The organism is Microbacterium sp. 4NA327F11 (assembly GCF_005503465.1).
GTDB classification, from domain to species: Bacteria; Actinomycetota; Actinomycetes; order Actinomycetales; family Microbacteriaceae; genus Microbacterium; species Microbacterium ginsengisoli.
The window spans coordinates 55,200-96,950 of the sequence record NZ_SCOB01000012.1; the positions used below are offsets into that span (position 1 = coordinate 55,200).

General features: G+C 72.4%; 38 protein-coding genes (1 of these 38 cut by a window edge). 15 read left to right on the forward strand and 23 right to left on the reverse strand.

Going from position 1 to position 41,751, the window contains the following annotated elements:
- Positions 1–41 carry the 5' end (the start) of a tRNA adenosine(34) deaminase TadA gene (tadA, locus tag FFS51_RS09450; protein ID WP_137878199.1) on the reverse strand. It extends 403 nt beyond the left edge of the window, so 41 of the gene's 444 nt are visible here — the first part of the coding sequence; it begins with the start codon at positions 39–41; its stop codon lies beyond the left edge, outside the window.
- A gap of 61 nt (positions 42–102) precedes the next feature.
- On the opposite strand from tadA, the gene upp reads away from it, so the two are divergent.
- Positions 103–735 (forward strand): uracil phosphoribosyltransferase, encoded by a 633-nt coding sequence (upp, locus tag FFS51_RS09455; protein ID WP_045247839.1) that lies wholly within the window; start codon positions 103–105, stop codon positions 733–735.
- Between the two features lie 88 nt (positions 736–823).
- On the opposite strand, the gene corA is transcribed toward upp, so the two are convergent.
- Together corA and FFS51_RS09465 are read right to left on the reverse strand one after the other, a co-directional pair.
- Entirely contained in the window at positions 824–1,825 is a 1,002-nt protein-coding gene (corA, locus tag FFS51_RS09460; RefSeq protein ID WP_137878175.1) for a magnesium/cobalt transporter CorA, read from the reverse strand.
- A 222-nt stretch (positions 1,826–2,047) separates the two neighbouring features.
- A complete protein-coding gene (locus FFS51_RS09465) occupies positions 2,048–5,581 on the reverse strand; it encodes a TM0106 family RecB-like putative nuclease (RefSeq protein WP_137878176.1) in 3,534 nt (1,177 codons plus the stop codon).
- 119 nt (positions 5,582–5,700) lie between these two features.
- On the opposite strand from FFS51_RS09465, the gene FFS51_RS09470 reads away from it, so the two are divergent.
- Together FFS51_RS09470 and FFS51_RS09475 are read left to right on the forward strand one after the other, a co-directional pair.
- Entirely contained in the window at positions 5,701–7,773 is a 2,073-nt protein-coding gene (locus tag FFS51_RS09470) for an NAD(+) synthase (protein WP_137878177.1), read from the forward strand.
- A gap of 1 nt (position 7,774) precedes the next feature.
- A complete protein-coding gene (locus tag FFS51_RS09475) occupies positions 7,775–8,332 on the forward strand; it encodes a phosphorylase family protein (RefSeq protein ID WP_045247723.1) in 558 nt (185 codons plus the stop codon).
- Between the two features lie 522 nt (positions 8,333–8,854).
- On the opposite strand, the gene FFS51_RS09480 is transcribed toward FFS51_RS09475, so the two are convergent.
- Positions 8,855–11,839 carry an AAA family ATPase gene (locus FFS51_RS09480; RefSeq protein ID WP_137878178.1) on the reverse strand — a complete coding sequence of 995 codons (2,985 nt, stop codon included), beginning with the start codon at positions 11,837–11,839 and terminating at the stop codon, positions 8,855–8,857.
- Entirely contained in the window at positions 11,836–12,990 is a 1,155-nt protein-coding gene (locus tag FFS51_RS09485; protein ID WP_137878179.1) for an exonuclease SbcCD subunit D, read from the reverse strand. Before FFS51_RS09485 ends, FFS51_RS09480 begins: the two co-directional genes overlap by 4 nt.
- 383 nt (positions 12,991–13,373) lie before the next feature.
- On the opposite strand from FFS51_RS09485, the gene FFS51_RS09490 reads away from it, so the two are divergent.
- The 3 genes from FFS51_RS09490 to FFS51_RS09500 all read left to right on the forward strand — a co-directional run bounded on the left by FFS51_RS09490 (position 13,374) and on the right by FFS51_RS09500 (position 16,460).
- Positions 13,374–15,044, forward strand: a complete 1,671-nt coding sequence (locus FFS51_RS09490) for a helix-turn-helix transcriptional regulator (RefSeq protein WP_045245812.1) — start codon at positions 13,374–13,376, stop codon at positions 15,042–15,044.
- 88 nt (positions 15,045–15,132) lie between these two features.
- Entirely contained in the window at positions 15,133–15,621 is a 489-nt protein-coding gene (locus FFS51_RS09495) for an 8-oxo-dGTP diphosphatase (RefSeq protein ID WP_056208154.1), read from the forward strand.
- Between the two features lie 59 nt (positions 15,622–15,680).
- Positions 15,681–16,460 carry an alpha/beta fold hydrolase gene (locus FFS51_RS09500; protein WP_137878181.1) on the forward strand — a complete coding sequence of 260 codons (780 nt, stop codon included), beginning with the start codon at positions 15,681–15,683 and terminating at the stop codon, positions 16,458–16,460.
- A gap of 51 nt (positions 16,461–16,511) precedes the next feature.
- Here FFS51_RS09500 and FFS51_RS09505 read toward each other — a convergent pair whose 3' ends face one another.
- Together FFS51_RS09505 and FFS51_RS09510 are read right to left on the reverse strand one after the other, a co-directional pair.
- On the reverse strand, positions 16,512–17,909 hold the full coding sequence (locus FFS51_RS09505; RefSeq protein ID WP_045245815.1) for a sensor histidine kinase: 1,398 nt from the start codon (positions 17,907–17,909) through the stop codon (positions 16,512–16,514).
- Positions 17,906–18,595 (reverse strand): response regulator transcription factor, encoded by a 690-nt coding sequence (locus FFS51_RS09510; RefSeq protein WP_045245816.1) that lies wholly within the window; start codon positions 18,593–18,595, stop codon positions 17,906–17,908. Before FFS51_RS09510 ends, FFS51_RS09505 begins: the two co-directional genes overlap by 4 nt.
- Before the next feature lie 154 nt (positions 18,596–18,749).
- Here FFS51_RS09510 and FFS51_RS09515 point away from each other — a divergent pair, with 154 nt between their 5' ends.
- Positions 18,750–19,295, forward strand: coding sequence for a hypothetical protein (locus FFS51_RS09515; protein ID WP_137878182.1), 546 nt, complete (start codon positions 18,750–18,752; stop codon positions 19,293–19,295).
- Positions 19,296–19,370: 75 nt separating this feature from the next.
- Here the strand turns inward: FFS51_RS09515 and FFS51_RS09520 are convergent, their stop codons facing one another.
- From FFS51_RS09520 to FFS51_RS09530, 3 genes are read right to left on the reverse strand one after another with little or no spacing between them, the layout of a single operon-like run.
- Positions 19,371–19,661, reverse strand: coding sequence for a GNAT family N-acetyltransferase (locus FFS51_RS09520; RefSeq protein WP_045245819.1), 291 nt, complete (start codon positions 19,659–19,661; stop codon positions 19,371–19,373).
- 26 nt (positions 19,662–19,687) lie between these two features.
- Positions 19,688–20,113, reverse strand: coding sequence for an organic hydroperoxide resistance protein (locus FFS51_RS09525; RefSeq protein ID WP_137878183.1), 426 nt, complete (start codon positions 20,111–20,113; stop codon positions 19,688–19,690).
- A 58-nt stretch (positions 20,114–20,171) separates the two neighbouring features.
- Positions 20,172–20,621 (reverse strand): MarR family winged helix-turn-helix transcriptional regulator, encoded by a 450-nt coding sequence (locus FFS51_RS09530; RefSeq protein WP_235557396.1) that lies wholly within the window; start codon positions 20,619–20,621, stop codon positions 20,172–20,174.
- A 451-nt stretch (positions 20,622–21,072) separates the two neighbouring features.
- On the opposite strand from FFS51_RS09530, the gene FFS51_RS09535 reads away from it, so the two are divergent.
- The 3 genes from FFS51_RS09535 to FFS51_RS09545 all read left to right on the forward strand — a co-directional run bounded on the left by FFS51_RS09535 (position 21,073) and on the right by FFS51_RS09545 (position 23,800).
- The gene (locus FFS51_RS09535) at positions 21,073–21,789 is read left to right on the forward strand and encodes a winged helix-turn-helix domain-containing protein (RefSeq protein ID WP_137878184.1); all 717 of its coding nucleotides are present in this window, start codon (positions 21,073–21,075) and stop codon (positions 21,787–21,789) included.
- A 74-nt stretch (positions 21,790–21,863) separates the two neighbouring features.
- Positions 21,864–22,829: a DNA-3-methyladenine glycosylase family protein gene (locus FFS51_RS09540; RefSeq protein WP_045245824.1), complete on the forward strand. Its 966-nt coding sequence runs from the start codon at positions 21,864–21,866 to the stop codon at positions 22,827–22,829.
- 65 nt (positions 22,830–22,894) lie between these two features.
- Positions 22,895–23,800 (forward strand): DMT family transporter, encoded by a 906-nt coding sequence (locus FFS51_RS09545; protein WP_045245826.1) that lies wholly within the window; start codon positions 22,895–22,897, stop codon positions 23,798–23,800.
- 36 nt (positions 23,801–23,836) lie between these two features.
- Here the strand turns inward: FFS51_RS09545 and FFS51_RS09550 are convergent, their stop codons facing one another.
- From FFS51_RS09550 to FFS51_RS09565, 3 genes are all read right to left on the reverse strand, one after another.
- Positions 23,837–24,697 carry a Cof-type HAD-IIB family hydrolase gene (locus FFS51_RS09550; RefSeq protein ID WP_283205733.1) on the reverse strand — a complete coding sequence of 287 codons (861 nt, stop codon included), beginning with the start codon at positions 24,695–24,697 and terminating at the stop codon, positions 23,837–23,839.
- A 546-nt stretch (positions 24,698–25,243) separates the two neighbouring features.
- On the reverse strand, positions 25,244–25,801 hold the full coding sequence (locus FFS51_RS09560) for a DUF2127 domain-containing protein (protein ID WP_045245829.1): 558 nt from the start codon (positions 25,799–25,801) through the stop codon (positions 25,244–25,246).
- 246 nt (positions 25,802–26,047) lie between these two features.
- Entirely contained in the window at positions 26,048–27,616 is a 1,569-nt protein-coding gene (locus FFS51_RS09565; protein WP_045245830.1) for a cation:proton antiporter, read from the reverse strand.
- A 54-nt stretch (positions 27,617–27,670) separates the two neighbouring features.
- Here FFS51_RS09565 and FFS51_RS09570 point away from each other — a divergent pair, with 54 nt between their 5' ends.
- The 3 genes from FFS51_RS09570 (at position 27,671) to FFS51_RS09580 (ending at position 31,862) form a co-directional block, all read left to right on the forward strand.
- Positions 27,671–28,306: an NADPH-dependent F420 reductase gene (locus FFS51_RS09570; protein ID WP_045245833.1), complete on the forward strand. Its 636-nt coding sequence runs from the start codon at positions 27,671–27,673 to the stop codon at positions 28,304–28,306.
- A 52-nt stretch (positions 28,307–28,358) separates the two neighbouring features.
- On the forward strand, positions 28,359–30,041 hold the full coding sequence (pgi, locus tag FFS51_RS09575; protein WP_137878185.1) for a glucose-6-phosphate isomerase: 1,683 nt from the start codon (positions 28,359–28,361) through the stop codon (positions 30,039–30,041).
- 252 nt (positions 30,042–30,293) lie between these two features.
- Positions 30,294–31,862 carry a DEAD/DEAH box helicase gene (locus FFS51_RS09580; RefSeq protein ID WP_137878186.1) on the forward strand — a complete coding sequence of 523 codons (1,569 nt, stop codon included), beginning with the start codon at positions 30,294–30,296 and terminating at the stop codon, positions 31,860–31,862.
- Between the two features lie 76 nt (positions 31,863–31,938).
- Here the strand turns inward: FFS51_RS09580 and FFS51_RS09585 are convergent, their stop codons facing one another.
- The 7 genes from FFS51_RS09585 to ald all read right to left on the reverse strand — a co-directional run bounded on the left by FFS51_RS09585 (position 31,939) and on the right by ald (position 37,639).
- The gene (locus FFS51_RS09585; RefSeq protein ID WP_171006155.1) at positions 31,939–32,550 is read right to left on the reverse strand and encodes a signal peptidase I; all 612 of its coding nucleotides are present in this window, start codon (positions 32,548–32,550) and stop codon (positions 31,939–31,941) included.
- Complete coding sequence (locus FFS51_RS14695) at positions 32,547–33,218, reverse strand: hypothetical protein (protein WP_045247179.1); 672 nt, start codon at positions 33,216–33,218, stop codon at positions 32,547–32,549. The genes FFS51_RS09585 and FFS51_RS14695 overlap by 4 nt, the downstream gene beginning before the upstream one ends.
- Positions 33,215–34,108, reverse strand: coding sequence for a hypothetical protein (locus FFS51_RS09590; RefSeq protein ID WP_137878188.1), 894 nt, complete (start codon positions 34,106–34,108; stop codon positions 33,215–33,217). Before FFS51_RS09590 ends, FFS51_RS14695 begins: the two co-directional genes overlap by 4 nt.
- A gap of 19 nt (positions 34,109–34,127) precedes the next feature.
- Positions 34,128–34,685 (reverse strand): hypothetical protein, encoded by a 558-nt coding sequence (locus FFS51_RS09595; RefSeq protein WP_137878189.1) that lies wholly within the window; start codon positions 34,683–34,685, stop codon positions 34,128–34,130.
- A gap of 13 nt (positions 34,686–34,698) precedes the next feature.
- Positions 34,699–35,259 (reverse strand): alternate-type signal peptide domain-containing protein, encoded by a 561-nt coding sequence (locus FFS51_RS09600; protein WP_171006156.1) that lies wholly within the window; start codon positions 35,257–35,259, stop codon positions 34,699–34,701.
- A gap of 208 nt (positions 35,260–35,467) precedes the next feature.
- Positions 35,468–36,508, reverse strand: a complete 1,041-nt coding sequence (gene add, locus FFS51_RS09605; RefSeq protein ID WP_056519005.1) for an adenosine deaminase — start codon at positions 36,506–36,508, stop codon at positions 35,468–35,470.
- A gap of 45 nt (positions 36,509–36,553) precedes the next feature.
- Complete coding sequence (gene ald, locus FFS51_RS09610) at positions 36,554–37,639, reverse strand: alanine dehydrogenase (protein ID WP_056519008.1); 1,086 nt, start codon at positions 37,637–37,639, stop codon at positions 36,554–36,556.
- Positions 37,640–37,795: 156 nt separating this feature from the next.
- Here ald and FFS51_RS09615 point away from each other — a divergent pair, with 156 nt between their 5' ends.
- Positions 37,796–38,266 (forward strand): Lrp/AsnC family transcriptional regulator, encoded by a 471-nt coding sequence (locus FFS51_RS09615; protein ID WP_045247174.1) that lies wholly within the window; start codon positions 37,796–37,798, stop codon positions 38,264–38,266.
- Between the two features lie 22 nt (positions 38,267–38,288).
- Here the strand turns inward: FFS51_RS09615 and FFS51_RS09620 are convergent, their stop codons facing one another.
- Genes FFS51_RS09620 through dhaK form a run of 3 tightly spaced genes read right to left on the reverse strand, consistent with a single transcriptional unit; the run spans position 38,289 to position 40,646 of the window.
- The gene (locus FFS51_RS09620; protein ID WP_137878191.1) at positions 38,289–39,017 is read right to left on the reverse strand and encodes an HPr family phosphocarrier protein; all 729 of its coding nucleotides are present in this window, start codon (positions 39,015–39,017) and stop codon (positions 38,289–38,291) included.
- Positions 39,014–39,652, reverse strand: coding sequence for a dihydroxyacetone kinase subunit DhaL (gene dhaL, locus FFS51_RS09625; protein WP_137878192.1), 639 nt, complete (start codon positions 39,650–39,652; stop codon positions 39,014–39,016). The genes FFS51_RS09620 and dhaL overlap by 4 nt, the downstream gene beginning before the upstream one ends.
- Position 39,653: 1 nt before the next feature.
- Positions 39,654–40,646, reverse strand: coding sequence for a dihydroxyacetone kinase subunit DhaK (gene dhaK, locus FFS51_RS09630; RefSeq protein ID WP_137878193.1), 993 nt, complete (start codon positions 40,644–40,646; stop codon positions 39,654–39,656).
- Positions 40,647–40,942: 296 nt separating this feature from the next.
- Between dhaK and FFS51_RS09635 the strand changes: the two genes are divergently transcribed.
- On the forward strand, positions 40,943–41,751 hold an 809-nt coding region (locus tag FFS51_RS09635; protein WP_137878194.1), incomplete at its 3' end, for an IclR family transcriptional regulator.

The window sequence follows — 41,751 nt, forward strand, 5'->3', positions numbered from 1 at the left end:
TCCGTGCCCGCCACCTCGGCGAGCGCAAGCGCCCGGCGCATGGCGGCGAGGTCGGCGGGGGTCGTCACGGTGACAGCGTAGGCGGTGCTCTAGCCTGTGATCATGCGCTTGCACGTCGCCGACCACCCGCTCGTCACCCACAAGCTCACGGTTCTGCGCGACCAGCGCACGCCGTCGCCGATCTTCCGCCAGCTCACCTCCGAGCTCGTGACGCTGCTCGCCTACGAGGCGACCCGCAACGTGCGGGTGAAGGACATCGAGATCTCCACGCCCGTGACCACCACGACCGGCGTCGCGATCAGCGACCCGCGCCCGCTCGTGGTGCCGATCCTGCGCGCCGGTCTCGGCATGCTCGAGGGCATGGTGACGCTGCTGCCGACCGCCGAGGTGGGATTCCTCGGAATGGTGCGCAACGAGGAGACGCTGGAGCCGTCGACGTACGCCGAGCGCCTCCCCGACGATCTGAGCGACCGTCAGTGCTTCGTGCTCGACCCGATGCTCGCCACCGGCGGGTCACTGGGTGCCGCGATCGAGTTCCTCTTCACGCGGGGCGCGCAGGATGTCACGGCGATCTGCCTGCTCGGCGCCCCGGAAGGCGTCGCGGCGATCGAGAAGCAGGTCGCGGGACGCGACGTGACCCTGGTGCTGGGCGCGCTCGATGAGCGGCTCAACGAGCACGGCTACATCGTGCCCGGGCTCGGAGACGCGGGCGACCGCCTCTACGGCACCGTCTGACCGCGGTCGCTCGGGCCGGCGGCGACCCCCATGTGTGGGCCCGGCACGCGCGGCCTCCGTCGCCCCGCGATGCGTCGACGGACCGCGCTCACAGCCAGTGCTTGCGCTTGAAGATGAAGTAGAGCGTCGTGGGGAACGCGAGCATCACGCCGATCGCCAGCGGGTAGCCGTACTGCCAGTGCAGCTCGGGCATGTCTTCGAAGTTCATGCCGTAGATCGTTCCGATGAGTGTCGGCGCGAAGATGATCGCCGCCCAGGATGAGATCTTCTTGATCTCGTCGTTCTGAGCCAGGTTCGCCTCGGTCTGTCGCCGCGCGACGAGCGCGGAGTGCACCGTGAGCGCCTTGTCGAGCAGCGTACGGTAGCCGTCGACCTGGGCGTCGATCTTCTCGACGTGGTCGAGCACGTCGCGCAGGCTGCGGCGCAGCTCGAGGTCGACGTCGTACTTCTCGAAACCGCGCTGGAGCTTGTCGATCATGGCGGCGAGGGGGTGCACGGCCCGACCGATGCTGAGCACCTCGCCGTACAGCTCGTAGATACGTCGCGACAGGGCGTCGTCGTCGCTGTCACCGAAGAGCTGATCCTCGATCTCGTCGAGATCGTTCTCGATTCCGGCGACGACGGGCTCGTACTCGTCGACCACCCGGTCGAGGATCGCGTAGAGGATCGCCTCCGGACCCAGCGCGAGCAGGTCGGGCTGGTGCTCGAGTCGCGAGCGCACCGCCGCGAGGTTCGGGGATTCCGCGTGACGGATCGTGATGACGAAGTCGGGGCCGACGAACACGTGCACCTCGCCGAGCTCGACCTCCTCGCGCTCGTCGTCGTAACGGGCGGGTCGCAGCACGACGAACAGCACGTCGCCGTAGCGTTCGATCTTCGAGCGCTGGTGCCCGGTGAGTGCGTCCTCAACGGCGAGCGGGTGCAGATCGAACTCGGCGGCGACCGAGGCGACCTCTTCGGCGCTCGGACGGTAGAGCCCGATCCAGGCGAGGCCCCCGCGATCGTCGTGCAGCCGGTAGGTCTCATCGAGCGTGCCGGGTGTCTCGGCGCGGCGACCGTCGACGTAGATGGAGTTGTCGACCAAGGGCATGGGCGGGCTCCTCTCTCGGGGCGGTCGCGCCGCTCCGACTCGGGACAGCGGGTGGAGCGCGGCGAAGCCGCTCGATGGTAGCCGACCGACATGACCTGTTCGGGGCATCCTGACGAGATCCTCACGGCGGCACGTCGCTCGGCGTCGCGGCACCTGCCGGTGGGCGTGCGCGAGGGGTGCCGCGACGCGGCCGGCGTCGTCGAGCGCGCCGCGGGCCTGGGGTCAGGCGACGCCGACGAGCCGAGCGAACGCGCTCAGGCGCGCGACGCCGGCCGGGGTGTACGGCAGGTCGTCGAGCAGAGCGGGCGAATAGATCACGTAGGCGGCGACCTTCGCCCGCGAGACCGCGACGTTGAGCCGGTTCTGCAGCAGCAGGAACTCGAGTCCGCGCGGCGCCGCCCGCCCGGACGACGCGGCGAGGCTCACGATCGCGACCGCCGCCTCCTGCCCCTGAAAGCGGTCCACCGTGCCCACCCGCACGTCGGCGAGACCGGCGCCGGCGAGCGCCTCCTCGACGAGCACCTGCTGCGCGTTGTACGGGGTGACCACGATCAGATCGGATGCCGCGAGCGCCCGTCCGCCCGCGGCGTCGGGATCGCCCGGGTCGGTGTACGTGCGACCCACCAGGTCGCGGGCGAGTCGCACGACCTCGGCGGCCTCTTCGGGCGACTGCACGGCGTTACCCTCGTGGGCGAGGGGCAGCGGATGCAGGCCCGGCTCGATGCCGGCGAGCGAGCGGAGCCCGGCGTCGGGGGCGGAGGCGAGCGCACCGTCGTAGGACAGGGTCGAGACCGGGGCGGCGACACGCGGATGCATGCGCCAGGTGCGCGAGAGGAAGTAGCCGTGGGTCGGCGGGAGCACCGCGGCATCCGCCATCACCCACCCGAGCGCGGACGTGTCGACCGGCTCGGGATGCGTTCCCTGACTGACCTGCGGCAGCTGCTGCGGGTCGCCGAGCAGCAGCAGACGCGGGGCGGCGAGCGAGACGGCGATGGTCGAGGCGAGGGAGAACTGCCCCGCCTCGTCGATCACGAGCAGGTCGAGCCCGCCGCGCGCAACGCGGTTGGTGTTCGCGAAGTCCCAGGCGGTGCCGCCGACGACGAACCCGCCCGACTGGTCGGCGATGAACCCGGCCATCCCGTTCTTGCGGATCGCCGTGAACGCGTGACCGGTCGATGCCGGATCCTTCGGCGCCTTCGCCACCTGCACGGCGGGCACCCCGGCGGCGATGACCCCTTCGAGCATGTGCTCGACGACGGCATGGGACTGCGCGACCACACCGACCCGGAACCCGCGGTCGCGCACGAGGCTCGCGATCACCCGGGCACCGATGTAGGTCTTGCCGGTGCCCGGAGGACCCTGCACGGCCAGGTAGCTGCGGTCGAGGTCGGCGACGGATGCCGCGATCGTCGCCGCCAGCTCGCCCGCCGCGCGCCCGTGCGGGCTCGAGGTGAGCTGACGCCCGCGCAGACGCGGCGGACGGCGGCGCAGCAGATCGGTCGCGGGGTCGTCGGGGAACCCGGGGGCGGCGTCGAGCAGCCCCTCGGCCCATGCGTCGATCGCGGTCTGCTGCCCGGCGGCCTGCGGGGGCCGCGGCGGAGTCAGCGCGATCGGCAGCGTGTCCCACGTCTCGCCGTCGACGGCGAACTCGGCGATCACCGCGCCGTCGTCGAGCACCTCGAGCACCTGAACGGTGCGGCCGGCGTGGATCCACCGCGGCGACGGCTGGGCGATCGGGTAGGGCGCAGGCATGGGGTAGAGCGCGAACGGATCGGAGCCCTCGCTCAGCCGGGTGCCGGGCGCGACGTCGCCGTGCAGCTCCATGATGCGGCGGTCGACCCGCTGCCCGTCGCCGCGGTGCCAGTCGGTCACGACCCGACTGCGGGCCGCGTCGACGACCACCACGTCACGGGTCTGCTCCCAGAGCGACACCGGCTCGCGCAGCCGCAGGAAGTGACCCGCCCAGAACGTCTTCGCCTCGCGCGGGTAGTAGTCGATGGCGGCCGCGGCGAGCGCCAGCGCACGCACGTCGGGGTCGTCGGGCGACGTGAGGGCCGCGGCATCCGTCGCCCGTCGGCTGAGGGCGACCGATGTCGGCGACGGCTCGTAGGGCGTCTCCTCGGGGGTGACATCGCGGGCGGGATAGAGCCCGGCGTCGCGCGCGCGGGCGACCAGCCAGTCGCGCAGCCGCAGAGTGGAAACGCAGTCGTCGCGGTTGTACTCGGCCAGGTCGTCGAGGATCGCCGCCGCGGCCGCGTCGTCGCCGTCGTCTGCGGCCGCCCGCGCCTCGACGTAGCGCACGATCGAGTCGTCGCCGCGCTGCACGTCGCTCGTGCGCAGGTCGTCGCCCATGTAGAGCGGCTCGAGCTTCTTGATCGAGTAGGAGCGGGACCCCACCCGCAGCGCCCGCCGCACGATCGGGTAGAGATCGACGAACACACCCTCGCGCAGCAGCCGATCAACCTCGGCCTCGCGGGTGCCGTGCCGCGCGGCCATCTGCAGCAGATGCGTCGGCTCGTACGGCGCGTAGTGGTAGATGTGCAGGCCCGAATGGGTGCGCCGGCGCAGCTCGATCAGATCGACGAACTGCTCGAGCGCGCGCTTCTCGTCGGCGAAGGTGTGCGCCCACAGGGCGCTGTACTGCTCGCGGGTGTCGACCCACCCGAACAGGTAGTCGATGCCCCACACGTTCGCACCGCCGGCGTGCTCGGTGTAGAGCGGGTCGCCCTCGAAGTCGAAGAACAGGTCGCCGTGATCGGGCCGCGGCAGCGCACCGAGCGCGGCCGCCGACACCACCTCGTACGCAGGCGCGGGCGGGCGGGACGCGGCATCCGTCTGCTGCCGCTCGCTCGCCAGCTGCAGCCGCGCCTGCGTGCGCAGCGATTCCCACACCTCGGCGCCGAGCCCCGCAGGCGGGGCGGATGCCGCGGCCAGCGCGTCGATCGTGTCGACACCCCCGGCGCGCATCCGCTCGCGCTGCACCGGGCGCATGCCGGCGACGAGCAGCAGGTCGCGTTGGCCGACCACCTCGAGGTCACACGTCGCGCACCGGCCGCACGCCACGACGTGCAGGGCGCCGCGGTCGTCTCCCCAGGCGATCGGCGTGCCGGACGCCCCGGCAGCGAGGTCACGGTCGGCGATCAGGGCGCGCAGGCGCTCCCGCCGCAGCGTGAACACGGGCATCAGGTCGGCGACCCGGTGCACACTCGTCGTGCCGTCGCCGAGCAGCAGCTCGACCTCGTCGGCGCGGGCGATGCCCAGCCGGTCGAGCTGGTCGACGTAGGCGGCGAGCTGCATGAGCGCGGTGACACGGGCGTGGCGGGCGAGCTTGGTGTCCTGCACGATCCAGCGCCCGTCGTCGCCGCGCAGCAGGAAGTCGGCGAACCCGACGAACTCGCCGGTCGCGAACGCGGCCTGGTAGACGACGGATGTCGCCGGGTCGCCGAGCGCCCGCACGGTCGCGGTGACCGCGGCATCCATCGCCGTCGCATCGGCCGAGCGCGTCTCGGGGATCTCGACGACGGTTCCCGGATGCGTCTCGCGGTAGCGCTCGAGCACGCGCAACTCGTGCTGCGTGCCGAGGCGGCCGGCGCGCTCGAGGGTGGGGTCGTCGGGCTCGTCGACCGCGGGCACGCGGCCGAGCTTCGCGTCGATGGCGCGCAGCCAGGCGAATTCGCACTCGGCGGCGGCCTTGAGGTCGCTCGCGCTCCACACGATGCGGGCGGGCTGTGGGCCTGCGGCCTCGATGTAGCGCATGGGACGTCCTCTCCCGCTCGACCCTAACGGCCGCCGCCGACACCGCCGCTGCGCCGCCGTGGCCGCCGTGCCCCGTCGTCGGCGCGCGGGCCGACGGCCCGCAGTGCCAGACTGGACGCGTGACCACCGCCCTGCCGTTCGCGAGCGCCTATCGCCACGGGTTCGCCCGTGTCGCCGCGGTGACCCTTCCGCTCGCGATCGCCGACCCCGCGCGCAACGCCGCGGCGACGATCGCGGAGGCGCGCCGGCTGCACGACGACGCCGTCGCCGTCGCCGTCTTCCCCGAGCTTGGTCTCAGCGGATACGCGATCGACGACCTCGTGCTGCAGGACCCGCTGCTCGACGCCGTGATCGACGCGATCGACGCGGTGGCGGCGGCATCCGCCGATCTGCTGCCGCTGCTGTTCGTCGGCGCGCCGCTGCGGATCGGCAGCCGCCTCTACAACTGCGCGGTCGCCATCCACCGCGGGCGTGTGCTCGGCGTCGTGCCGAAGACCTCGCTGCCGACCTACCGCGAGTTCTACGAGCGGCGCTGGTACGCCTCCGGAGCCGACGCCGACACGGATGTCGCCGACCTCGGGCCGCTCGGAACGGTGCCGTTCGGCACGCAGCTGCACTTCGCGGCATCCGATGTGCCCGGCCTCGTCGTGCACGCCGAGATCTGCGAGGACCTGTGGGTGCCCGTGCCCCCGTCGTCGACCGCCGCCCTGCAGGGCGCGACCGTGCTGCTGAACCTGTCGGGCAGCCCCATCACCATCGCGCGCGCCGACGACCGCGAGCTGCTCGTGCGCTCGCAGTCGCTCCGCGGCCTGGCGGCGTACGCATATGCCGCCGCCGGCATGGGCGAATCGACCAACGACGTCGCGTGGGACGGGCAGACCCTCATCGCCGAGCTCGGCACCGTGCTGGCGCGCACCGAGCGCTTCCCCGAGGGGGCGCGCGCGGGCATCGTCGACGTCGACCTCGACCGCATCCGCCAGGACCGCCAGCGACAGGGAACGTTCGACGACAACCGCGCCGCACTCGTGCCCGGCGCCCCGGTGGTCGTGCCGTGGCGGCTCGACCCGCCCCTGAGCGATGTGGGCCTGCGACGGGATGTCGCGCGGTTCCCGTTCGTGCCCGCGGATCCGGCCCGTCTCGCGCAGGACTGCTACGAGGCCTTCCACATCCAGGTCGCCGGTCTCGAGCAGCGCCTCGCCGCCATCGGCCACCCGAAGCCGGTGATCGGTGTCTCCGGCGGCCTCGACTCGACGCATGCACTGCTCGTCGTCGCACGGGCCATGGACCGCGCCGGGCGGCCGCGCAGCGACATCCTCGCCTACACGCTGCCGGGGTTCGCAACCAGCGACCACACCCGCTCGAACGCCGTCGCGCTCGCCGAGGCGATCGGCGCGACGGTCGAGACGATCGACATCACCCCGGTCGCCCACGACCTCCTCGGCGCGATCGGGCACCCCTACGCGAGCGGCGAGCCCGTCTACGACGTGACGTTCGAGAACGTGCAGGCGGGCGCCCGCACCGACGTGCTCTTCCGCCTCGCGAACCGTCACGACGGCATCGTCATCGGCACCTCCGACCTCTCCGAACTCGGCCTCGGCTGGGCGACGTACGGCGTCGGCGACCAGATGAGCCACTACGCCGTCAACGCCGGCGTGCCGAAGACGCTCATCCAGCACCTCATCCGCTGGGTCATCGCCGAGGGCGAAGGGGTGGATGCCGCGACCGCCGCCGTGCTGCAGTCGGTGCTCGACACCGAGATCAGCCCCGAGCTCGTGCCGGCCGATGCCGACGGCAACGTGCAGTCCACCGAGGACACCATCGGGCCGTACGCCCTGCACGACTTCGCCCTGTTCCACGTGCTGCGCTACGGGCTGCGGCCCTCGAAGATCGCGTTCCTCGCCGAGCGCGCCTGGGCGGATGCCGCAGCCGGCTCCTGGCCCGCCGGGTTCCCCGAGGGCGAGCGGCCGAGCTACGACCGGGCCGAGATCGTCCGGTGGCTGCGCGTGTTCCTGTCGCGCTACTTCGGGTTCGCGCAGTTCAAGCGCACGGCCATCCCCAACGGCCCGAAGGTGTCGCCCGCCGGATCACTGTCGCCGCGCGGCGACTGGCGGGCGCCGAGCGACGGCAACGCCCGCGCCTGGATCGCCGAACTCGATGCCGCCCTCGACACCACCGCCCCGGGAGACAACTGACATGCGCCTGCTGGTCGCCGCCCTGAACTCCGAGCTCGTCGGGTTCCCGCTGGAGCTGCCCGGCTTCTCGCGCCTGGTCACCGGACCCGGCAAGCTCAAGGCCGCGGTCGAGCTGACCCGGGCCCTCGAGCGCGGCGAGGTCGACGAGATCGTCGTCGTCGGCACCGCGGGGCAGCTCGACGCCGGCCTCGCCGCCGGTGTGCACGAGATCTCCGCCGCGCTGCAGCACGACGTGACCGACCTCGACGGCATCGTGGGGCAGCACGTCTCGCTTCCGTCGACCGTCGAGACGGGGCATCCGGGTGTCGTCATCGCCACCGGCGACCGGTTCATCGACGACGCCGACGCCGTGGTCGCGATCCGCGAGCTCGGCGCGCAGCTGGTCGACATGGAGACGTTCGCCTACATCTGGGTCGCGCACGAGTACGCGGTGCCGATCCGCGTGTTCAAGGCGATCTCCGACAGCGCGCAGGACGGCGCCACCCAGCTGTGGGACGAGACCGTCGCCCACTGCAGCGCCCAGCTCTACACCCACCTCGCCGGGCTCTACGGGGCCTGAGGGCGGGCCCGGCCGGGCGTGCGGCGTGGGGCGTGCGCGGGCGCGTCTCGCGTGGGTGGGGCTTCGGGGCGGGGTCGCGCGGGCGGGGCTCCGGCGCGGAGTCGCGCGAAGCGGGCCGCGCGGGCGCGCCGCGCAGGGGGCGAGCGCAGGAGAACACGCGGACGCAGGACGAATCGCGAGGATGTCGCCTGTCCTCGCGCGTTCGCCTGTTTCCGCGCGGGCGGGAGCGCACGGCGGGCACCGGCACCGGGCCGTGCCGGGCAGGTACGGAAAACAGGAACACACGCGGACGCAGGAGGAATCGCGAGGATGCCGCCTGTCCTCGCGCGTTGGCCTGTTTCCACGCGATCGGCGGCAGGCCGGCACAGCCGCATGGGCGGCATCGGGCCGCGCGAGCGGCGTGGTCGGCACAGCCGCGTAGCCGACGCGCGAGCGCCATGGGTCGGCACAGCCGCATGGCCCGGGCGCCGCGCGCCCGCGTCGGGCCGAGCGGCGCCCCGCGGACCCGGCCCCGCCGGCTGATCAGTCCGACTGCCGGATGATGCTGGACCCCCGGCCGGTAGCCTCGACGACGAGCTGGGCGGGGATCTGCTCCTTCATCGCCTCGACGTGGCTGATGACGCCGACCGTGCGTCCGCCGCTGCGCAGCTCGTCGAGGGTGCGCATCGCGAGGTCGAGGGTCTCGGCATCGAGCGAGCCGAATCCTTCGTCGATGAAGAGCGTGTCGAGACGGATGCCGCCGGCCCGCGCCGTCACGACCTCGGCGAGCCCGAGCGCGAGGGCGAGCGAGGCCAGAAAGGTCTCCCCGCCGGACAGCGAGTGCGCGGGGCGCGCGACCGCGGTGAACGCGTCGACGATCTCGAGCCCGAGACCGCTCTGCGCCCCGCGTGAGGCACGCGCATCGGTGTGCTGCAGGCGGTACCGCCCGCTCGACATCTCGTCGAGCCGCACGTTGGCGGCAGTCACGATCTCCTCGAGCTCGGCGGCGAGTACGTAGGTCTCGAGCGGCATGCGGTAGTCGTTCGGGGCACGACCCGCGAGGGTGTCGGCGAGGCGGGCGACAATCTGATGCGTCCGCTCGAGCTCGGCGCGGCCCTCGTCGACGGCGGCGGCCCGGTCGCGCAGGTCACTGAGGGCGGCAGCGGCCTGATCGTGCCGGGAGAGGGCGTCGGTCGCGGAACGCACGGCGTCGCGCGCGACCCGCAGTGCCTCCTGCGCGGCCGCGACGTCGACCGGCTCCTCGGGGAGCCCGAGCGCCTCGAGTTCCGCCCGACGCGCGGTGACCGTGGCGACGGATGCCTCGTGCCCCCGCACCCGCGCATCGAGGCGGTCGCGCTGGCCCGCGTCGCGGACCGCCGCACGCACGGCGTCGGCGTCGGCGAACGGGGAGCCGCCGAGCGCGTCGGCGCAGCGCTCGGACGCCTCCCGCGCGGCCACGTCGGACGCCGTCTGCGCGGCCACCGCGGCGACGACCGCCGCGGCGACGGCGAGCTCGGCCTCATCTGCGGCGACCCGCAGGCTGACGCTCGCGTGACGGCCGCGCGCGGCGTCGACGCGGGCGACGAGGGCGCCGCGGCGGGCCGCGAGCCCCGCGAGGACGGCGTCGGCGTCCGCGAGGTCCGTCGCCCGCGCGGTGCGCTCAGCCGCCAGGTCGCGTTCGGTGTCGTCGAGGCGGTCGCGTGCGGCCACACCCTCGTCACGACGGACCACTGCGGCCGTCGCCGCCGCGGCGCGGTCGGCGGCGGCGGCGAGGCGCGCACTGAGATCGTCGACCGAGCCGCCTTCGGCGCGCGCGGCGGCCGCAGCGAGGGCGGCCCGGGCGTCGCTCGCCGCGGCGCTCGACCGCTGCGCGACGGCCTGCGCTGCGTCGCGCGCGGCGGCGGCCGCATCGATCTGCGACGGCGTGGCGGTCTCGGCGGGCGCGGCAGCGGGGTGGGGGTGAGAGGTCGCTCCGCACACCGCGCACGGCTCGCCGTCGACGAGTCGCTCGGCGAGCTCCCCGGCCGCCCCCGCGATGCGGGTGTCGAGCAGGTGCGACCAGTTCGCCGTCGCCGCGCTCAGCGCGCGGGCGGCCGCCGCCTCGTCCTCGTCGGCGCGCTGCGACGCCGCGGCGAACGTCACCGTCTCGCGGGCGGCATCGAGTCGCCGCTGCAGGTCGGCGACGTCGCGCTCGCGCGCATCGCGTGCGTCGGCGTCGGCCGTGGCCGCCGCGATGCCGGCGCCGAGGATCGCGCGCTCGGCCGGGATCTCACCGGCACGCACATCGATCGCGGCAATCCGCTCGCGGGCAGCCTCGGCGCGCGCGGCGGCGGACTCGCGGGCGCCGTCGATCTCGGCGAGCTCCGTCTCGCCGGCGAGCGCATCGCGGGCGCGGGCGAGGTCGCCGGTCAGCACCTCGACACGGGCCGGGGCGTCGGCATCGTCATGGCCCCAGGCCCCCCGCGCGCGCTCGGCGGCGGCACGGGCGAGCTCGGCCGCGCGCAGCGCGCGGGCCTGCGCCTCGACGACTTCGCGCAGCGCCTCGGCGGCGAGCGCCCGCCGCAGCTCGGTGCGCGATGCCTCGATGGCGGGCTCCGCCGCGGCGAGCTCGGCCGTTCGTCGCCGTTGCGCGGCCCGCTCGGTCTGCTGGTCGGTGATCCGGCGCGCGTCGGCGAGGGCATCGGATGCCGCGACCGCCGCGGCATCCGCCGTCACCGCCGTCTGCGCGATCGCGGCACGCCGATCCGCCGCGCGGGCGAGGGCACCCTCGAGATCGGAGGCGTCGAGATCGGCTGGCTCTAGGTCGGAGTCGGCAGCGGCAGCGGCAGCGGCAGCGACGGGATCGCCGCCCCACCCCTCGCGCGCGATCAGCTCGGCGGCCTGCCGGCGCACGAGCGCGACGGCGTCGGCACCGCGGTCGAGCGCGTCGCGCGCCGACTTGCGCCGCTCGTCGAGGCGGCGCGTCAGATCGTCGTAACTGCGGGAGTCGAAGAGAGTGCGCAGCAGCTCCTGCCGCTCGTCGTTGCGGGCGAGCAGGAACCGCTGGAATCGGTTCTGCGCGAGCAGGATCACCTGCAGGAACTGCGCCTGCGTGAGCCCGACCACCTCGGCGAGCGTGACCCCCACGTCGCGCGGCCCTGCCGCCACGCCCCGCCATCCGGTGCCGTCCCACCGGGCGAGCTCGGCCCGCGCCTTCTCGAGCGTGACGCCCTCACCGCGCTGCTTCGGCCGCTCGTAGTCGGGCGCCCGCACGATGCGCCAGCGCTCGCCCGCCGCCGAGAACTCCAGCGCGACCTCGGTGATGTCGTTCGGGCCGCTGTGATCGCTGCGCAGGCGCTTGTCACCCGCCTCGTAACGAGGGACCGCACCGAACAACGCGAAGCAGACGCCGTCGAGGATGCTCGACTTGCCCGCCCCGGTGCGACCGGTGATGAGGTACAGACCGTCGGCGTCGAACGCGTCGAAGTCGACGCGCTGGCGCTCGCGATACGGTCCGAAGCCCTCGAGCTCGACGCTGTGGAGCTTCACCGCGCCGCCTCCGTCGCCGACCGCTCCGCCAGCACGTCGGCGAGGACCGCTCGTTCGTCGTCGCTCAGCCCCTCCCCGACGCGCACGTGCGCGAGGAAGGCGTCGACCAGCTGCACGTCGTCACGGGCGGCACGCACGCGGGCGCCGTAGTCGGTGCGCTCGCCCGAGCGGCCGCCGGCGGGCGTGTGCGCGACGGTCGCGCACCACGGGAATCTCTCGCGCAGCCGTCGCATCGGATCGGGCTGAGGCGCGGCATCCGTGTATTCGGCGCTGACCCAGGCGTCTTCGTCGACGTCGAAGCGCGGATCGGAGAGAAGCTCGTCGAAGGTGCCGCGCACGACGGCGAGGCGACGGGGCACCGGAAGATCGAGCCAGGTCACCGCGGCGAGACCCGCCGCGTCGAGGTCGACGAGCCAGGCGCCGCGCGGCTTGTCGCGCTCGCCGAAGCTGTAGTGCAGCGGGGCGCCGCTGTAGCGCACCCGCTCGCTGAGCGTCGCCCGCCCGTGGATGTGCCCCAGGGCGACGTAGTCGGGACCGTCGAAGACCGACAGCGGAACGAGGTCGATGCCACCCTGGGTGATGTCGCGCTCGACGCCGGGAGTGGCGCCGACGCCGGCCGCGAAGCAGTGCGAGAGCAGGATGCTGCGCCCCCCGCGCTCCGCGAGATCATCGCGCACGAGCGACATGGCGTGACCGAGCACGTCGTGCTGCGTGCGCGTCGGGATATCCGGCCACAGGTGTCGCACGAGCGAGGGCTCGAGGAACGGGATGCCGTAGACGTGCACGGGCCCCTCGGCATCGTGCACGGTGACGGGCTCGGCGAGACGCGCGGGGTCGGTGAGCACTCGGATGCCCTCGCGCAGCAGCGGCGCCTGGAACCCGAGCCGGGCGGCGGAGTCGTGGTTGCCGCTGGTCACGATCACACTCGCCCCCGCATCGCGCAGGTCGAGCAGCGTCTCGGTGAGAAGGGCGTAGGTCGCGGCGGCCGGGGTCACGGAGTCGAAGACGTCGCCGGCGACGACGACGAGGTCGACGCGATGCTCGCGCACCTGAGCGATCATCGCCCGCAGCACGGTCTCGACCGCGGCGAGAGTGCTCGTGCCGTGGAACGTACGACCGAGGTGCCAGTCGGACGTGTGCAGGATGCGCATAACCTCCACGCTACGGCGTCGCTCCGACACCGCCGGCGATCCGCTCGCCCTGTGCCGCGCGCGAAGACGGAGACGCCCCGGGCGGTCCCACACACCGTCCGGGGCGACCTGCGACACCGTCCCGACGCCCCCAAAATGCACGCAGGGCATGATGCCTCAGGACGATCGACGACCGAGCGGCTCTTGGGGGCCGAGCCGCCCGATCGCCGACCGCGCCGAGAGACTATGCGTCCGACGGAATCCGTTGCATAGGGGATTCGGCGTATTCAGGCATACTGAAGGAAGGTCGATGGCGACCGCGCCCGACAGCCGTGAGATCCTGCCGAACGCGGCAGGTCGTACTGGGGGCAACCGTCCGCCGACGGACGGAGACGGCAGGGGATATGAGCGCCGCGGGAGACGCGCACGCGCAGATGTGGGCGGTGGTCGACGACGTGCTGCGTGCGGCATTCGCGGGCGACGCGGGGACGCTGCACGACACGCTCCGACGCCAGCGCTCGGATGCGGGATCACCGGCGGATGCCGCCCTGCTGGGCGTCGCCTGCGCCATCGCCGCGGTAGTCGCCTGCCGGTTCCCGGTGGCGATCGACGAGGCCGACGCCGCCTGGGATGCCGCCACCGATGCTCCGGGCGACGTGCGCCGCCTCGCGGCCGCGGCCCTGCTGATGTGCGATGCGATGGTCGGCACCGATCACGCGGCACGGCGCGGCATCCGACTGCCTGAGATCGTCGCGACGCTCGCCGCGCCCGGGCGAGGTCATCTTCTCGCCTGCTACCTGCTCGCCGAGGCCGCCATGAGTGCGGGAGCGTTCGCGGCGATCCCGCCGATCCTGCGGGCGACGGGGCTGGCGCCCGGACAGATCTCCGCCACCCCCGACGGCCCCGTCGACGGCGCCGCGCTGACGCTGCAGCTGCTGCTGGCCCGCTCGTTCGCGTTCCAGGGGCACACCGACCAGGCCCGCGGCGTGCTCGATGCCATCTCGCACGCCGGCGCCCGTGTGCCCGCGCGAGCCCATGCCGTCGTGGCGGCGATCGCCGCGTTCGCCGCCGCCGGCCGGGCCGACCGGATCGGGTTCGAGCGACTCGCGGGCGGAGTGCTCCGACGTACCCGCGGCGACGTGAACTACCTCTCGGTCGGCGCCTGCTTCTATGTGGCCTGGGGCATGCGCGCCCTCGGACAGCTGCAGCGCGCCGCCGGGGTGCTCGTGGCGATCGCGGGCGCCGACCTCGAACGCTCGAAGCTGTGGGATCAAGCGTTCGGACTCGAACTGCTCATCGAGGCGAGCCTCGAACGCGGAGACCTCGCGAGCGCGAAAAGCCAGGTGGCACGCGCCGCGCACCTCGCGCGCTTCCCGGTGGCCGCGGCATCCGTCGCCCGCGCCGAGAGCATCGTGGCGGCCTCCGACGGACACCGCGACGACGCGCGCACGCTCGCGCTCGCGGCCATCCGGCTCGACGAGGGCGCGGGAGCCCACACCGAGGTCATGCGCGGCAAGCTCGTGCACGCCGCGGCGATCGCCGACGACGACCCGGCGTCGGCGGCGCGCCTGCTCGCCGAGGTGGCGGCGGAGGCGGACGCGTACGGCCTGGAATCGGTGCGCCTGGTCGCCGCACGACGGTGGCGTCGCCTGCGGGAGACGCACCCGGAGCTCACCGGCGAGATCGTCATGCTCACCGCACGGCAGCGGCAGATCGGGGCGCTCCTGGCCGAGGGGCACAGCAACAGGGCGATCGCCGAGGCCCTGTTCCTGTCGCCGCGCACCGTCCAGGCGCACATCTCCGACATGCTCGAGATCACCGGAGCCCGCTCCCGCGTCTCGCTGGCCGCGCGGATCGGCTCCAGCCACGGCACGGATCTGAGCGCGTTGAGCCCCCGCCAGCGGGAGATCGCCGGACTCATCGCCGACGGTCGGCGCAACGCCGAGATCGCCCACGACCTCGGCCTCAGCGAGAAGACCGTGGAGAACCACATCGCCGCGATGTTCACCCGCCTGGGCGTGCGCTCACGCTCCGCGGTGGCCGCCGCCGTGCCGACCGCCGGCGTCGCGGGCTGAGGCGCGTCTCGAGCCTCGGAGATTCCCCCTCGTCCACGCCGCATAGCTGCGTCATCGGGGCGTCCCGCGGCGCCGTACGCTCGGAAGGGTGGAGCTGCCGGTCGTGTGCGTCGCGTTCCTTCTGCGCGAGGGCGTGGAAGGACCCGAGGTGCTGCTCGGATTCAAACGCACCGGTCTCGGCCTCGGCCGGCTGGTCGGCATCGGCGGGAAGGTCGAGCAAGGCGAGACGCTCGTCGAGGGCGCGGTGCGGGAGATCCACGAGGAGACCGGGCTCGTCGTCGACGGCGCCGATCTCACCGCGGTGGGCGTGCTCGACTACCTCTTCCCCGACGAACCGTCGTGGTCGCAGCGTTCGCACGTGTTCGTCGGCCGCGTCTGGCAGGGTGAGCCCGTCGAGACCGACGAGATCGTGCCGGCCTGGTTCCGCGTCGACCAGGTGCCGTTCGCGCGCATGTGGGACGACGCGAAGCGCTGGCTGCCGGGCGTGCTCGACGGGGGGCGGGTGGCGGCATCCTTCACCTTCGGACCTGATCTCGCCACCGTCGTCGCCGAAGGACCCTGGCCCGCCGCCGACTGAGGGCACCGGGTCGCCCTCCCGTCACCTGCGTGTCACACGCGCCGGATAGCGTCTGTCCCATGGTGACCGCCGAGCTGGCCGACGGAGACTCCCGCGACACCGCGCCGTATACGTTCACGCACGACGGGTCCACCCTGGTCGTCGAGGAGCAGGGCGAGGGGCCGGTCGCCTACGTGCTGGTGCATGGCATCGGCATGGGCCGCAGTGTCTTCGCCGATCTGGCGGTGCGGCTGCGGGAGAGCGGACAGGTGATCGCGCTCGACCTCCCCGGCTACGGCGAGGCGCCCGAGCCGCCCCGCACCCCGACGATCGAGCGCATGGCCGACCTCGTCGCCGCATTCCTCCGGCACCGGGGTCTCGACCGGGCGCACGGTCGCGTCGTGCTGCTCGGGCACTCGATGGGCTCGCAGGTGGCCACCGAGGTCGCGACGCGGCATCCGATGCTCGTCTGGCGACTCGTGCTGTGTGCCCCGACGATCAACATCGCCGAGCGGTCGGCTGTGCGCCAGCTCGGCCGGCTCGCACAGGACCTCTGGGGTGAGAGCCCGATCGTGCTCGTGCGCGGCGCCCGCGAGTATCTGCGAGCGGGTCCGAACCTGCGACGCAAGATGCGGGCGATGCTCGCACACCGGCCCGAGGAGTCGTACTCGCGCATCGTGGCGCCGACCCTCGTCATCCGCGGTGAGGGCGACCCGGTGTCGCCGCACGACTGGTGCCGGTTCGTGGTCGAGGAGATCCCCGACGCGCACCTGGTCGAGCTCTCCGGACACGGGCACGAGACGATGATCAAGGATGCCGCGGCCGCCGCAGCCCGCATCGTCGCGTTCGCACGTGCGTGAGCGGGCTCCCGCGCGCGCGGGAGGTCGATCCGGACCGGGCGGGAGCGGTGCTCAGCCGCGCGGCAGGAGCACGGTGAACACGGCTCCGCCGCCGTCGCGGGCGCGGGCGGAGACCGTCCCGCCGAGCCGGGTGACCAGACGCGCGGCGATCGAGAGTCCGAGCCCGGTGCCCACGGCGCGCGTGTCGCGGTAGCGGGAGCGCAGCACCCCGCGGTCGAACGCGACATCAAGGTCGCCGGCGTCGAGGCCGGGCCCCGTGTCGCTCACCTCGAACCGCACACCGGCGGGGTCGGCGGCGGCGACCACGACGACCTCACCGCCCGCGGGCACCGCGCGCAGCGCGTTCTCGACGAGTCCGTCCAGCACCTGGCGCATGCGGTTCGGGTCGGCGCTGAGCACGCCGGCATCGGCGCCCACCCGGGTGCGCAGCACCGCCGGCACGGTCGCGGCGCGCGCGGCCCAGGCCTCGTCGACCTGCGCGACGAGGTCGGCGGCTGCGACATCCACTCTCTCGATGCTGAAGTCGTCGGCCTCGAGGCGGGCGAGCTCGAGCAGGTCGGCGACGAAGCGGTCGAGTCGGTCGGTCTCGGTGACGAGCACGCGGCCGGCGTCGGCGGTGGCGGCGGGGTCGATGACGCCGTCGGCGAGGGCCTCGCCGTAGCCGCGGATCGCCGAGAGCGGGGTGCGCAGCTCGTGCGATATCGACAGCAGGAATTCGCGCTGGCGCCCTTCGCTCGTGGCGAGCGCATGGTCGAGCGCGCGCAGGGCGAGAGCGACTTCGGATGTCTCGGCCGGCCCCGCGACCGGCACGTCGACGCCCCGCTCGCCGGCCGCGAGCCGCCGGGCGGCGCGGGCGGTCGCCGCGAGCGGGCGACTGAGCCATCGCGCGAGCAGCACGGCGGCGATCGCGGCCGCCGCGAGGGCGACGGCGAGGGCGATGAGCACGCGGAAGGTCACCTGTCCGAGGGCCGGGTCGAGGTCGCGCATCGGCAGCGCGGCGACCACATCGAAGCCCGCGCTCGTGCGCCGGGCCTCGACGAGGGCGGGGCCCGCGGCGCCACGTACCGTGCCGGAGTAGGTGCCCGTCGATGCCAGAGCCTGACGCACGACATCGGTCGCGTAGGTGCGTCCGGGGCCGCGGGCGGCACCTGTGCCGGGGGCGTCGATGACGGCGAACAGGGTGCCGCCGGTGGCGGACTCGGTCTGTGACCCGTCGAGCCCGGCCGGCACGCGATCGAGCCCCGCGATGAGGTCTACCTGCGCGGCGAGGCGGTCCTGCGCGACGCCGACCGTCGAGCTGCGGACGACCGGCACCGTGATCACGCCCGTGACGATGACGGCGAGCCCGACGACGGCGAGCATGACGAGCGTCATGCGCGTACGCAGGGTGCCGGGCCGTCGCCGCGGCCGGGGCGGGGCGACGGGCGCGGGCGGCACGGCGGCGGTCATCGGGGCTCCTCGTCGGCGGAGTACCCCACCCCGCGCACGGTCGCGATGGGGCTCGCCTCGCCGAGCTTGGCGCGCAGCTGCGCGACGTGCACGTCGACGGTGCGGCCGCCGCCGTAGTCGGCCTGCCCCCACACCGCCGACAGCAGCTGCTCACGCGTGTAGACGCGGCCGGGCGAGGCGGCGAGGTAGGCGAGCAGCTCGAACTCGGTCGCGGTCAGCGCGACATCCTCACCGTCGACCTCGACGCGGCGGCGGGTCTCGTCGATGCGCACCCGGCCGAGCGCGTGGACGCGGGAGGCGGGCGCCGCGCGCCGGCGCAGCAGCACCTTGACACGGGCGACGAGCTCCCGCGGCGAGAACGGCTTGGTGAGGTAGTCGTCGGCACCGAGCTCGAGTCCGACCACACGGTCGACCTCGTCGTCGCGAGCGGTCACGAAGATGACCGGGGTCCAGTCGCCGTCGGCGCGCAGCGCCCGGCACACCTCGATGCCGTCGAGACCGGGCAGACCCACGTCGAGCACGATCGCCACCGGCCGCAGCCGCCGCACCGCGGCGAGCGCGGCATCCCCGTCGCGTTCCACGTGCACCCCGAAGCCCGCATTGCCGAGGTAGAGACGTTCGATGTCGGCGATGGCCGGCTCGTCCTCGGCGATCAGCACGAGTCCTCGGTCGGCGGCGGGCTCCATGCGCCCATTCAATACCGATCGGGATGCCGCGGCCCGCCCGATCCGCGACACCTTACATTCCTCGAACACAGCGCGGACACCGCGTTCACGCAGATCGGGAACCGTGGGAGACACCTCGGGCCGATGGTCGGCGCCGGGGACGAAAGGAGCACCCATGTCCGTCCGCACCTGGCTCATCGGCGGTGCCGGCGCGCTCGTCGTCGGCACGGCGGTCGCGTTCGCCGCACCCGCGCTCGCCTCGACCACCGCCACGACCCCCACCCCCACCGCGTCGGCGAGCGCGTCGGCGTCGCCGTCGACGCCCGACTGCAACGCCCGCGGTCGCCTCGGCGCGCTGTGGGCGAAGCTCCCCGAGCAGCTGCGCAACGACCTGAAGGCGGCGCGCGCGCTGCCGGCGGGCGCCGAACGGAAGGCCGCGTTCGAGACGATCAAGAACGAGGCGCTCGACGGCCACTACGGCACCGAGGTGCAGACCTGGGCGAAGAACGCCGGTGCACGCCTGCACGGCTGGTTCGATCGCGCACCGGCCGCACTGAAGCAGGATGTGCGCGCGGCGCTGCAGCAGCCCGCCGGCTCGGCGCGGGAGGCGGCGCTGAAGAACGTGGCCGACAAGGCCGCCGCGGGCGACTACGGCACGGTCGTGAAGGACCGCGCCGAGAAGATCACGGACTCACCCTGGTGGAAGACCTGCGTGGCCTGATCCTCGTCTCACGGTGACAGACGACGGATGCCCCGGACCATCGAGGTCCGGGGCATCCGTCGTCTGTCAGAGGTGTCAGCGGGCGGCGACGATGCCGGCGCGGTCCGGGTTCTTCTCGAACCACTCGGCCACGTACCAGCACACCGGGCTCACCTTGCGGTCGCCACGCTGCTCGAGGTCGGCGATGGCGTGCTCGGTCAGCACGCCCGCATACCCCTTGCCGCGGAAGGTCGGGATGGTGAAGGCCCGCGTCATCGCCACCGTCGAGCCGTCGTCGGCGTAGTCGATGACCGCCACGAGCGAATCGCCGTCGTAGAGCGCGTAGCGCGAGGCATCCTTCTCGTCCTGGTATCGCAGGTCAGCCATGACGTCCTCCTCGGCGCGGTTCAGTGTCAGTCTTCGACAACGCGCACGACGACGTCGATGTTCCCGCGGGTCGCGTTCGAGTAGGGGCAGACCTGGTGGGCGGCGTCGGCGAGGGCCTGCGCGGCGTCGCGGTCGAGCTCGGGGATGACCACCTCGAGTTCGACGGCGAGCTGGTAGCCGCCCTGCCCGTTCGGGCCAATGGAGACCTTGGAGCCGACCGCGGTGTCGTGGATAGAGACCTTCTGCGCACGGGCGACGGCCCGCAGTGCGCCGTGGAAGCAGGCGGCGTAGCCGGCGGCGAAGAGCAGCTCGGGGTTGGCGGCGGCACCCCCGGCTCCGCCCATCGAGGCGGGCACGGCGAGGTCGAGGTCGAGCACGCCGTCGGTCGTGCGCACGTGGCCCGAGCGTCCGCCTCCGGTCGAGAGGGCTTCGGCGGTGTAGAGGGTCTCCATGGGTTCTCCTTCCGAGGGCGAGCGGATGCTCGCGGGGGCCGGGCGTGTCCCGGCGGCGTCACCCGGCGAGGGCCGGGTGAAGATCGGGGGCCGCCTGCAGGGCGGCGGTGAGGGCGTGCAGCTGAGAGCGCAGTGCGATGCCGTTCTCGGCGCCGAGCCCCATCGCGTCGAAGACGCATTCGGCCACAGGTGCGAGCTGGGCGCGCACCTCGCGGCCACGGTCGGCGAGCCCGATCTCGACGACGCGCTCGTCGCGCGCGCGGCGGCTGCGCGTCACGAACCCCGCCTGCTCCATGCGGCGAAGCAGCGGCGAGAGCGTGCCGGAGTCGAGGCTGAGCTCGTCGCCGATCTCGCTCACGGTGCGGGCGCGGTCGTCGGAGAGCAGCACGAGCACGAGGTACTGGGGATAGGTGAGCCCGAGGGGCTCGAGCAGCGACCGGTAGGCATGGGTGGTCGCGCGCGCGGCGCTGTAGAGCGCGAAGCAGAGCATGTCGACGGAGGGCTGCACGGCTCGATCCTCGCACACAATTGAATTGTGCACAATTTATCTCGGATGCCGCATGCCGCCGATCTGCGCGGCCGATCCGGTCGTGACGGCGCGTTTCGTCACATTTGTTCATGCGGGACCGTGCGGCTTTGCGCGGTTTGACACCCCGTGAAACCGAGGGTGATAATCGGCCCCATGACTGACAACGCGAAGCTTCTGTCCGCCTGGGAGGCGAACGGGACCGCTGGCATGATGATGCCGGCTCGCGCTGTCATGTGTTGTCGAATGTGCCGCTGACACGGCCACCCCGTCGGCACCCGGACTCCTTCTGAACGGAGATCCGCGCCCCGCATCCGATCGGCCGGACATCGTCGATCAGGATGCCGCACCTCGGCCGCGACCCGCGGCCCACACGACACCACGCACCGAACCGCGAGGCACACGCCCGGTTCCCTCCCCGAGGACTCATCCCATGTCGAACTCCGCCCTTCTTGACTCTCCCGTCGCCCGCCCCGCCCTGCGCATCGTCGAGCCCGCCGCCCCGGCCGCCCCGGCGGCCACCGCACCGGAGCGCCGTATCCCCGAGGGCAGCGAGCCCCGCGGCTTCGCGCTCTACGTCGGCTTCGACGAGGCCACCGCGGCAGCCGCCGGCGTCTCGCTCAACACCCTCGTCACCGCCCTGCGGCGCACCCTCGCCGACATCGCCCCGGGCGCCGAGACCTACGCCACCGTCGCCCTCGCCCCCGTCGGGGCCGGCGGCCGCGACGTCGACGTCGTACGCCTCGCCCTGCGCGAGCCCGGAGCCGTCGCCCGCACCAAAGCCGAGCGCCCCGCCACCGACGAACGCGCCGAATCCGGCGTCGTCGTCGACATCTCCCGCAAGCGCGTGCTCATCGACGGCGAGTCCGCCTCGTTCACCTACAAGGAGTTCGAGCTGCTGCAGTACCTGGTGCTGCGCGAGGGCCGCACCATCGAGCGCACCGAGCTCGTCGACTCGCTGTGGAGCAGCGACGACGCGGATGCCCCGGGCGAGCGCACGATCGACGTTCACGTGCGACGCCTGCGCGCCAAGCTCGGACGCTTCGAAGACATCGTGCGCACCGTGCGCGGCGTCGGATACCGCTTCGACCGCCACGCCGACGTGTCGATCCGCTACGGCCACGGAACCCCGTCGCCCGACCGCTTCTGAGCCGCCGCGGGCGCGCACGGGACATCCCCCGTCGGCACCTCGCCGACGTCGGCGGCGTCGCCTAGGGTGAGCGCATGACGCTCGCACCCGCCGCCGCCTCGGCGGTGGGTCGCGACCCAAGACCCGCGAACACCCGCCCACTCGAGACGGAGTACCGTCCGCGGCAGCCGCTCGATCTGCGGCGCACCGTGCTGTTCCAGCGACGGGGTGCGGGCGATCCCACGATGCACGCCGACGGGGCCGTCATCTGGCGCGCGAGCCGCACCCCCGACGGGGTGGCCACCCTCGCACTGCGCGAGACCTCGCCGGGCGTCATCCGCGGGGCAGCCTGGGGACCGGGCGCCGCGTGGGCGCTCGCCCAGCTGCCCGACCTGTGCGGGGCGCGCGACGACGCCGCGGGCTTCGAGCCGCGGCATCCGCTTCTCGTCGATGCCCACCATCGTCACCCCGGCCTCAGACTCTCGCGCACCGACCTCGTGTTCGACGCGCTCGCGAGTGCGATCGTCGAACAGAAGGTCACCGGCGTGCAGGCATTCGCCGCCTGGCGGCGCATCGTCACCTGGTACGGCGAGCGCGCGCCGGGACCGACTCCGCGGCCGCTGTTCGCACCGCCGTCGATCGAGGGGTGGCGCCGTGTGCCGTCGTGGTCGTGGCACCGAGCGGGACTCGAGCCGCCGCAGTCGCGCGCGATCGTGCGCGCGGCCTCCCAGGGCGAGGCGATCGTGCGGGCGACGAGCACCTCCCTCGACGAGGCCGACCGCGTGCTGGTGTCGCTGGCGGGCGTCGGGCCGTGGACCTCCGCCGAGACGCGCATCCGTGCGTTCGGCGACGCCGATGCGGTCAGCGTCGGCGACTACCACCTCGCGCACGAGGTGGGCTTCGCCCTCACCGGACATCGCACCGATGACGAGGGGATGCTGCACCTGCTCGAGCCGTGGCGAGGGCACCGGCAACGGGTCATCCGTCTGCTCGCGGCGGCCGGCGTGCGCGAACCCCGGCGGGGCGCCCGCCTGCACCCCGAAGACCACCGCGCCCGATGACCGCGGCGGGCCTCGCCGCGTCGATAGGCTGAGCGCATGGCTCCCGCGCTCGTCCCGGTCGGCGCGTGAGGCGCACCTGGCTCCCGCTCGGCGCGATCGGCCTGGCGGTGGTGCTCTGGTCGGTCGCCTATGTCATCTCGGCGTGGGCCCTGGAGACCGGCTCCCCCGCGGTGCTTTCGGTCGGCCGGTTCGCGATCGCCCTGGTCGTGCTCGTGCCGCTCGCGATGCGCCGCCGCCACTTCTGGCGCACCCTGGCGGACCCCCGCAGCATCCTGCTCGGACTCACCGGCGTGACCATCTACTACTCGCTCGCCAACATCGGCCTGCTGTTCACGACCCCCGGCACCGAGGCGCTCGTCTCGGCTTTGCTGCCCGTGCTCACCGCGATCGCCGCGGTCATCATGCTGCGGGAGCGCCTGACGGTCGCGACGGTCATCGGCCTCACGCTCGCCACCGGCGGCGTGGCGCTCGTCGCGGCGTCGGGATTCCGGGTCGACCTCGGCGCCGTGCTCTACGTCATCGGCATCAGCGCGTACGCGATCTACACCGTGCTGCTGCGTCGCTACGCCGCGCGCGAGGAAGCACCCGACCCGGTCGTGCTCGCCACGGCGACCGGCATCTGGGGCACCGTGCTCATGCTGCCCTGGCTCGGCTGGGAGGGCGTCACCGGCACGTTCGCGATCCCGACGGACCTGCGCGGGGTCGTCAGCATCTTCATCCTCGCGCTCGTGGTGACCGCTCCGACACTCGTGCTGTTCAACTACGGCGCCGAACGCCTCCCGGCCGTCATCTCCGGTGCCGCGACCGCCGCGATCCCTGCGCTGGGCTACGCGTTCGCGATCGCGCTGGGCGAGACCCCCGACCCGATCAAGGTGTTCGGCGGCGTACTGGCCCTCGTCGGCGTGATCGTCGCGACGCTCTCGCAGCCCGACGTCGAGCCGACCGAGCCGGGACTCAGCCCGCGCGCGTGAGTCACGACTCGAGCGGACTCACGCTGATCCGCGGCCTCAGGCGCCCAGACGATCGAGGATGCTCCGCAGCACCGTGATGACGCCGTGATCACGGTTCGACGGCGCGACGTAGCGGGCTCGCGCCACGATGTCGGGGTGGGCGTTGGCCATCGCGAAGGAGTGGGCCACGGCATCCATCAGCTCGAGGTCGTTGAGGTAGTCGCCGAACGCGACCGTCTGCTCGGCCGTGACCCCGAGCGTCTGCTGCAGGCGGGTGAGCGCGTGGCCCTTGTTGACACCGACGTTGAGCACGTCGACCCAGCACTCCCCCGAGACGACCACCTGATGGGTGGCGCGCAGGTGCGCGAGCGCCGGAAACGCGGATGCCTCCGCCCCCGCGAAGTCGAACACCGCGAGCTTCACGATCTCATCGTCGACGGCGAGCAGGTCGTCGACGACCTCGAGCGCCGCATAGTACCGGTGTGCCTCGGTGCGGAACGCGGAATCCGATCGTTCGATGTAGGCGCCGCGCTTGCCGCACAGCACAAGCCCCGCGTCGGCGTCGATCGTCCGCACGAGTCTCACGACCTCGGCGACGATGTCGCGCTCGAGCAGGTCGGCGCTGAGCTCGACGCCGTCACGCATGACCAGGGCGCCGTTCTCGGCTATGAAGACCATGCCGTCGGCGTGGCTGTCGAAGTCGCGGCGAAGCGTCGCATACTGGCGGCCACTCGCCGGAGCGAACGCGATGCCCCGATCGTGGAGGTCGTCGAGCAGCGGCCACAGGTCGTCGGGCACGGCTCCGTCCGCGTCGAGCAGCGTGCCGTCCATGTCGACCGCGATCAGGCGAAGGTCGATCGACGGGAGCGCGTCGGCGGGAGTGAGTGCGGTCGGCGGGGCGGCGGCGTCGGGGGTCACACGGCTATTCTCCCGTGCTCACGCTGCCGTTCGGCTCCGGACGGAGTGCCCCGGACGATCCCCACTCCTCCGTGGTGTCCGCGGCGGCCGCCGGAGGCGGCGTCTCGGCGTAGGCGCGGGACAGCCGTCGATAGGGGCGCGAGACGAAGGCGATGAGCACGATGACGAGCATCGCGATGCTCGCCCCGACGAACGCCAGCGCGATGCCGCTTTCCGGGGCACGACGTGGCCTGACTCAGCTCGCCGATGTCGCCGGGTCGGCTCGTCAGCTACGGCTCGGCGAGCGCGATGTACGCGCTCGGTATCGCAGTCCCACGGCTGCGGTGACGGCGACCCCCGCGGATAGCGCGGCGAACGCGCCGAACGCAGGCTTCGAGATCAGCTCCGCGAAGTCATAGAGGGCCAGGAACACGCCCAGCGAGGCAAGCGTCAGGCCGAGCTGCTCGTGCCGCCCGCTTACTGCGATTGCGATGCTGTTCGCCCCGAACGCGGTTACGAACCCCGCGGCATACAACGGCGCCAGCCGCGGAAGCCGGACCCCATCGCTCAATTGCCCGCCGCTCCAGCGTTCCGCACGCGACGGTCGAGCCAGGGCATCCGCAACCTCGCGACGTCGCGCAGAGTGCGCCCGTGCTGCCACTCCCGGACAGTCAGCCAGATGATCACCGAGTCGAGAACAACCAGCAGAAGCACACCAATCGAGAACGCGAGGATGAGGTCGACGAGCTGCACGATCAACAGCACACCGAGCGCACCCACCGACCACGGGTACACCCTGCGCGACCCGAGAACCAGGGCGACCACGATCGCGACCTTCACCGCACCATGGACGATCAGGTAGACCCCACTCACGAGCAACGCGTCCGCGCTCAGCCCCGACGTCGCACGCAGCAGCAGATTCGCGAGGAGATCGTGCGGGTCTGCTGCCAACTCCCCCGCGGTCAGAGCGCTCGTCAGTGATACCAACTGCGCGGGGCTGATGAACAACGCCGGGATGCCGAACACGAGCTCGATAAGTCCGTCAACCGCTTTCAGCAGCACCCCGATCAGGAACACCCAATCCAGAACGAGCTCACGACGCTCTCGCGAACGCAACCACCTCATACATCGACTCTTCCAGACCTCATCGGGGGTCTGTCTGTGTTTTTCGTCAGACGTCGGCACGCGGCATTCGCTTGCCTTTTCGTCTCGGGTCGTACCCGACGCCGAAGGCGCGCTCGCTCGCGAGAAAATACCTGCGAGGTCGACGCCCGGCCGATGCCGAGGTGGCCGGGGATACAGGTCGGCCCGACGTCGCCGATCTCGGCGGCGAGCACGACCACCTCATCGACGCGGCGGGGCGCGAACGGTCTAGGGCTCGGCCTCCTGTGCCCGCAGCGACGTCTCCTCCGCGTCGATGGCGCGCAGCGCCGCGAGCACCGCGACCTCCTGGAACCGGCGCTCGCGGCGCGCGACGAGAACCGCTTCGCGCTGCGCCTGGATCATCGCGCGTCGCAGACGATGCATGGACTGCAGCTGGGGCCACGCGGCATCCGCCCCGGCATCGAGCGTCTCGCCGAGGAACGCCGCGTCGGCGCGCAGCAGCTCGACCACGCGCGGCTCGTCGTCGGGGGTGACGGTCTCGTCGAGACGACGCAGCCCCGCCTGCCGCGCCTCTGCCATGAGCAGCTTCACCTCGGTGCGCTCCTGCAGGTCGTTGCGCGCCGGCAGGTGCAGTGCCCGCACGATGCGGGGCAGCGCGAGACCCCCGATCAGGCTCGCGACGACCACGACGAACGCGAGGAACTGCAGGTACTCCCGCATCGGCGTCTGCTCGGGCAGCAGGAACACGGCGGCGAGCGTCACGACGCCGCGCACGCTGGCGGATGCCACGGCGATCCCGTTGCGCACGTCCCAGCTGCGGTCGCGCAGCACCCGCGGACCGAACCGGTAGACGAACGTCGTGATCATCACCCACACGAAGCGGGAGAGGATGAGGGCCGCGAGGATCGCGGCCACGATGCCGACCGTCGGCCACAGGCCCGGTCCGGTGCGCACGGCGCCCTCGAGGATGCCGGCCAGGTTCAGGCCGATGAACAGGAACACCGCGTTCTCCAGCAGGAACTGGATGGTGCGCCACACGAGCTGCGCGGCGACGCGGGACTCCGCGCGGATGACCCCGGGCGAGCGGAAGCCCACGTACAGCCCGGTGATCACCACCGCGATCACCCCGGAGCCATGCAGCTCGTCCGCGATGAGGAACACCGCGAACGGCACCGCGAGCATGAGGGTGGTGTCGAGCACGGGCGAGCGCAGCGGCCGGCGCACCACGGTGAGCAGCGCGCCCGCGCCGACCCCGACCGCCACCCCTACGCCGACGGCGAGCACGAAGTCGAGCGCCACCGTGCCCGGGTTGACGACGCTCACGATCGCCGCGATCGCCGCGTTCAGCGCGACGAGCGCGGTCGCGTCGTTGAGCAGGCTCTCGCCCTCCAGGATCGTCACCACCCGTCGCGGCAGGCCCACTTTGCCCGCGATCGCCGTGACCGCGACCGCGTCGGTCGGGGCGACGACAGCGGCGAACGCGAAGGCGGCGGCGAGGCCCACGGCGGGCAGCACCGCCCACGTCGAGACTCCGACGACCACGACCGTGAAGGCGACGAGGCCGACCGAGAGCAGCAGGATGCTGTCGTTGCGGGCGCGGATGTCGATGAGCGAGGTCTTCAGCGCGGCCGCGAACAGCAGCGGCGGGAGGATGCCGAAGAGGATCAGGTCGGGTTCGACGCTCACCCGCGGCACCCACGGCACGAACGACGCGATGCCGCCGACGACCACGAGCGCAACCGGTGCGGAGAAGCCGATGCGACCGACCAGGCCGGTGACGATGACCGTGACGAGCACGAACGCCACCACCCAGGCGATGGTGGCGACCGGATCCATGCGCCCAGTATGTCGCGCGGGAATACCGGCGCGGCGCGGAGCGCTGTGGCGAGCATGACGACAGTCGGAATCATCGGAGCAGGACACATCGGATCGACCCTCGCCCGCGGCCTCGTGGACCGCGGCTACGACGTGGTGATCGCCAACTCGCGCGGGCCCGAGACCCTCGCCGACCTCGTGGCCGACCTCGGCCCGACCGCCCGCGCCGCGACACCCGAAGAGGCCGCCGCTGCCGGCGACTGGGCCATCGTGACGGTGCCGCTCAAGGCCCTCGACCAGGTGCCGGTCGCCCCGCTCGCGGGCAAGATCGTGGTCGACACGAACAACTACTACTTCGAACGCGACGGCCACATCGCCGCCCTCGACGAGAACCTCACCACCACGTCGCAGATGCTGCAGGAGCACCTTCCCACCTCGACCGTGGTGAAGGGCTTCAACCACATCATGTCGACGCAGATCCTCACCGACGGCACCCCGGCCGGAACCCCCGACCGCCGGGCCCTCGCGACCGCGAGCGACTCCGACGAGGCCGTCGCCTTCATCACGGCCCTCTACGACGAGTTCGGCTTCGACACCGTCAGCGCCGGCCCTCTCGCCGAGAGCTGGCGCGTCGAGCGCGACCGTCCGGCGTACGTCGTTCGGCAGAACGCCGACGAGCTCGTCGCGAACCTCGCGGCGGCCGAGCGCTGAGAACCGACCGACGGATGCCGCGGCCCGCGGCATCCGTCATCGGTAGAGTCTCATCGTGACCGCCCCCATCGACGCGACCACCACGCCCGCCTGGGCTGAGCTGGCCGCCGCACACTCCTCGTTCCACCCCGATCTGCGCGGCTGGTTCGCCGCGGACGCCGACCGCGCGGAGCGCCTCAGCTTCCCGCTGGCCGACCTGCATGTCGACCTGTCGAAGAACCTCATCACCGACGAGATCCTCGCCTCGCTCGTGCGCCTGGCCGAGCAGACCGGGGTCGCCGCGCGCTACGCCGAGATGCTGTCGGGCGCGCACATCAACACCACCGAGGACCGGGCGGTGCTGCACACGGCGCTGCGTCGCCCGGCGGGCGCGAGCCCCGAGCTGGTCGTCGACGGACAGCACATCGACACCGACGTGCACGAGGTGCTCGGCCGTATCCGCGCGTTCGCCGAGCGGGTGCGCTCGGGAGAGTTCGCGGGCGTCACCGGCAAGCGGGTCGCGACGGTCGTGAACATCGGCATCGGCGGATCCGACCTGGGTCCCGTCATGGTGTTCGAGGCCCTCAAGCCCTACGCCGACGCAGGCATCGAGGCACGGTTCGTGTCGAACATCGACCCGACCGACATCGCCCAGAAGACCGCCGATCTCGACCCCGAGACCACGCTGTTCATCGTCGCGTCGAAGACCTTCACGACGCTGGAGACCCTGACCAACGCGCGTCTCGCGCGCGACTGGCTGTGGGCGAAGCTCGCCGAGCAGGGGGCGATCGGCGACGACGAGGCATCCCGCACGAACGCGGTCGCACACCACTTCATCGCGGTCTCGACGGCGCTCGACAAGGTCGCGGCCTTCGGCATCGACACCGACAACGCGTTCGGATTCTGGGACTGGGTGGGCGGCCGCTACTCGGTCGACTCGGCCATCGGCACGTCGCTCGCCATCTCGCTCGGCCCCGACGTGTTCGACGAGTTCCTCGCCGGCTTCCACGCGGTCGACACGCACGTCGCGACGACCCCGCTCGCCCAGAACGTGCCGGTGCTGCTCGGACTGTTGAACGTCTGGTACGTCAACTTCCTGGGCGCCCAGTCCCACGCGGTGCTGCCCTATTCGCAGCTGCTGCACCGCTTCCCGGCGTACCTGCAGCAGCTCACGATGGAGTCCAACGGCAAGTCGGTGCGCTGGGACGGCACGCCCGTCACGACCGACACCGGCGAGGTGTTCTGGGGTGAGCCCGGCACGAACGGGCAGCACGCGTTCTACCAGCTCATCCACCAGGGCACCCGGGTGATCCCTGCGGACTTCATCGCGTTCGCGAACCCGGCCTTCCCGCTCGTCGACGGCGACCGCGACGTGCACGGGCTGTTCCTCGCGAACTTCCTCGCCCAGACCAAGGCGCTCGCGTTCGGGAAGACGGCCGCCGAGGTCGAGGCGGAGGGCACGACGGGCCCGCTGGTGGCCGCCCGCACGTTCTCGGGCAACCGCCCGACGACCTCGATCTTCGCCCCGGCGCTCACCCCGTCGGTGCTCGGCCAGCTGATCGCGCTCTACGAGCACATCACGTTCACGCAGGGCACGATCTGGGGCATCAACTCCTTCGACCAGTGGGGCGTCGAGCTCGGCAAGCAGCTCGCCCTGCAGATCGCGCCCGCGATCGAGGGCGACGAGGCGGCCTTCGCCTCGCAGGATGCCTCGACCCGGAGCCTGCTCGCGTACTACCGCGCGCACCGCTCCTGACGACCACGACGACGGGCGCCGACCGGGATCCCCCGGGTCGGCGCCCGTCGTCGTTCGCGCTCCCGCCCGGCAGACACCCACCGCACCCGTGATAACGTCGATGACGGCGCTTCGGCGCCTGCGTCGCTGACACGCTCCCCGACTTCCCCGTCGCGGTTCTTCTCGAGCGGCGACCCGAGGTGCGATCACGCACCCGCGCCCTCCCCGCGTGCACATGTCTTCGTGAGCGCGCCCTCATCCCGAAAGTCCCCCATGTCTTCGTTCCTGTCTCTCGGCGTGCCCGCGCCGCTCGTCTCCGTGCTCGAGGCCACCGGCCGCACCGAGCCCTTCCCCATCCAACGCGACACGCTGCCCGACTCCCTCGCGGGTCGCGACGTGCTCGGCCGCGGCCGCACCGGCAGTGGCAAGACGCTCGCGTTCTCGCTGCCCCTCGTCGCCCGCCTCAGCGGCGCGAAGGCCGCAGCCCGCCGCCCCGGCCGTCCGCGCGGTCTCGTGCTCTGCCCCACCCGCGAGCTCGCCACCCAGATCGCGGCGACCATCACCCCGCTCGCGGAGGCGGCGGGTCTGCGCGTCACCACGATCTTCGGTGGCGTCAGCCAGCGCCCGCAGGAACAGGCCATGCGTGCCGGCGTCGACATCGTCGTCGCCTGCCCGGGCCGACTCGAGGACCTCATGAAGCAGGGTGTCGTGACCCTCGACACCGTCGAGATCACTGTGCTCGACGAGGCCGACCACATGGCCGACCTCGGCTTCCTGCCGGGCGTCACCCGCATCCTCAAGGCGACGCCCGCCGGTGGACAGCGCCTGCTGTTCAGCGCCACCCTCGACCGCGGTGTCGACGGCCTCGTGCGCTCGTTCCTGCGCGACGAGGTGCGTCACTCGGTCGACGAGTCCAGCGTGCCCGCCGCCGCCATGACCCACCGCGTGCTGCTCGTCGCCGACGACCACAAGGCGAGCCTCGTCGAGACCCTCGCGTCCGGCGTGGGGCGCCGCATCCTCTTCACCCGCACCAAGCACCAGGCCAAGAAGCTTGCCCGCCAGCTGACAGCCAGGGGCATCCCGGCGGTCGACCTGCACGGCAACCTCGGCCAGGGCGCCCGCGAGCGCAACCTCGCAGCCTTCGGCGCCGACCCCGCAGCCGGAGGTGTTCGCGTGCTCGTCGCGACCGACGTCGCCGCCCGCGGCGTGCACGTCGATGAGGTCGAGCTGGTCGTGCACGTCGACCCGCCGCTCGAGCACAAGGCCTACCTGCACCGCTCGGGCCGCACCGCGCGCGCCGGCGCCGAGGGCACCGTCGTCACCGTCGTGCTCGCGTCGCAGAAGCGCGACGTGGCCGACATGCTGCGCAAGGCCGCCATCACCGCACCGTTCGAGAACGTGGATGCCGACACCCCCGCTGTGCGCGACCTCGTCGGCGAGACGGCTGCGCGCGTGGCACCGAGCGCCGCTCCGGCCGCCGCCGCGCAGAAGCCGAAGACCCAGCCGCAGAAGGCGAAGCCCCAGGGCGGGTCGCAGCCGGCCGCCGGTCAGGGCGGATCCCGCGGTCGCCGGTCGTCGGGCGGCACGTCCGGCGCCGGTCGCGCGGATGCCGCGACGCCGCGTTCCGGCGAGGGACGCCCGGCCCGCGGCGGCCAGGGGCAGGCACAGGGGCAGCGTTCCACGCAGGGACAGCGTGCGCCGGGCCACGGCGGGACCGGCCAGGCCCGCCACGGCGGCGCGAACGGCGCCGCACATCCGCACGGCGGCCGGCCCGCGGCATCCGACGGCACGGCCGCACGCCCTGCGGGCGCCCGCCGGCACCGTCGCGCCAGCCGCCCCTGACGCGACGCCGCACCGAGGTCTCGCGGCCCCGGGTCTGTCGCTCCGACCGACCGACCCGGGGCAGCGGCATCCCGTCTCAGTGCACTCGACGGGTGCCGCGATCGGCGGCGGCGCGGGCACGACGCCGATCACGATGGGCGGAGATCAGCGTCACGACGCCGTAGAGGAGGAGCGCGCCGACCACGATCGGGATCACCCACATGCGCCAGTCACCGACCAGGATGTTGTTGATCCATCCGATGTAGGGCACGGCGTACCAGAGCTTGCCCACGACCTGCGCGGCGAGCACCGGCTTCGCGTCGTCGACATTGTTCGCGTCGCCGCGGGTGAGGAACAGGGGGGCGCCGTCGCCCGACGCACCGATGCCCACGATGCGGTGGGTGACGACCGCGGGCTTGCCCGATTCGAGCTGATACGTGACGACGTCACCGGTACGCAGCGTCGACGGATCGACGGGCCGAACGACGACGAGGGTGCCGGGGGGATACAGCGGCACCATCGACCCGGTGAGCACAGTGTAGGCGCGTGATCCCGTCACGGCCGGCACGGCGATGACGACGATCGCGATCAACGCGACGATCACCAGCAGAGCCCAGGACAGTCCCGCCGCGATCATCCGCACCACGGAGACCCGCTCTCCGGATCGGTGGCGCACCGCGCGGCGGGTGGCGGGGAGGGTGTCGGTCATCTGTGGTGCTCCCTGCGTCTCACCGAGAGCACGGCGCCCGCGCCCAGTGCGCCGAGGCCGGCGAGCAGCACGGTGCGCAGCGTGTCGCCGTCGAACCAGCCCGTGCGCGGCAGTGCCGACACCGACGGCGCGGGCGGGGACGCGACGGGGCAGGTCGAGGCCGGCGGTGCCGTCATCGCGTCGCTCGCGGTCGAGACGACCTCGAACGACACCGCCGTGTTCTGCGCGGTGCTCAATCCCGGTGAGACGGCGAGCGAGAGCGTCACCGGGATCACCTCGCCCGGTGCGAGTCGCGCCGACGCCAGTGCGAGACATCCGGTGACCTCACCGAGCTGCTGCGGGGCGTCCCCTCCTCCCGCGATGCTCGTCGCGAGCAGCAGGTCGCGCGAGCTCGAGGACACATCGGTGGCGAAGAGGGCGACGGATGCCGCGGTGCTCCGGTCGTTGCGCACCGAGAACGTGGCGTCGAAGGCGGATCCCGGCACAGGACGCCAGGACGCGGGCACGATGTCGAGCGGGCCGGATGTCCACGTGGAGCCGTCGGCGCTGAAGGAGAGCCCCGGTTCGCCTGCCGCCGTGGCGGCCCGCGCGACGGCAGGCGCGGCCGCCGGCGCGAGCGGGAGCGCTGCCGCGGTGAGCACGGCGAGCAGCGCGACGGAGCCGGTCATGTGCACTGCACCCCCAGGCCGAGCCCGAGCACCGACACATAGGTCAGATGAGCGATGCCGACGTACACCGTGGTACTCCCAGCGGTGTAGCTCACGGTGACGTAGTGGTCGCCCGCGCTTCCGCCGAGGAGGGCGTTGGTGATCGTGCGGGTGGCGGTTCCGGCGGGCACACCCGTCGCTGTCAAGGTGGCACCGGTGTCGAGCGTGAAGGTGTACGTACCCGAGACCGGCGCGGTGTAGGTGACGGTGGCGGACTGTGCAGCGACGTTGAGGATGCCCGGGTTGGTCAGGCACGACATCCACCCCGTGCTCGTCGCGGTCAGCGACGCCGACTGCGACGTGCTCCAGTTCTGCTGCGCGGGGGTGAGGGTCAGGGTGGCGGCGGCTGCGGGGCTCGGCGGGGCGGCCCCGCTGGCGGTGCTCGCGACGACACCGGCGACCACGATCTTCAGGCAGGCGTAGGTGGTGGCGCCCGGCGCCGGAAGGTTCGTCGAGAGGGTCGCGGATGCCGCGGCGAGCATGTTCTGCGCGGTGACGCCGCTGTAGGTGGCATCCGTCGCGCAGGTCGAGGCGCTCGCGGCCGAGGTGATCTGCACGGTGGCGGTGGCCCCGCTGCCGAGGGAGTTCGTTCCGGGCGCCGTGGCGACGGCGACGCTCGCCCACGGCGTGGTGCCCGAGTTGGCCATGGTCACCGCGGCGTACTGGGTGCCGGTGCGCCCGAAGAACGACACCGCGGTCGCGCCGGGAGCGGTGACCGCGAAGGTGCGACTCGATGCCGCGACCGTCGTCTGCGCACTGACGGACCAGTAGGCGAACGCGGCCGCCGGTGCGAGCACCGCGAACGCACAGGCCGCCGCGATGGCGGCGATGGCGGCGGTTCTGCGGGTCATGGCGGTGCTCGATGTCCGGTCACGGCGATGTCTGGGAGCCGGTGAGGGTGAGGGTGGGCGACGCGCTGGCGGCGAAGGTTCCATTGGGGGCCGTCGCCGGAAGCGACTGCCAGACGCAGAGGGTGGCACTCGCCCCTGACGCCAGCGTCGGGGCCGTCGTCGGTGAGGTGAGACCGCCGGCGAGACTCCACGTCCACAGCCCCGACGCCGGCGGGGTCGCCGCGCAGGTCGCGCTGGTCTGCGTGGCGAAACTCACCACGACGTTGCCGCCGAGATTCGATGACGACGGCCCGGCGAGGGCGACGGCGGCTCCGAGGCGCAGCCCGACGGCGCCGCCGTTGGTGACGGTCCTCACCGCGATGAGGTCGGCCGGCCCGCCCGGATACACCCCGGCAGGGGTCACGGGCGTTCCGGTGGTGATCGCGAGCGAGGGCGTTCCGGTCGTGACTGTGGCGGGGCTGACAATCGTCGCGGACGAGAACGATCCGTAGGTGCCGGGCGCGACCACCACGGCGAGCACGACAGCCCCGAGGATCAGGGATGCCGCACTCACCGCGGCCGTGGTGCTCCCGCGCATGACCGGCGGCTGGTTACGGAGCGACCTGGGTGAGGGTCAGGCCGATCTGCGACAGCGAGATCGTGGAGTTCGCACCGACCTGATCGCCGGTCGATCCGAACGGCCAGGAGATCGTGGTCGTCACGCTGAGCGCGGTCGTGCCGTCCGGAATCACGTACGATCCGGCCGACGGGGTGATCGTCGTGCCCGATTGGTCCTTGACCGCGTACGTCGGCGTGGCGCCGAGGAGGGTCTGCAGGCCCGAACTGGACGACGTGAGCGCACCGCCCGTCAGCGCTGCCGAGACCGCCAGGTTCGTGCCGACCGCCGTCACCGGGAAGGTGGCCGCGTACTGCAGCGTGTCACCAGGAACAGCGAGGTAGCTCGTCGTGTCGACGCTCGTGAAACTGGACCCGAGGTACTTCTCCACCGACCAACCCGACGACGACGCCGTGCCGATCGTCAGCTGCCCGGTCGTGACCTGCGCCGGCGTGACCGTCGCCTGCGAGCTCCAGTACGCGAGCGATCCTCCGCCTCCGAAGAGCAGGACGACACCCGCCGCGATCGCCAACGTGCCTTTTGTTGCCTTGTTCATGTTGTCTCCCCAATGAGATCGCCAGGGAGACTCCACCGTCCCCCTGTGCCGCACCCCGAGCGATTCCCCCTCGCTCTCCCCAAGTGCGTGGCGGCACTCTACGCCGCCGCATCCAGGGTCACACCAGGCCATTGCCTCACGTCCTCGTGCGCCGTATGCTCTATCGTCCTCGTCCTCGTCGGCGCCGACGACGAGCGGATGCCGCGGCTCAGCCCGCGAGCGCCGCGTCGAGCGTGAGGAACTGTGCGCGGAACTCCGCCCGCAGACGTGCCTTCTGGGCGTCGTCGCACCACGCGGCATCCACCCCGTTCAGGGCGATGCGCTTGGCGGTCTCGGCCGAGACACCCATCTCGAGCAGGCCCTCGGTGTACTCGCGTCCGAGGTCGGTGCGGAAGAACATGGCGTCGTCGGTGGAGACGGTCACGGTCAGGCCCGCCTCGATCATGCCGCGGATGCGGTGCGAGGGGTCGAGGTGCCAGCCGGTGCAGATGGTGGTGGAGATCGGGGTGGTCGTGAAGGCGACCCCGCGCGCGAGGGCGAGCTCGACGAGCGCCGGGTCGTCCATGATGCGGTAGCCGTGGTCGAGGCGGTCGCAGTCGAGCACCTCGAGCGCGTCGCGCACCGCCGACGGCAGCGCCCGATCGGTCTCGGCGACGTGGGCGGTGCGGTGCAGGCCGTGGGCGGCGGCGAGCGCGTAAGCGTCGGCGAAGCGCGCCGGGTCCTCGGTGTCCTCGGGGGTGAGGTCGTCCTGGCCGATGCCGACGACCTCGGGGCGCGGGTGCGCGAGCACCTGCCGCACCATCTCGACGGCGCTCTCGGGCGACTCGCGGCGGTTGATCGCGGCGATCACCCGGAAGCCGACGCCGTAGTCGGTCTCGGCGCGACGCAGTCCGTCGATGATCGGGTCGATCACGTCGGGGTAGGCGAGGCCGCGCGACGCGAAGTACTGCGGGTTGACGAAGTATTCGCGGTAGCGCAGATTGCCGTCGGCGACCGCCGAGCGCACGCCTTCGTAGGCGACGCGGGCGAAGTCGTCGGGCGCGCGCAGCACGTCGTGCGCGGCCCGGAACGCCACCAGGAAGTCGCGCAGGTCGTCGAAGTCGAACAGCGTCGCGGGGTCGGTCGAGCGCAACGCGACGCCGTACCGGTCGGCGAGCTCGATGAACAGCGGCGCGTTCATCGTCGACGCGAAGTGGCAGTGCAGCTCGGTCTTGGGCAGCAGCCGCAGATAGTCCGGATACCCGATCACGAGCGCGAGCGTACGTGGCCCGTATGTCGGGCGGATGTCGCTCGATTACAGGCCGAGGGCTGCCTTCACCCCCGCGTTGACGACCTCGCCGCCGACGACGTTGAGACCCTTCGCGAGGGCCGGGTCGGCAGCGGATGCCGCGTCCCATCCCTTGTCGGCGATCGCGATGACGTAGGGCAGCGTGGCGTTCGCAAGAGCGCGGGTCGAGGTGTGCGGCACGGCGCCCGGCATGTTGGCGACGCAGTAGTACACGGAGTCGTGCACGGGGAACGTCGGGTCGTCGTGGGTCGTCGGACGGGAGCCTTCGAAGCATCCGCCCTGGTCGATGGCGATGTCCACGAGCACGGAGCCGGGCTTCATGGCGGCGACCATGTCGTCGGTGACGAGCTTCGGGGCGGCGGCCCCGGGGATGAGCACCGAGCCGATCACGAGATCGGCATCGCGCAGCTGCTCGGCGATCTCGTACCGGGTCGACGCGCGCGTCTGCACCTGGGTGCCGAAGCGGGCCTCGATGCGGCGCAGGGCCGGCAGGGAGATGTCGATGACGGTGACCTGGGCACCGAGGCCGAGGGCGTTGGCAGCCGCGTGCTCGCCGGCGACACCGCCGCCGATCACGACGACCTTCGCCCGCGGGGTGCCCGGCACGCCGCCCATGAGCTGGCCGCGGCCTCCGGAGGCGCGCATGAGGGCGTGGGCGCCGACGACGATCGAGAGGCGCCCAGCGACCTCGCTCATCGGGGCGAGGAGAGGGAGCGCACGGTCGGGGGTCTGCACGGTCTCGTAGGCGACGGCGGTCGTGCCGGCCGCGATGAGCGCCTCGGTGAGGGGACGGTCGGCGGCGAGGTGCAGGTAGGTGAAGAGGGTGAGGTCGGGGCGCAGCAGCGGGTACTCCGCGGCGATCGGCTCCTTGACCTTCACGAGCAGGTCTGCACCCGACCAGGTCTCCTCGGCGGTGGCGGCGATGACGGCGCCGGCGGCGCGGTACTCGTCATCGGAGAACCCGCTGCCGATGCCGGCTCCGGACTGCACGACGACCTCGTGGCCGCGGTGATGCAGAGCGTCGACGCCGGCGGGCGTGAGCCCCACCCGGTTCTCGTTGTTCTTGATCTCGGTCGGCACGGCGACGCGCATGTCGGGCTCCTCGGTTCCTCCGGCGGGTTGAGGGAAATATGGCAGACGGTTCGCTCCTTTGTGTTACATGCAGAATCTTCTGCGTCAGATTCGTCATATCGCCGTAGAGTTCTCTGGAAACTCCGCTCTTGTCCCCCAACTGTCGAAGGATCTTCGATGCCCGATGAGCTCGACCCGATCGATGAGCAGATCATCGAGACCCTCAGTCGCGACGCGCGGGCGACCAACGCGGCCCTCGCCGATCAGCTGGGCGTCGCCCCGTCGACCGCCCACGCCCGCACCCGCTCCCTCGTCGAACGAGGGGTACTGACGGGCTTCCACGCCGCCGTCGACCAGACCGCGCTCGGGCGCGGCCTCCAAGCGATCATCGGCGTGACCCTGCGGCCCGGGCAGCGTCAGGAGAACATCCGCGGGTTCGCCCAGGAGATCAGCCGGCACCCCGACGTCATCCAGCTCTTCTTCCTCGGCGGGGTCGACGACTTCCTCGTGCACATCGCCGTCGACACGTCGTCGTCGGTACGACGCTTCGTCGTCGATCAACTCTCGGCACGACCGAGCGTCGCCTCGACCCGCACGAGCCTGATCTTCGAGTACCACCGCAACGCCGTCGCCGCCGACTTCTCCTGATCCCGGCGACGGAGCCGACGCGTCAGGCCGCTTCGCCGAACCCGTCGGCGGCGAGGTCGTGCACGGCGGTGACCGCGGCGACCGCATCTGCCCCGTCCCCCGCGATGCGCAGCACATCGCCCTTCCCCGCGGCGAGCGACAGCAGTCCGATGAGGCTCGACGCAGACACCGGCCCTTTGCCCGAGGTCGCGTTGGTCACGGTGACAGCGGCGTCGAACCGACCGACGGTCTTCACGACGGATGCCGCGGGCCGGGAGTGCAGCCCGACCTCGTTCACGAGGGTCACCTCGGCGACGGCCACCGCGGGGGCGACCTCGACGGGCGCCGCGGCGGGTGCGGCATCCGCCCCCGTCTCGGCGACGTCGTCCTGCCGCTTCGCATCGAGCGCGCGGCGCGCTTCGGCCGTGACCTCGTCGAGGGTGCCGCCGGTCACGGCCCGGACGATCCCGGCGGTCAACCCCTCGACGAAGGGCCCGTCGCTGATGCGCACGGGCACGGCGCTCTCCCGGAGATCCAGGGCGAGCGAGGAGCTCAGCACGGCCGAGCCCAGGTCGGTGACGATGAGCACCCCGTCGGTGTCGGCCAGCTCGTCGATCGCCTGCGCGATCGCGGCGGCGTCCGTGCCGAAGCCGCCCGCGGCGCCGGCCGCGACCCGCACCGGCGGCGCCTCGTCGTGCACCATCTGCAGGGCGAGGTCGACCGCCGCGTCGGCGAGCGGGGCGGAGTGCGAGACGACGACGAACCCGATCACGCGGCCAGCACTCCCGCCAGGGTCTCGAGCAGGATGACCGACGACGATGCCCCCGGATCGAGATGCCCGGCACTGCGCTCCCCGAGGTACGAGGCACGACCCTTGCGCGCCACGAGCGGTTCGGTCGAGTCGCGTCCGGCCTCTCCGGCGCGGGCAGCGGATGCCGCGGCATCCGCTGCACTTTCACCCGCCGCCGCCGCGGCGGCGAAGGCCGCGACAGCGGGGGTGAGCGCGTCGATCATGGTCTTGTCGCCGATCTCGGCGTGACCGCGCGAGACGATGCCGGCGACGCCGGCGGCGAGCGCGTCGGCGAACTGCGCGGCGGTGACCTCGGAGTCGGCGGGCAGCGCCTTGGCCGCCTCGAGGAAGAGGGTGCCGTAGAGCGAGCCACTCGCCCCACCGACGGTCGAGATGAGGGTCATCCCGACCGACTTCAGCAGGGCGGGAGCCGTGTCGGGCACGCCGGCGTCGAGCTTCGTGACCACGGCGGTGAAGCCGCGGGCCATGTTCGTGCCGTGGTCGGCGTCGCCGATGGCCGAGTCGAGCTCGGTGAGCCAGGCGGCCTTCTCGTGCAGGGCGGCGGAGGCGGCGCGCAGCCACGCCTCGAGCTGGGCGACGGTGATGACGTCTGCCATCTCAGCGCCCCCAGCGCAGCGCGGAGGTCACGACCGGGGCATCCCAGAGGCGCAGGATCTCGTCGTCGGCCTTCACCAGCGTGAGCGAGGCGCCGGCCATGTCGAGGCTCGTGACGTAGTCGCCGACGAGTGTGCGCGCGACGGTGACGCGCTTCGCCTCGAGGGCCTTCGCGATCTCGCCGTAGGTGAGGTAGAGCTCGATGAGCGGCGTGCCGCCGAGGCCGGTGAGCAGGGCGATCACGGGCGATCCGGTGAAGTCGAGGTCGTCGGTGATGGCGGTGACGATCGTCTCGGCGATGTCGTGAGCGGATGCCAGCGGCACCCGCTTGCGGCCCGGCTCGCCGTGGATGCCGACACCGACCTCCATCTCGTCCTCGGGCAGCTCGAAGCTCGGCTTGCCGTTGGCCGGCACGGTGCAGCTCGTGAGCGCGACGCCCATCGAGCGTCCATTCGCGGCGACCTTCTCGGCGATGCGCTTGACCTCTGCGAGGGGCAGGCCTTCGGCCGCGGCGGCGCCGGCGACCTTCTCGACGACGAGGGTGGTGCCCACGCCTCGGCGACCCGCGGTCCACGTGGAGTCCTCGACGGCGACGTCGTCGGCCACGACGACCGACTCGACGATCACGCCCTCCTCGCGGGCGAGGTCGGCGGCCATCTCGAAGTTGAGCACGTCGCCGGTGTAGTTCTTCACGATGAACAGCACGCCCGAACCGGAGTCGACCTTCGTCGCGGCGGCGAGCATCTGGTCGGGCGTGGGCGAGGTGAACACCTCACCCGCGCATGCGGCGTCCAGCATGCCGTCGCCGACGAAGCCGCTGTGCAGGGGCTCGTGGCCCGAGCCTCCGCCGGAGACGAGGGTGACGCGACCGGCGCGCGGTGCGGTGCCGAACACGACGCGGTTCTCGAAGTCGACGTCGAGTTCGGGGTGGGCTGCGGCGACCCCGTGCAGCGCGTCGGCGAGGACGTTGGCCGGGTCGTTGATGAGCTTCTTCATGCGCGGATCTCCTGCTCGTTTCAGGCCTCGGTCGTCGAGGCGTTGTCGATGCGCGCGACGGATCGGGATCGCCCGCCGGCGTCACAGCAGGGGGTGTCCGCGACGCGCATGCGCCGCGTGGTGATGTCGTCCATGACTCACGCTCCCCTGTGAACGATGTGTGGATCGACGGTGCAATTTTCGACATTGTCGAAACCACTTCGCTAATATCGAAGCATTGTCGCGTCGGACGCCGGTGTCAAGAGGCATCCCGACCGTGCGTCCCCTGAGGATGCTGAATGCGGAAGGAGAGCCCCATGATCCAGTCGATCGACCGTGCCGCGCGCATCCTCGGGCTCCTGCAGGGCGCGCGGCGACTGGGCGTCAGTGACCTCGGCGCCGCGCTCGGACTCCCCCCGTCCACCGTGCACGGGCTCGTGAAGTCGTTGCAGGCCCACGGGCTCGTCGCGCAGGAACCCGACGGCAACCGCTACATGCTCGGGCCGGCACTGCTCAAGCTGTCGAGCGTCTACCTCGACACCCTCGATGTGCGGTCGCGCTCCATCCGGTGGATGCACGCACTGTCGCAGCGCACCGGATTCGCCACCCGGCTCGGGGTGCCGCTGCTCGGCGACGTGCTCGTCATCCACCACGACCGGCGCCCCGACGGCTCCGAGCAGATGCCCGAGACCGGCATCACGCTGCCCGTGCACGCCTCGGCGATCGGCAAGGTGCTGGCGGCGTACGACGACGACGTGCGCGCCGAGCTGCTCGCGCGCGAGCTCGCCGACCTCACCGACCACACAGTGACGGATGCCGCATCCCTCACGTCGGCGCTCGACGACATCCGAGCGGCGGCGCTCGCGTGGGAGATCGAGGAGGCCGTCGTCGGGGAATGCTCGGTGGCGGTGCCGGTCGTCGACGACACCGGACGGGTGATCGCCGCCGTGGCGCTCGTCGTGCCCGCCGACGCGCAGCCGGTGCCCGATGCGGCCCTGCGCGAGCTGCGCGACGCCGCGCGCCGGGTGAGCAGGTCGGTGATGTTGCGGTATCCGTCGATGTCGACGAGGGGTTCGGTGGAGCGCTCCCGCATGGTGTCCTCCGGTCGGAACGTCGTGGCACTGGG

Excerpts from the sequence above, each read along its gene's own strand:
- FFS51_RS09590 (WP_137878188.1), bottom strand. The coding sequence starts at position 34,108 with ATGACCCGCAGAACCGCCGCCATCGCCGCCATCGCGGCGGCCTGTGCG.
- FFS51_RS09580 (WP_137878186.1), top strand. The coding sequence starts at position 30,294 with ATGTCTTCGTTCCTGTCTCTCGGCGTGCCCGCGCCGCTCGTCTCCGTG.
- FFS51_RS14695 (WP_045247179.1), bottom strand. The coding sequence starts at position 33,218 with ATGACCGGCTCCGTCGCGCTGCTCGCCGTGCTCACCGCGGCAGCGCTC.
- FFS51_RS09485 (WP_137878179.1), bottom strand. The coding sequence starts at position 12,990 with ATGCGCATCCTGCACACGTCCGACTGGCACCTCGGTCGTACGTTCCAC.
- FFS51_RS09560 (WP_045245829.1), bottom strand. The coding sequence starts at position 25,801 with ATGAGGTGGTTGCGTTCGCGAGAGCGTCGTGAGCTCGTTCTGGATTGG.
- FFS51_RS09500 (WP_137878181.1), top strand. The coding sequence starts at position 15,681 with ATGGTGACCGCCGAGCTGGCCGACGGAGACTCCCGCGACACCGCGCCG.
- FFS51_RS09615 (WP_045247174.1), top strand. The coding sequence starts at position 37,796 with ATGCCCGATGAGCTCGACCCGATCGATGAGCAGATCATCGAGACCCTC.
- FFS51_RS09595 (WP_137878189.1), bottom strand. The coding sequence starts at position 34,685 with ATGCGCGGGAGCACCACGGCCGCGGTGAGTGCGGCATCCCTGATCCTC.
- FFS51_RS09475 (WP_045247723.1), top strand. The coding sequence starts at position 7,775 with ATGCGCCTGCTGGTCGCCGCCCTGAACTCCGAGCTCGTCGGGTTCCCG.
- FFS51_RS09490 (WP_045245812.1), top strand. The coding sequence starts at position 13,374 with ATGAGCGCCGCGGGAGACGCGCACGCGCAGATGTGGGCGGTGGTCGAC.
- FFS51_RS09520 (WP_045245819.1), bottom strand. The coding sequence starts at position 19,661 with ATGGCTGACCTGCGATACCAGGACGAGAAGGATGCCTCGCGCTACGCG.
- FFS51_RS09585 (WP_171006155.1), bottom strand. The coding sequence starts at position 32,550 with ATGACCGACACCCTCCCCGCCACCCGCCGCGCGGTGCGCCACCGATCC.
- FFS51_RS09515 (WP_137878182.1), top strand. The coding sequence starts at position 18,750 with ATGTCCGTCCGCACCTGGCTCATCGGCGGTGCCGGCGCGCTCGTCGTC.
- corA (WP_137878175.1), bottom strand. The coding sequence starts at position 1,825 with ATGCCCTTGGTCGACAACTCCATCTACGTCGACGGTCGCCGCGCCGAG.
- ald (WP_056519008.1), bottom strand. The coding sequence starts at position 37,639 with ATGCGCGTCGCCGTGCCGACCGAGATCAAGAACAACGAGAACCGGGTG.
- FFS51_RS09565 (WP_045245830.1), bottom strand. The coding sequence starts at position 27,616 with ATGGATCCGGTCGCCACCATCGCCTGGGTGGTGGCGTTCGTGCTCGTC.
- upp (WP_045247839.1), top strand. The coding sequence starts at position 103 with ATGCGCTTGCACGTCGCCGACCACCCGCTCGTCACCCACAAGCTCACG.
- FFS51_RS09525 (WP_137878183.1), bottom strand. The coding sequence starts at position 20,113 with ATGGAGACCCTCTACACCGCCGAAGCCCTCTCGACCGGAGGCGGACGC.
- FFS51_RS09570 (WP_045245833.1), top strand. The coding sequence starts at position 27,671 with ATGACGACAGTCGGAATCATCGGAGCAGGACACATCGGATCGACCCTC.
- FFS51_RS09465 (WP_137878176.1), bottom strand. The coding sequence starts at position 5,581 with ATGCGCTACATCGAGGCCGCAGGCCCACAGCCCGCCCGCATCGTGTGG.
- FFS51_RS09510 (WP_045245816.1), bottom strand. The coding sequence starts at position 18,595 with ATGGAGCCCGCCGCCGACCGAGGACTCGTGCTGATCGCCGAGGACGAG.
- FFS51_RS09600 (WP_171006156.1), bottom strand. The coding sequence starts at position 35,259 with ATGAACAAGGCAACAAAAGGCACGTTGGCGATCGCGGCGGGTGTCGTC.
- dhaK (WP_137878193.1), bottom strand. The coding sequence starts at position 40,646 with ATGAAGAAGCTCATCAACGACCCGGCCAACGTCCTCGCCGACGCGCTG.
- FFS51_RS09540 (WP_045245824.1), top strand. The coding sequence starts at position 21,864 with ATGACGCTCGCACCCGCCGCCGCCTCGGCGGTGGGTCGCGACCCAAGA.
- FFS51_RS09505 (WP_045245815.1), bottom strand. The coding sequence starts at position 17,909 with ATGACCGCCGCCGTGCCGCCCGCGCCCGTCGCCCCGCCCCGGCCGCGG.
- dhaL (WP_137878192.1), bottom strand. The coding sequence starts at position 39,652 with ATGGCAGACGTCATCACCGTCGCCCAGCTCGAGGCGTGGCTGCGCGCC.
- FFS51_RS09535 (WP_137878184.1), top strand. The coding sequence starts at position 21,073 with ATGTCGAACTCCGCCCTTCTTGACTCTCCCGTCGCCCGCCCCGCCCTG.